Source organism: Stenotrophomonas sp. YJH_SMC_106-19, from assembly GCF_059368375.1.
The window spans coordinates 169,019-223,396 of record NZ_JCAFRQ010000004.1; the positions used below are offsets into that span (position 1 = coordinate 169,019).

Annotated in this window: 60 protein-coding genes, 2 tRNA genes, 1 other RNA gene and 1 pseudogene (2 of these 64 only partly in view); 32 read left to right on the forward strand and 32 right to left on the reverse strand. The window is 62.5% G+C overall.

All coding sequences use genetic code 11. From position 1 onward, the window contains the following. From AC5P5M_RS13390 to AC5P5M_RS13400, 3 genes are all read right to left on the reverse strand, one after another. Nucleotides 1–532 carry the 5' end (the start) of a TonB-dependent receptor gene (locus AC5P5M_RS13390; protein WP_495206017.1) on the reverse strand. The gene continues 1,604 nt to the left of window position 1, outside the view, so only the first 532 of its 2,136 coding nucleotides appear in the window; it begins with the start codon at nt 530–532; its stop codon lies off the left edge, out of view. 120 nt (nt 533–652) lie between these two features. After that, nucleotides 653–1,039, reverse strand: coding sequence for a DUF2946 family protein (locus AC5P5M_RS13395; RefSeq protein WP_476343016.1), 387 nt, complete (start codon nt 1,037–1,039; stop codon nt 653–655). A 130-nt stretch (nt 1,040–1,169) separates the two neighbouring features. Next, nucleotides 1,170–1,550, reverse strand: coding sequence for a tautomerase family protein (locus AC5P5M_RS13400; protein ID WP_476342291.1), 381 nt, complete (start codon nt 1,548–1,550; stop codon nt 1,170–1,172). A 423-nt stretch (nt 1,551–1,973) separates the two neighbouring features. Here AC5P5M_RS13400 and AC5P5M_RS13405 point away from each other — a divergent pair, with 423 nt between their 5' ends. The 7 genes from AC5P5M_RS13405 to AC5P5M_RS13435 all read left to right on the forward strand — a co-directional run bounded on the left by AC5P5M_RS13405 (nt 1,974) and on the right by AC5P5M_RS13435 (nt 6,210). After that, nucleotides 1,974–2,366 (forward strand): PAAR domain-containing protein, encoded by a 393-nt coding sequence (locus AC5P5M_RS13405; protein WP_476343018.1) that lies wholly within the window; start codon nt 1,974–1,976, stop codon nt 2,364–2,366. Further along, nucleotides 2,366–2,869, forward strand: a complete 504-nt coding sequence (locus AC5P5M_RS13410; protein ID WP_476342293.1) for a DUF4123 domain-containing protein — start codon at nt 2,366–2,368, stop codon at nt 2,867–2,869. The genes AC5P5M_RS13405 and AC5P5M_RS13410 overlap by 1 nt, the downstream gene beginning before the upstream one ends. After that, nucleotides 2,850–3,197 carry a hypothetical protein gene (locus AC5P5M_RS13415; RefSeq protein ID WP_111187168.1) on the forward strand — a complete coding sequence of 116 codons (348 nt, stop codon included), beginning with the start codon at nt 2,850–2,852 and terminating at the stop codon, nt 3,195–3,197. Before AC5P5M_RS13410 ends, AC5P5M_RS13415 begins: the two co-directional genes overlap by 20 nt. A gap of 113 nt (nt 3,198–3,310) precedes the next feature. Then, a complete protein-coding gene (locus AC5P5M_RS13420) occupies nt 3,311–3,973 on the forward strand; it encodes a Tox-REase-5 domain-containing protein (RefSeq protein ID WP_476342295.1) in 663 nt (220 codons plus the stop codon). Continuing rightward, entirely contained in the window at nt 3,970–4,731 is a 762-nt protein-coding gene (locus tag AC5P5M_RS13425; protein ID WP_445393816.1) for an Imm52 family immunity protein, read from the forward strand. The genes AC5P5M_RS13420 and AC5P5M_RS13425 overlap by 4 nt, the downstream gene beginning before the upstream one ends. A 458-nt stretch (nt 4,732–5,189) precedes the next feature. Further along, the gene (locus tag AC5P5M_RS13430; protein WP_461288977.1) at nt 5,190–5,594 is read left to right on the forward strand and encodes a hypothetical protein; all 405 of its coding nucleotides are present in this window, start codon (nt 5,190–5,192) and stop codon (nt 5,592–5,594) included. A 52-nt stretch (nt 5,595–5,646) separates the two neighbouring features. Then, nucleotides 5,647–6,210, forward strand: coding sequence for a hypothetical protein (locus tag AC5P5M_RS13435; RefSeq protein WP_476342298.1), 564 nt, complete (start codon nt 5,647–5,649; stop codon nt 6,208–6,210). 84 nt (nt 6,211–6,294) lie between these two features. On the opposite strand, the gene AC5P5M_RS13440 is transcribed toward AC5P5M_RS13435, so the two are convergent. The 14 genes from AC5P5M_RS13440 to AC5P5M_RS13505 all read right to left on the reverse strand — a co-directional run bounded on the left by AC5P5M_RS13440 (nt 6,295) and on the right by AC5P5M_RS13505 (nt 17,636). Further along, nucleotides 6,295–6,369: transfer RNA gene (locus AC5P5M_RS13440), tRNA-Val, on the reverse strand. Nucleotides 6,370–6,482: 113 nt separating this feature from the next. Then, nucleotides 6,483–6,836, reverse strand: a complete 354-nt coding sequence (locus tag AC5P5M_RS13445; protein WP_053520428.1) for a PilZ domain-containing protein — start codon at nt 6,834–6,836, stop codon at nt 6,483–6,485. Continuing rightward, a complete protein-coding gene (locus AC5P5M_RS13450) occupies nt 6,833–7,789 on the reverse strand; it encodes a DNA polymerase III subunit delta' (protein WP_164152178.1) in 957 nt (318 codons plus the stop codon). Before AC5P5M_RS13450 ends, AC5P5M_RS13445 begins: the two co-directional genes overlap by 4 nt. Continuing rightward, nucleotides 7,786–8,451 (reverse strand): dTMP kinase, encoded by a 666-nt coding sequence (gene tmk / locus AC5P5M_RS13455; RefSeq protein WP_495206018.1) that lies wholly within the window; start codon nt 8,449–8,451, stop codon nt 7,786–7,788. Before tmk ends, AC5P5M_RS13450 begins: the two co-directional genes overlap by 4 nt. After that, the gene (gene mltG, locus AC5P5M_RS13460) at nt 8,448–9,509 is read right to left on the reverse strand and encodes an endolytic transglycosylase MltG (RefSeq protein WP_495206019.1); all 1,062 of its coding nucleotides are present in this window, start codon (nt 9,507–9,509) and stop codon (nt 8,448–8,450) included. The genes tmk and mltG overlap by 4 nt, the downstream gene beginning before the upstream one ends. Nucleotides 9,510–9,673: 164 nt before the next feature. Then, complete coding sequence (locus AC5P5M_RS13465) at nt 9,674–11,038, reverse strand: aminodeoxychorismate synthase component I (RefSeq protein WP_164152175.1); 1,365 nt, start codon at nt 11,036–11,038, stop codon at nt 9,674–9,676. A gap of 101 nt (nt 11,039–11,139) precedes the next feature. Then, entirely contained in the window at nt 11,140–12,402 is a 1,263-nt protein-coding gene (gene fabF, locus AC5P5M_RS13470) for a beta-ketoacyl-ACP synthase II (protein ID WP_053519103.1), read from the reverse strand. A 142-nt stretch (nt 12,403–12,544) separates the two neighbouring features. Next, a complete protein-coding gene (gene acpP, locus AC5P5M_RS13475) occupies nt 12,545–12,784 on the reverse strand; it encodes an acyl carrier protein (protein WP_053519101.1) in 240 nt (79 codons plus the stop codon). Nucleotides 12,785–12,936: 152 nt separating this feature from the next. Next, nucleotides 12,937–13,680, reverse strand: a complete 744-nt coding sequence (gene fabG / locus AC5P5M_RS13480; protein WP_053519099.1) for a 3-oxoacyl-ACP reductase FabG — start codon at nt 13,678–13,680, stop codon at nt 12,937–12,939. Nucleotides 13,681–13,762: 82 nt separating this feature from the next. After that, nucleotides 13,763–14,707, reverse strand: coding sequence for an ACP S-malonyltransferase (gene fabD, locus AC5P5M_RS13485; protein ID WP_476342303.1), 945 nt, complete (start codon nt 14,705–14,707; stop codon nt 13,763–13,765). Between the two features lie 188 nt (nt 14,708–14,895). Continuing rightward, a complete protein-coding gene (locus AC5P5M_RS13490) occupies nt 14,896–15,678 on the reverse strand; it encodes a BUD32 family EKC/KEOPS complex subunit (RefSeq protein WP_065182460.1) in 783 nt (260 codons plus the stop codon). 75 nt (nt 15,679–15,753) lie between these two features. Then, on the reverse strand, nt 15,754–16,731 hold the full coding sequence (locus AC5P5M_RS13495) for a beta-ketoacyl-ACP synthase III (protein ID WP_053519093.1): 978 nt from the start codon (nt 16,729–16,731) through the stop codon (nt 15,754–15,756). A 93-nt stretch (nt 16,732–16,824) separates the two neighbouring features. Beyond that, nucleotides 16,825–17,019 carry a 50S ribosomal protein L32 gene (rpmF, locus tag AC5P5M_RS13500; protein ID WP_005408308.1) on the reverse strand — a complete coding sequence of 65 codons (195 nt, stop codon included), beginning with the start codon at nt 17,017–17,019 and terminating at the stop codon, nt 16,825–16,827. Between the two features lie 107 nt (nt 17,020–17,126). After that, on the reverse strand, nt 17,127–17,636 hold the full coding sequence (locus AC5P5M_RS13505; protein ID WP_049404889.1) for a YceD family protein: 510 nt from the start codon (nt 17,634–17,636) through the stop codon (nt 17,127–17,129). A 113-nt stretch (nt 17,637–17,749) separates the two neighbouring features. On the opposite strand from AC5P5M_RS13505, the gene AC5P5M_RS13510 reads away from it, so the two are divergent. Then, complete coding sequence (locus tag AC5P5M_RS13510) at nt 17,750–18,319, forward strand: Maf family protein (RefSeq protein WP_053519091.1); 570 nt, start codon at nt 17,750–17,752, stop codon at nt 18,317–18,319. A gap of 17 nt (nt 18,320–18,336) precedes the next feature. Here the strand turns inward: AC5P5M_RS13510 and AC5P5M_RS13515 are convergent, their stop codons facing one another. Next, the gene (locus AC5P5M_RS13515; protein ID WP_053519089.1) at nt 18,337–20,178 is read right to left on the reverse strand and encodes a glycosyltransferase family 39 protein; all 1,842 of its coding nucleotides are present in this window, start codon (nt 20,176–20,178) and stop codon (nt 18,337–18,339) included. A gap of 42 nt (nt 20,179–20,220) precedes the next feature. Here AC5P5M_RS13515 and AC5P5M_RS13520 point away from each other — a divergent pair, with 42 nt between their 5' ends. From AC5P5M_RS13520 to AC5P5M_RS13535, 4 genes are read left to right on the forward strand one after another with little or no spacing between them, the layout of a single operon-like run. Next, nucleotides 20,221–21,174, forward strand: a complete 954-nt coding sequence (locus AC5P5M_RS13520; protein WP_065175954.1) for an AAA family ATPase — start codon at nt 20,221–20,223, stop codon at nt 21,172–21,174. Nucleotides 21,175–21,176: 2 nt separating this feature from the next. Beyond that, nucleotides 21,177–22,121: a DUF58 domain-containing protein gene (locus tag AC5P5M_RS13525; RefSeq protein WP_053519085.1), complete on the forward strand. Its 945-nt coding sequence runs from the start codon at nt 21,177–21,179 to the stop codon at nt 22,119–22,121. Then, nucleotides 22,114–24,063 (forward strand): transglutaminase TgpA family protein, encoded by a 1,950-nt coding sequence (locus AC5P5M_RS13530; RefSeq protein WP_065182462.1) that lies wholly within the window; start codon nt 22,114–22,116, stop codon nt 24,061–24,063. The genes AC5P5M_RS13525 and AC5P5M_RS13530 overlap by 8 nt, the downstream gene beginning before the upstream one ends. Beyond that, nucleotides 24,060–24,584 carry a Slp family lipoprotein gene (locus tag AC5P5M_RS13535; protein WP_053519081.1) on the forward strand — a complete coding sequence of 175 codons (525 nt, stop codon included), beginning with the start codon at nt 24,060–24,062 and terminating at the stop codon, nt 24,582–24,584. Before AC5P5M_RS13530 ends, AC5P5M_RS13535 begins: the two co-directional genes overlap by 4 nt. A gap of 78 nt (nt 24,585–24,662) precedes the next feature. Here the strand turns inward: AC5P5M_RS13535 and AC5P5M_RS13540 are convergent, their stop codons facing one another. From AC5P5M_RS13540 to dnaX, 4 genes are all read right to left on the reverse strand, one after another. Further along, complete coding sequence (locus tag AC5P5M_RS13540) at nt 24,663–25,022, reverse strand: histidine triad nucleotide-binding protein (RefSeq protein ID WP_495206020.1); 360 nt, start codon at nt 25,020–25,022, stop codon at nt 24,663–24,665. Between the two features lie 64 nt (nt 25,023–25,086). Next, complete coding sequence (gene recR / locus AC5P5M_RS13545; protein WP_053519077.1) at nt 25,087–25,686, reverse strand: recombination mediator RecR; 600 nt, start codon at nt 25,684–25,686, stop codon at nt 25,087–25,089. 60 nt (nt 25,687–25,746) lie between these two features. Beyond that, a complete protein-coding gene (locus tag AC5P5M_RS13550) occupies nt 25,747–26,067 on the reverse strand; it encodes a YbaB/EbfC family nucleoid-associated protein (protein ID WP_010483846.1) in 321 nt (106 codons plus the stop codon). A 6-nt stretch (nt 26,068–26,073) separates the two neighbouring features. Continuing rightward, nucleotides 26,074–28,077: a DNA polymerase III subunit gamma/tau gene (gene dnaX, locus AC5P5M_RS13555; protein WP_495206021.1), complete on the reverse strand. Its 2,004-nt coding sequence runs from the start codon at nt 28,075–28,077 to the stop codon at nt 26,074–26,076. A gap of 132 nt (nt 28,078–28,209) precedes the next feature. Here dnaX and AC5P5M_RS13560 point away from each other — a divergent pair. The 4 genes from AC5P5M_RS13560 (at nt 28,210) to AC5P5M_RS13575 (ending at nt 32,349) form a co-directional block, all read left to right on the forward strand. Further along, nucleotides 28,210–28,302 (forward strand) — tRNA-Ser (locus tag AC5P5M_RS13560). Nucleotides 28,303–28,386: 84 nt separating this feature from the next. Further along, nucleotides 28,387–29,889 (forward strand): DUF6538 domain-containing protein, encoded by a 1,503-nt coding sequence (locus AC5P5M_RS13565; protein ID WP_495206022.1) that lies wholly within the window; start codon nt 28,387–28,389, stop codon nt 29,887–29,889. A gap of 29 nt (nt 29,890–29,918) precedes the next feature. Then, nucleotides 29,919–31,547 (forward strand): restriction endonuclease, encoded by a 1,629-nt coding sequence (locus AC5P5M_RS13570; protein WP_495206023.1) that lies wholly within the window; start codon nt 29,919–29,921, stop codon nt 31,545–31,547. A 10-nt stretch (nt 31,548–31,557) separates the two neighbouring features. Next, nucleotides 31,558–32,349: an NYN domain-containing protein gene (locus AC5P5M_RS13575; RefSeq protein ID WP_070490115.1), complete on the forward strand. Its 792-nt coding sequence runs from the start codon at nt 31,558–31,560 to the stop codon at nt 32,347–32,349. Nucleotides 32,350–32,860: 511 nt separating this feature from the next. Here AC5P5M_RS13575 and mobQ read toward each other — a convergent pair. Then, entirely contained in the window at nt 32,861–34,402 is a 1,542-nt protein-coding gene (gene mobQ / locus AC5P5M_RS13580; RefSeq protein ID WP_495206024.1) for a MobQ family relaxase, read from the reverse strand. 217 nt (nt 34,403–34,619) lie between these two features. Between mobQ and AC5P5M_RS13585 the strand changes: the two genes are divergently transcribed. Continuing rightward, on the forward strand, nt 34,620–34,979 hold the full coding sequence (locus AC5P5M_RS13585) for a hypothetical protein (protein ID WP_489389648.1): 360 nt from the start codon (nt 34,620–34,622) through the stop codon (nt 34,977–34,979). Between the two features lie 59 nt (nt 34,980–35,038). Here AC5P5M_RS13585 and AC5P5M_RS13590 read toward each other — a convergent pair whose 3' ends face one another. From AC5P5M_RS13590 to AC5P5M_RS13600, 3 genes are read right to left on the reverse strand one after another with little or no spacing between them, the layout of a single operon-like run. Beyond that, a complete protein-coding gene (locus tag AC5P5M_RS13590) occupies nt 35,039–35,593 on the reverse strand; it encodes a hypothetical protein (protein ID WP_495206025.1) in 555 nt (184 codons plus the stop codon). A gap of 6 nt (nt 35,594–35,599) precedes the next feature. Continuing rightward, nucleotides 35,600–36,691: a BsuBI/PstI family type II restriction endonuclease gene (locus AC5P5M_RS13595; RefSeq protein ID WP_495206026.1), complete on the reverse strand. Its 1,092-nt coding sequence runs from the start codon at nt 36,689–36,691 to the stop codon at nt 35,600–35,602. Between the two features lies 1 nt (nt 36,692). Then, on the reverse strand, nt 36,693–38,534 hold the full coding sequence (locus AC5P5M_RS13600; protein ID WP_495206027.1) for an HsdM family class I SAM-dependent methyltransferase: 1,842 nt from the start codon (nt 38,532–38,534) through the stop codon (nt 36,693–36,695). A 260-nt stretch (nt 38,535–38,794) separates the two neighbouring features. On the opposite strand from AC5P5M_RS13600, the gene AC5P5M_RS13605 reads away from it, so the two are divergent. From AC5P5M_RS13605 to AC5P5M_RS13625, 5 genes are all read left to right on the forward strand, one after another. Beyond that, a complete protein-coding gene (locus AC5P5M_RS13605; RefSeq protein WP_495206028.1) occupies nt 38,795–39,607 on the forward strand; it encodes an AbiJ-NTD4 domain-containing protein in 813 nt (270 codons plus the stop codon). 34 nt (nt 39,608–39,641) lie between these two features. After that, the gene (locus AC5P5M_RS13610) at nt 39,642–40,172 is read left to right on the forward strand and encodes a hypothetical protein (protein WP_495206029.1); all 531 of its coding nucleotides are present in this window, start codon (nt 39,642–39,644) and stop codon (nt 40,170–40,172) included. 101 nt (nt 40,173–40,273) lie between these two features. Beyond that, a complete protein-coding gene (locus tag AC5P5M_RS13615) occupies nt 40,274–40,762 on the forward strand; it encodes a hypothetical protein (protein ID WP_495206030.1) in 489 nt (162 codons plus the stop codon). A 650-nt stretch (nt 40,763–41,412) separates the two neighbouring features. Continuing rightward, complete coding sequence (locus AC5P5M_RS13620; protein WP_495206031.1) at nt 41,413–42,366, forward strand: hypothetical protein; 954 nt, start codon at nt 41,413–41,415, stop codon at nt 42,364–42,366. Nucleotides 42,367–42,457: 91 nt separating this feature from the next. Beyond that, on the forward strand, nt 42,458–43,942 hold the full coding sequence (locus tag AC5P5M_RS13625; RefSeq protein ID WP_495206032.1) for a hypothetical protein: 1,485 nt from the start codon (nt 42,458–42,460) through the stop codon (nt 43,940–43,942). A 128-nt stretch (nt 43,943–44,070) separates the two neighbouring features. On the opposite strand, the gene AC5P5M_RS13630 is transcribed toward AC5P5M_RS13625, so the two are convergent. Continuing rightward, nucleotides 44,071–44,559, reverse strand: coding sequence for a hypothetical protein (locus tag AC5P5M_RS13630; protein ID WP_495206033.1), 489 nt, complete (start codon nt 44,557–44,559; stop codon nt 44,071–44,073). A 101-nt stretch (nt 44,560–44,660) separates the two neighbouring features. On the opposite strand from AC5P5M_RS13630, the gene AC5P5M_RS13635 reads away from it, so the two are divergent. The 5 genes and pseudogenes from AC5P5M_RS13635 to AC5P5M_RS13655 all read left to right on the forward strand — a co-directional run bounded on the left by AC5P5M_RS13635 (nt 44,661) and on the right by AC5P5M_RS13655 (nt 48,633). Continuing rightward, nucleotides 44,661–45,164, forward strand: a complete 504-nt coding sequence (locus tag AC5P5M_RS13635) for a hypothetical protein (protein ID WP_495206034.1) — start codon at nt 44,661–44,663, stop codon at nt 45,162–45,164. Nucleotides 45,165–45,494: 330 nt separating this feature from the next. Then, complete coding sequence (locus AC5P5M_RS13640) at nt 45,495–46,886, forward strand: site-specific integrase (RefSeq protein ID WP_447934171.1); 1,392 nt, start codon at nt 45,495–45,497, stop codon at nt 46,884–46,886. Between the two features lie 81 nt (nt 46,887–46,967). Next, the gene (locus tag AC5P5M_RS13645; protein ID WP_111103485.1) at nt 46,968–47,336 is read left to right on the forward strand and encodes an H-NS histone family protein; all 369 of its coding nucleotides are present in this window, start codon (nt 46,968–46,970) and stop codon (nt 47,334–47,336) included. An 84-nt stretch (nt 47,337–47,420) separates the two neighbouring features. Beyond that, nucleotides 47,421–47,748, forward strand: a pseudogene (locus tag AC5P5M_RS13650) (integrase); the annotation flags it as partial. Nucleotides 47,749–48,006: 258 nt separating this feature from the next. Then, nucleotides 48,007–48,633, forward strand: a complete 627-nt coding sequence (locus AC5P5M_RS13655; protein ID WP_181451889.1) for an NYN domain-containing protein — start codon at nt 48,007–48,009, stop codon at nt 48,631–48,633. A gap of 275 nt (nt 48,634–48,908) precedes the next feature. On the opposite strand, the gene AC5P5M_RS13660 is transcribed toward AC5P5M_RS13655, so the two are convergent. Continuing rightward, on the reverse strand, nt 48,909–49,067 hold the full coding sequence (locus tag AC5P5M_RS13660; RefSeq protein WP_181451890.1) for a hypothetical protein: 159 nt from the start codon (nt 49,065–49,067) through the stop codon (nt 48,909–48,911). A gap of 98 nt (nt 49,068–49,165) precedes the next feature. Beyond that, nucleotides 49,166–49,576, reverse strand: coding sequence for a helix-turn-helix domain-containing protein (locus tag AC5P5M_RS13665; protein ID WP_495206035.1), 411 nt, complete (start codon nt 49,574–49,576; stop codon nt 49,166–49,168). A 43-nt stretch (nt 49,577–49,619) separates the two neighbouring features. Between AC5P5M_RS13665 and AC5P5M_RS13670 the strand changes: the two genes are divergently transcribed. The 4 genes from AC5P5M_RS13670 to AC5P5M_RS13685 all read left to right on the forward strand — a co-directional run bounded on the left by AC5P5M_RS13670 (nt 49,620) and on the right by AC5P5M_RS13685 (nt 52,068). Further along, nucleotides 49,620–50,390, forward strand: coding sequence for a hypothetical protein (locus AC5P5M_RS13670; RefSeq protein ID WP_495206036.1), 771 nt, complete (start codon nt 49,620–49,622; stop codon nt 50,388–50,390). A 29-nt stretch (nt 50,391–50,419) separates the two neighbouring features. Beyond that, entirely contained in the window at nt 50,420–50,740 is a 321-nt protein-coding gene (locus tag AC5P5M_RS13675) for a hypothetical protein (RefSeq protein WP_100449540.1), read from the forward strand. A gap of 7 nt (nt 50,741–50,747) precedes the next feature. Further along, the gene (locus AC5P5M_RS13680) at nt 50,748–51,209 is read left to right on the forward strand and encodes an ABC transporter permease (protein WP_495206037.1); all 462 of its coding nucleotides are present in this window, start codon (nt 50,748–50,750) and stop codon (nt 51,207–51,209) included. A 394-nt stretch (nt 51,210–51,603) separates the two neighbouring features. Further along, nucleotides 51,604–52,068 (forward strand): DUF8426 domain-containing protein, encoded by a 465-nt coding sequence (locus AC5P5M_RS13685; RefSeq protein WP_111103506.1) that lies wholly within the window; start codon nt 51,604–51,606, stop codon nt 52,066–52,068. An 85-nt stretch (nt 52,069–52,153) separates the two neighbouring features. Here AC5P5M_RS13685 and AC5P5M_RS13690 read toward each other — a convergent pair whose 3' ends face one another. The 3 genes from AC5P5M_RS13690 to AC5P5M_RS13700 all read right to left on the reverse strand — a co-directional run bounded on the left by AC5P5M_RS13690 (nt 52,154) and on the right by AC5P5M_RS13700 (nt 53,993). Continuing rightward, nucleotides 52,154–53,137, reverse strand: a complete 984-nt coding sequence (locus tag AC5P5M_RS13690) for a hypothetical protein (protein WP_495206038.1) — start codon at nt 53,135–53,137, stop codon at nt 52,154–52,156. Then, nucleotides 53,134–53,331, reverse strand: coding sequence for a hypothetical protein (locus tag AC5P5M_RS13695; protein WP_495206039.1), 198 nt, complete (start codon nt 53,329–53,331; stop codon nt 53,134–53,136). The genes AC5P5M_RS13690 and AC5P5M_RS13695 overlap by 4 nt, the downstream gene beginning before the upstream one ends. Before the next feature lie 344 nt (nt 53,332–53,675). Further along, nucleotides 53,676–53,993: a DMT family transporter gene (locus AC5P5M_RS13700; protein ID WP_053519073.1), complete on the reverse strand. Its 318-nt coding sequence runs from the start codon at nt 53,991–53,993 to the stop codon at nt 53,676–53,678. Nucleotides 53,994–54,293: 300 nt separating this feature from the next. Here AC5P5M_RS13700 and ffs point away from each other — a divergent pair. Further along, an RNA gene (gene ffs / locus AC5P5M_RS13705) (signal recognition particle sRNA small type) lies at nt 54,294–54,378 on the forward strand; it runs 12 nt beyond the window's last position.

The window sequence follows — 54,378 nt, forward strand, 5'->3', positions numbered from 1 at the left end:
GCGAAGGCTTCTTCGGCACGATGTTGATCACACCGCCGATCGCACCGTCGCCGTGGATCACCGAGGCCGGCCCGCGCAGCACTTCGATGCGCTCGATGGACCAAGTATCGAACGGGAACGTGATGCCGACGCCCCCGTACTGGCGCAGCCCGTCGTACAGGCGCATCACCGACGCCCCATCGGTGAAACCCCGGCTGGACAGTGCGCTGAGGCCATTGCCCGGATGCGGCATCGCGCTGATCGCACCCGCGCGGCTGATCGCATCGTTGAGGTTGGAGTCACCGCGCTGCTCCAGCTGGTCGCGGTCGATCACGGTGAGCGCGGCAGGTGTCTGCAACACGTTCAGGCCCAGCGCGGAACCTGCGCCGGGGGTGGCCGACAGCGCACCGTGCCGGGTATCGACCACGCGTACGGTGTCCAGGGTGGTCGGGCACGCCGCTTCGGCACGGGCAGGTGCAACAGGCAGGGCGCAGGCGCACAGCGCCGGCAGCGTCGCCCAACGCAGGGCAACGCGCTTCGGATGTCTTTTCATTTTTTCACGGCATGCAATGCCACCCCGCACCGCGGGGCAGCAGGAAGGAAAGCGCACGCGGTAGCGCCAGGCCATGCCTGGCGGCTTCCATCAGAGGGAATGCACGGCCGCGCGCGCGGCTCAGCCCGCCAATGCCGCCGGTGGTCCCCGCGCCCCGAGGGTTCCCGCCAGGCGCGCGGGCACTGCCAGCACAGCGCCCAGCCGCGCCCGGCAGACCGGCGCCAAGGGCACCAGCAGCAGGAACGTCGCCACCAGCAGGGTGATCAGCCGCGCCGCGATCAGGCAGTAATCGCAATCCACGCCCATTTCATGGTCGGCGTGTGGATCGGCGGGCGGATTCTTCGCGGCCTCATCGTGCGGCGTCGCCATCGCATGATGGTCGTGATGGCCTTCCATCGTGTGCTGCGCATGCAGCGAATGATCCATCGCCGCCACCGGCGCCGGCGCTGCCACGCGGCCATGCGCCACCCAGCGGCTCACCAGCGGGGCAAGCAGCACCAGCAGCAGGGCGAGCCATGCCAGGGCCTGGAACCGGTGGTGGAATCGGGGGCGGTGCACCCGGGCATTCTACGGCGCGGCGCCGCAACCTTGGACCACGTTCAGGGTTTTGCCCCTGCGACAGGGTGACGCAGGCGCCTCACGTCGCGTACTGGGCAACGCCATGCCCGAACGACCAGTTCTCCTTCTTCACTTCCACCAGATTGATGAACACGTCCTCGCGGCGGATGCCCACTGCCGAATGCAGGCCGTCAGCAATGCCCGCGTACAGCGCCTTCTTCTGCTCCAGGGTGCGGCCCTCGTTCCAGGTGATCTGGATGCAGATGAAATCGTCGGAGCGCTGCACACCCAGGTAACTGGGGTCGTAGACCAGGGTGGCGGCGTCGTGCTCCTGGAAAATCTGGAAGCGGTCGTTCTCGGGCACGCCGACCGCGCGCATGGCCTGGTAGATGGCCTCGCCGACACGCTGCAGGTAGTCGGCGGATTTGCCTTTGCGGAGATCGATGCGGGCGAGCGGCATGGTGGGGCTCCCGGGTGGAGGGTTGGGAGACGATGCGCCGGGCTGCTGGATTTCTGTGTGAAATGTCGCGCGAACGCGCGTCCCGTTTAGGGCCCTGCAATTTCCTCCCCCAGGAGGGCGCACTTCTCAGCTTCCCTGCCGCTCCGCGTTCGTTCTCTGAGTACGAGGGTGCATGTCGCTTCTCGCAGGTTTCTGAACTCATCAACGCAGCGTCCCGCAGACCACGCCCCTGCCCTCATTGACTGAATCCCGCGGCCCCAAATTTCTGGAAAGCTCTTGTTTCTCCAGCAAAAACGGGACAAGCGATCACAATCAGCAGCTGCATGGAGTGCCATAAGTGACAGCATGATGGCTGCAACTGCTTGATGGATCTTGTTGCCGGGTTGCACGCTGGGCACCGACCAACAGGTTCGATATCTCAACGTGAGACGACACTGGATTGTCGTTGGTGACACGACCAGCAGTAGCGGACGCGTCATCAACGGCTCACCCTGCACAGACATCGAGGGCCGCGCCGTCGCACGTGAAGGCGACAGCGCCACCTGCCCGCTGCATCAGGGGGTCTTCCCGATCATCGAAGGCGAGCCCACCCTTATCATCGACGGTCACCCCGTCGCGCTCCACGGGCACCGTCTCGCATGCGGCTGCCAGCGTGTTTCCACCCAACAGCGCCTGGTGTACGTCAGCGAAGCGCCTTGTACTGCCGCACCCTCAACGATTGATGTCTCGACAGGCTCCTCTCCCGGAGCGGCCATCTGCCTGGAGTGCCTGCTCACTGCAGGCACCAGCGGCGCTCCGCTTCTGGTGCGCTCGTGATGGCGTGGACAGCATTCGCTTTGGTGGACTGCGCCGCCGCCCCTGAACGAGAGGGCGAACTCCGCCATTACACTCAGCAGGACACACTGCTCCACCGCTCGCTGTTCACAGGACAGCCCGAGAGCGATCTCGTCCAAGCTTCTCCCTGGCTGATCGAGTTACCTTGGGGAGCGATCCAGAGACCTGTACATCGCTGGCTGACCTGCCTCGGTCGTCAGTCTTCGGGCGTCACGATACTGGCTTCAGCGACAGCCTTCAATCCATTGTTTCAACATCTGCAGACGAAACTGGACATCTCGCTGCCGGACGGGTCGTTGGCATTGATGCGCTACTACGACCCCAGAGCCTTCCTCCGATACTGCGATGTCCTCACTCCCCGACAACAGCTGGACCTGCTCGGTCCGGTACTGGAGTGGCAGGTCACGTTGAACAGTCAGGACTGGACTCTGGTCCGAGCCGATCTCGAAAGGCCAGGTGCACGCGATGCTGACACTCAGCGCTGAACAGTATGCGAGGCTTTGCCTCCCGGATCCAGCAACGTTCGTCGTCCCGCTTTCGCGCGAAACCAGAAGACACTTTCCTGTCGAGACCGCCCAACGAAGCGACGAGGAACTCGTCGAGGATGTCCGTGCAAGTTACCGGCACGCTATGACATCCCTGCACATCACGCATCTACCGACGCTGGTGCGCTGGGTGAAAGCCGATGTGGCCTGGGCCCGCGGGTTGCGCGACCAGGCAGTCACCCGGGTCTGGTTCAACGAGACCGCCCATCCCAATGCCACGGCAGCGGACCTTCTAGCACTGCTGGCCTCTTCCCGCATCACAGACTGAACTGAAAGGACCAGAAAATGGGTGCTGTGCCATTCCCTATTCCCCCTCCCCCAGTGACGTCGCCAGGGGCATGGGATCCGGTTCGCGATGCTCCCGTTCCGTTCCCAGACCAGATGCCAGGAACCACGGCAGGCGGCCCGACGCTCGGCCAGATATGGCAGAAGATCAAGGAAGCGACGGGTGTCGAAACTGGAGTGAAGACCGAACCCAGGGTACAGACGAGCGAGACAGATTGCTCGCAGACGAGCAACCAGAATGACTGCAACGCCTGCAAGCTGGCACAAGGCTACCTCGTGCCCGCGAACTACACGATTCCACTGACTCAGTACCGGAACTACGACTACCAGCTGCGAATCGCCAATCGCCTGGCCGGACCGGAGAGCTTCGATTACACGTATGGGGGCACCGCACTGGACAGATCTCGCGCAGCTATCCTCCGCGAGAAGAATCAGATCACCATAACCGAGTGGCAGTGCGCAGGTATCCGGTTTGATGGCTTCTGGCGAAGAACATGTACCGCCGTTGAAGCGAAAGGCCACTACTCCCAGTTCTTTGACGAGAAGGGAACATTACGCTTGTGGGCTGCGCTGAAGTCTGGAAAGAGAAGGGAGAATATTGAGGAATCCTGGATAAGACAGTTAAGTACGCAGCATGGAGTCATCAGCGGCTTCGGACGACCCTCAAAACTGGAGTGGCACTTCCTCGAACGAGTGTGCTACATGGCCGCACTACGCCTCTTTGGCCCACTTGCCTCAGTCTGCAGATACTCACCATGACCGAGATATACAACGCATTCATAGATACAACTGTGCCGGTGGAGGTGCTGAGTGCTGAAGCGGCCTATCGACAACTGTTGCAACTTACCGAAGAGCTTGGCGAGATACATCACCTTTTCCAGAACTGGGCGCTTCGTGATTCCTCTGGCAGACCGGTACCTCTAAGCGACAAGGCAAGGTTCATCGATGCAGTCGCCGAGAACGCCGCCTACTACCATAGAAAGTACCCAACTGCGGCCAATTCAGGCGGTGCCGGCGCTTCCATTACTCCCGCCTTGAGCCAGAAAGCTCATGATCAACCTGGCTGTCCTACGCTGGATTACAGGCCGTGGTTCGGCAGGGTCACCCTGAGCATCAACGCCCCCGTCGACGCGTTTGGTCCAGATGGCACATCCGGCATCATTCGATCCTGCATCCGAAGCATAGCAACCCGTTTGGATGCCGTGTTCGTTGCGACAGACGTTACGTCCCCACTCCCGGACGGAGAGGGATATGAAACCTACGCACACTTCCATCAACTGTTTCCCCATCGACGCTGGCTGGGCTGGATGGGATTTGTACCCCACCTCGTGCCGAAGAAATTCATTCCTGAAGCGGCGTCCATGGAGGTCGTGAAAGGCAAGGGAACGATGATCGTAGCGCTGGACGAACCCTTCGATCTGCGCAACCCGGAACATCTGAGGCGCGTGCATCAGGTTGAACTGCGGATGGCGAATGCCGGGCTGCTGGACATCACCGACCCGACGCTGCTCGAGTGATCCGGGCATCGTGCGCAGCGTGACGCAAACAACCCGCGGCGCGTACCGCGTTGTCGCGACGTGCACCGACAGCACGTGCAGCGCGCGGCATCGGAAGTGACGTTGCTCGCAGCGCGCCCGTGCACTGTCGCACAGATCGAGATCTCCCTCCTCCGCATTGGCATGAAAGAGAATTTTCCTTACAGACCGATGTGATTGCGCAGCCGGATGATCGCCGCGCCGAGGCAGATTGCCTTGGCCGGGATTGGCGTCTCGAATAAACGAACGAACTTCCACCGCTGCGGTTCACGCCTCAGCAGAGAGAATGCACCGATTGCCTTCAATGGCGGCCGGTGCGTGGGGATCGACAGATCCGCCAGGCCTTCCTCTCGGTGGAAGTTCGTTTGCCTTGGTACGCCAACCCGCACCGTCCGCCACCTTCACTCGGAAGGTGGCCCCACGCCAGTGAGGGTTTCGCCATGACCAACCGCACCGCTGTCCATCCCCGCCTGCACGCCCTGATCGGCGACATCGCCGCCGACGTGCCCGAGGACCTCGCACGCGAGATCGAGTGCGCCTTGCACGAACAGAGTCTGCCCGTGCAGTCGCCTGCCTTCTTCACGTACCTCAATGCCATCAGCTGCGCCGACGGCGATGACGGGCAACCGTGCAGCAGCCTCACTCTGGGCGCCAGCAATCACGCGTCGCTGCGCCGCTCGCTGTCCGGACTCAGTGCATTGCTCGATCTGCTGCAGGCGGGCGATCGAGCGCGCGCCGAGGGTGGCCCGGACCAGCAGTTGGGTGCCTTCCACACTGATGGACTTATCGTGGCCGCACGACAGCTGGTGCGCGAGGCGAATCATTGCCTCTCCGGCGCTGACTGACCGGCCCGGATGCCCTCCCGCTACAATCGCACAGGGAACGCAGGAGGCCGTAATGGACGCCGAACATCTGGACTACTTCAAGGCCGCACTGGAAGGCCGCGCAACCGTGGGTTGGAACGTATGGTTTGCCGCCAACCAGCACGCGCTGGCCCAACAGCTGAGCCGCCCTGCACTGCTGCGGTTGAAGTTCAGAAAACTGGATGAAGCCGAGTGCCTGCTCGCCGACGCCGGCATCGTACCTCGCAGTACGGCGGGCAAACGCTACGAAATGTACTGCGCCCAGTTCTCGGAGGACGTGGTGGACGCAAACGGTCGCCCGCTGCCGGCCATCTGGCGCGCGGCGCACGACGGTGCGATCGGCCTGCTGGCCGAGGGCGAACACGAGGCCGGCCAGGCGAAGCTGTTCGCGGAGTTCCGCCGCGTCCGCAAGCGTGGGTTGCAGCAGGCCCACGAATGGTTGGCCGATCTGTGCTTTGAAGGCGAGATGGAACTGACCAGCGGCAATGCCGAGGTGGGCCGTGGTCTGTTGGCGGTGGTGGTGCAGGCCGGCAGCAGCCACGACCTGTTGGATGCGACGGCGATGATCGCGCGGGATCTGCTGGACCAGCACGGCTGATGGCAGCCGCAGCAGCGACGCTGGCACGCATCATCAGATAACAAAAAAGCCCCCATTTCTGGAGGCTTTTTTCGTTCTGCAACATGGTGGGCGGTACAGGGATCGAACCTGTGACCCTTGCCGTGTGAAGGCAATGCTCTACCGCTGAGCTAACCGCCCGGTGTGTTGCTGAGCCGCTCATTATAGGAACTTTTCAGAGGCCGTCAACAGTTTTCACATTCGTCTTCACTGGTGTTTTCAGGGCGTGCCGCCGGGCGTGGCCCGGCCCTACCTCACATCGTGTGGGTGGGCTTGTCCGAGCTGGTCAGGCCGGCCAGCTGGGTCTCGATCTTATGGCGCACGCCCTCGCCTTCGGCGCCGTCGGCCAGCTGCACGCCGATGCCCGCGGTACGGTTGCCCTGCGCCCCTGCCGGGGTCACCCAGATCACCTTGCCGGCCACCGGCAGGCGCTCGCTGGAATCGGGCAGGGTCAGCAGCAGGAACACCTCGTCGCCGAGGAAGTAGCGCTTGGGCGTGGGCACGAAGATGCCGCCATTCTTCACGAACGGCATGTACGCGCTGTACAGCGCGGCTTTGTCCTTCACGGCCAGGGACAGGATGCCCTGGCGGGCGTTGCTGGCACTCATCGATTTCCCCTTGCGGCAGGCCGCTCGTTCACCTTGTTCCAGGCCAGCAGCAACTCGACCACCGCAAGGTCTGCACGCACCGTGGTGCGCAACAGGTCGCGGGTGCGGTTGGCAGCGTCGAACCAGGCTGCCAGCTTGTGCAATCGCTCCGGCGCGGTCAAGGCGTCCGTGCTGGCCTGGGCCAGCGCTAGGTCGGCGGCGAAGCGCAGGCGCAGCGCCGCGTTGTCATCACCGCACCACTTCTGCGCCAGCTCCACCGCGCCGGTCCTGCCGGTGGCCAGCTGCTCCAGGTCGCGGGCCACCTCACGGCGCAGGCTCAGCCCGTCCTCGCGCAGCCAGTTGTCGGCCTGGCCGGGATGGCCGCGCGCGGCGTCCAGCGCTTCGCGTGCGGAGGCGTCGCTGTGGCCCTGCTGCTGCAACCAGGCCAGCGCTTCCTCGTGCGGCGGCAGCTTGAACTCCAGGCGCTGGCACCGGCTGCGGATGGTCTGCGGCAGGCGTGCAGGGTCGCTGCTGATCAGCCACAGGTAGCGGCCGGGCTGCGGCTCTTCCAGCGTCTTGAGCAATGCATTGGCCGCGGAGCGGTTGATCGCATCGGCCGGATCGACGATCACCACCTGGGCCACACCGTACTGCGGGGTCAATGCCAGTTTGTCGGTGATCTCGCGCACCTGCTCGATGACGATCTCGGTACGCAGCTTGTCGCCGCTCTTGTTCGGAATGAAGCTCACCAGCTGCAGGTCCGGGTGGGTACCGGCAGCGATCAGGTGGCGGGTGCGCGCGGCGTGCGCGGCATCGCCCTGCGCCAGCACGTGGTCGGCCAGCGCCAGCGCAACCTCGCGCTTGCCCAGCCCGGCCGGGCCGCAGATCAACAGGCCATGCCCCAGCCGGCCCGCGTCGAGCGCGGCCACGGTCTGATCGAATGCGCGCTGCTGCCAGGGCGAGAACGTGCTCATGCGCCCTTTCCTTCCTGCAGCCAGCGCTCGACCTGCGCGATCACGTCGGCGGCCACGCGTTCCTGCACCTGGCCCGCGTCGATCACGGCGAAGCGCTGTGGGTCCTGCTGGGCGCGGCTGCGGAACACTTCACGCACGCGCTGGAAGAAATCGTCCTGCTCGCTCTCGATGCGGTCCGGCCACAGGTCGCGTCCATTGGCGCGCGCACGACCGACCGCCACGTCCACATCCAGCAGCAGGGTCAGGCCCGGCAACAGGCCAACGGCACGGCGCTCCAGCTCGGCAATCCACTGCGGGTCCAGGCCACGGCCCCCTCCCTGATAGGCGTAGCTGGAATCGGTGAAGCGATCACTCAGCACGTAGGCACCGCGCTGCAGGGCCGGCTGGATCACCTCCCGCACGTGCTGCGCGCGGGCGGCGAACACCAGCAGCAGTTCGGCCTCGGCACTGAGCGGCTCGGCGGCGATCTCGGCATCGGGCTTCAGTATCAGGCTGCGGATGCGCTCGGCCAGCGGCGTGCCGCCCGGTTCACGCGTCAGCACGACCTCATGGCCATGCTTGCGCAGGCACGCGCGGATGGCATTGATCGCAGTGGTCTTGCCGGCGCCTTCGCCGCCTTCCAGGCTGACGAAACGTGGGTGGCGTAGCAGCGCGGGACTCATTGCGCCGGGGTCTCCTGGGTGCGTTGCTGGCGCAGCTGCTGCAGGTAGCGCGCTACCGCAGCGTTGTGCTGGTCCAGGCTGGACGAGAACACGTGCGCGCCACTGCCATCGCCAACGGCGACGAAATACAGTGCATCCCCCGCTGCCGGCTGTGCCGCGGCCATCAGGGCGTCGCGGCTGGGCATGGCGATGGGGGTCGGGGTCAGGCCCGCACGGGTATAGGTGTTGTAAGGCGTATCGGTGGTCAGGTCGCGGCGGCGGATGTTGCCGTCATAGGCCGCGCCGATGCCATAGATCACGGTGGGATCGGTCTGCAGGCGCATGCCGATCTGCAGGCGGCGCATGAACACGCCGGCAATCTGCGGGCGCTCGCTGGCCAGCGCGGTTTCCTTCTCGATGATCGATGCCAGCGTCAGCAGCTCGTACGGCGTGTTGATCGGCAGGTCCGGTGCACGGCTCTGCCAGGCCTCGTCCAGCGCCTTTTCCATTGCCGCATGCGCACGCTTGAGCACATCCACGTCGCTGTCACCGCGCTGGTAGATGTAGGTCTCCGGCAGGAACCGGCCTTCCGGATGCTGGCCGCCGAAGCCCAGGCGCTGCATCAGTGCCGCATCATCAAGATCATCGGTGGTGTGCAGCAGTGGATCGGCACGCTTCAGCGCCGCGCGTAGCTGGCGGATGTTCCAGCCTTCGATGATGGTGACGCGGTGCTGCAGGACCTTGCCGGCGCGCATGCGCAGCAGCAGCTCGCGCGGGGTCAGCTGGTTGTCCAGCGCGTACTCACCCACCTTCAGCTTGCCGGCGGCGTCGAGCTGGCGTGCCAGCAGCTGCCACTGTGCGTCCTGGCCTTCGTCCACGCCCGCCTCGCGCAGCTTGCGCAGCGCAGTGTTCAGGCCATCGCCGCTGGCGATCACCACGGTCTCTGCGGACGGGGAGATCCGGGCATCGGCGAACTGGGTCTGCTTGTAGAAGAACCACGCACCCGCGCCGGCCACGACCGCGACCAGCACCACCAGCAGCGTTACCACGAACAGACACCCGCGCTTGGCTCCCGCCATGGATTACCTCAGAACTCGATTCCGTCGTGCAGGATACCGTGCCGGTGGTGTGGGGTCATGGCTGGGGTGGCACCCAACCCCGCTTCGCTCGCCGGGCATGGCCGGCGCTACCGGGAGGGTGATGCGTCGGTAGCGCCGGGCCATGCCCGGCGGGAGTCGATCGCCTACCCTTGCTGGCCCAGCGCGCGCAGCAGGCCACGCGCTTTGGCGCGGGTCTCGTCCAGCTCCTTGTCCGGGTCCGAATCGACCACGATGCCGGCGCCGGTGCGGAAACTGACCTCGTGGCCGTCCACCTCGGCGGTACGGATCAGGATGTTCAGGTCCAGGTCGCCATCGCGGTTCAGCCAGCCGAACGCCCCGGTATAGGCACCGCGCGGCACCTGCTCCAGCTCGCTGATGATCTGCATGCAGCGCACCTTCGGGCAGCCGGTGATGGTGCCGCCGGGGAACGTTGCGGCGATCACTTCGCCGGGGGTGACCTCCGGGCGCAGATGGCCGCTGACGTTGCTGACGATGTGGTGCACATGGGCGTAGCTCTCCACCGTCATCAGTTCATCAACCACCACGGTGCCGGGCAGGCAGATGCGGCCCAGATCGTTGCGCTCGAGGTCAATCAGCATCACGTGCTCGGCGCGCTCCTTCGGGTGCCCGACCAGCTCCTGGATGCGCGCGGCATCATCGTCACCCTCGAAACGCGGGCGCGTGCCCGCGATCGGCCGGGTCTGCGCGTGGCCGGCATGCACCGATACCAGCCGCTCCGGCGAGGAGCTGACCACGTGCCGCCCAAACGCACTGAACAGGCCGGCAAACGGTGCGGGGTTGGCGCGGCGCAGCTGTGCGTACAGGGCCTGCGGGCTGACCGGCGTGGCGAACTGCGCGCTCCAGCGCCGCGACAGGTTCACCTGGAACACATCGCCGGCGCGCAGGTAGTCGATCACCCGGCGCACGCCGTCGGTGAAGCGCTGCGGCGCGTCTTCGCCGACCGACTGCGGCGGCTGCCAGCCCTGCCCCGCCTCCGGCAGCGCCTGCGCGGCCAGCGCCACCAGCGAGTCCAGCAGCGCCTGCTCGCCCGCTTCGGCGATGACGAAGCTGGCGTGGTTCTGGTGATCGTGCAGCACGGCCGCCGGGCAGCGCAGCGCCAGTGCCGTCGGCCGGCCATCATCGCGCGCACGCGCCTGCAACACCGGCTCGATCTGGCTGGCCACTTCGTAGTCGAGCATCAAGGCCCAGCCGCCGCGGAACGGCAGGCTGTGACTGCCATCGTGCGGCAGCCGTGCCTGCTGCCAGGCGCGGTCCAGCGCCTGCAGGAAGCTGCCGGGCTGCACCGTATCCTGCTGGTCGCGCACGCAACCATCGGCATCCAGGCGCAGCGTGTCGCCCTGTGCGGCCAACAGCAGGCTCCAGCGCCCCTGCGCGGTGCCGGAAGCGGTGGACTCCATCAGCAGCGGGAAACGTTCCGGCGCTTGCTGCTGCAGGGCCAGCAGATCGATCGGATGCGGCAGCGGGTGGATCAGCGGGGCGTGGGTCATGGTGGCCTGCAGGGGAATTCAGATACACGGAAGCCGCCTTGCGGCGGCTTCCTCGTGCGTGGAGCACGTCCGGTCGAGCATGGCCCGACGCTACAACCCGGTCAGACGCGCTTGAAGATCAGCGTGCCGTTGGTGCCGCCGAAGCCGAAGCCATTGGACATCACCACGTCGACCTTGGCCTGGCGCGCTTCATTGGGGACGTAGTCCAGGTCACAGCCTTCGCCCGGCTCCTGCAGGTTGATGGTCGGCGGGATGACGTTGTCCTGCAGCGCCATCACCGAGAAGATCGCCTCCACACCGCCGGCAGCGCCGAGCAGGTGGCCGGTCATCGACTTGGTGGAGCTGACCATCATCTTGTAGGCGTGGTCGCCGAAGGCCGTCTTCATCGCCATGGTTTCGCCCAGGTCGCCCAGCGGCGTGGAGGTGCCATGTGCGTTGAGGTAACCCACCTGTTCCGGATTCAGGCCAGCGTCCTTCAACGCCATGGTCATGCAGCGGGCAGCGCCTTCGCCGTTCTCGCTCGGCGCGGTCATGTGGTACGCGTCGGAGCTGGCGCCGAAGCCGGCCAGCTCGCAATAGATCTTCGCGCCACGGGCCTTGGCGTGCTCGTACTCTTCCAGGATCAGGATGCCGGCACCGTCGCCCAGCACGAAGCCGTCGCGATCCTTGTCCCAGGGGCGCGAGGCCTGTTCCGGTGCGTCGTTGCGGGTGGACATGGCCTTCATCGCGCAGAAGCCGCCCACGGCGGTCGGCGAGGAGCCGCGCTCGGCGCCGCCCACCACCATCACGTCCGCATCGCCGTACTGGATCATGCGCATGGCGGTGCCGATCGAGTGGTTCGAGGTGGCGCAGGCCGAAACCGCCGAGAACGACGGGCCCTTCAGGCCGGTGATGATGCTCAGCTGGCCCGGCAGCATGTTGATGATGGTCTTGGGCACGTAGAAGGGCGAGATCTTCTTGCCCTCGTGGAATTCGATGGTCTGCTCTTCGATGCCGAGCAGGCCGCCGATGCCGGCGCCGACGATGGCGCCGATGCGCTCGGCATTGGCGTCGGTGATCTCCAGGCCCGAATCATGCAGGGCCATGAACGAGGCACCGAGGCCGTAATGGATGAACGGGTCCATCTTCTTGGCATCCTTGCCGCTGACCCGGTACTTGCCGAACAGTGCATTGTCGGCGGTGATGTCGAAGCCCTTGACCTCACCTGCAATCTTGGTGGTGAACCGTTCCAGGTAGGAATCGGCGACGTTGGTCAGCGGACCGATGCCCGAACGACCATGGGTGATGCCTTCCCAGCTGCTGGCCAGATCATTGCCCAACGGCGAGACGATACCCAGGCCGGTTACGACGACGCGACGCTTCATTGCTGATTCTCCTGACCCGAAGATGCTTTCGGGCAACGCGGTTTGCTTCGGTGTGATGCGCAAACACACGGGGCCGCAACAGCGGCCCCATGGGGTGCGGTGCGCGCCGGGCGGATGCCCGCACGCGCACTGCCGTCTGACATCAGGCCTTGACGTGGGCCTTGATGTAGTCGATGGCGGCCTGCACGGTGCTGATCTTCTCGGCTTCTTCGTCCGGGATTTCGCACTCGAATTCTTCTTCCAGCGCCATCACCAGCTCGACGGTGTCCAGCGAGTCAGCGCCCAGGTCATCGACGAACGATGCGCTGGTGGTGACTTCTTCTTCCTTGACGCCAAGCTGTTCGACGACGATTTTCTTGACGCGTTCTTCGATGGTGCTCATGGGATCTCGCTCCAGATGGAGTTGTGGTTCAAAAGTGGTCGCCATCAAGGGCGATGGCCGTGGGATAGTGTAGTGGAAACCGGCGCGCCCTTGCATTGCAGCAAAAATCCACGCAGATCAACCACTTGCGGCGCAATCCGTGCGCCCCTTGCTTACGGCATGTACATGCCGCCGTTCACATGGAGGGTTTCGCCGGTGATGTAGCCGGCAGCCGGGCTGGCCAGGAAGGCCACCGCATGGGCGATGTCTTCCGGCGAACCCAGGCGTTCGAGGGCGATGTCGTTGATCAGCGCGGTGCGCGCTTCTTCCGGCAGTGCCTTGGTCATGTCGGTGTCGATGAAGCCCGGCGCGACCACGTTGACGGTGACGCCACGCGAGCCGATCTCCTTGGCCAGCGACTTGCTGAAGCCGATGATGCCGGCCTTGGCGGCCGCGTAGTTGGCCTGGCCGGCATTGCCGGTCACGCCCACCACCGAGGCGATGTTGATGATGCGGCCCTTGCGTGCCTTCATCATGCCGCGCATGACCGCCTTGCTGGTGCGGAACACGCTGGTCAGGTTGGTGTCGATGATCGAGGCCCAGTCATCGTCCTTCATGCGCATCAGCAGATTGTCGCGGGTGATGCCGGCGTTGTTGACCAGGATCGAGATCGGGCCGAATTCCTTGGCGATGCCATCCAGCACGCTGTCCAGTGCGGCGGCATCGGTGACGTTCAGCGCGCGGCCGTGACCACCGTGGGCCGCCAGGCGCTCGCCGATCGCAGCAGCGCCGGACTCGGTGGTGGCGGTGCCGATGACGGTGGCGCCCTGGGCGGCCAGCAGATCGGCAATGGCGGCACCGATGCCACGGCTGGCGCCGGTGACCAGTGCGATTTCACCCTGCAGGGGCTTGCTCATGATGGTTTCCTCAGACGGGGGCAGCCGCCCCACCCGCGCCGCGTGCAGCGGCCACTGGCAGGGTCGGCAGGAACAGGGGCGATCAGGCCGACCATGCCTCGCGGGCGCTTTCAAAGTCGCCCGGGGTGGCCAGCGAACGGCCGTCGATGGCCTTGTCGATGCGCTTGACCAGGCCGGTCAGCACCTTGCCCGGGCCACATTCGGCAACGTGGGTGATGCCACGGGCGGCCAGGGCCTGCACGCAACCGGTCCACTGCACCGGCTGGTACAGCTGCTGGACCAGCGCGGTGCGGATGGCATCCACGCCGTCGTGCACCTGGGCATCGACGTTCTGTACCACCGGCAGCTGCGGAGCCTGCCAGGACAGCCCGGCCATCACTTCGGCCAGACGGTTGGCGGCCTCGCGCATCAACGGGGTATGCGAGGGCACGCTGACGGCCAGCTTCACTGCCTTGCGCACGCCCTTTTCGGCCAGTAACGCCAGCGCGCGGTCGACTGCTGCCGCATCGCCACCGATCACGATCTGGCCGGGCGAGTTGAAGTTGGCCGGTACCACCACCTGGCTGCCCGCTGCTTCGGCGCAGACGTCCAGCACCAGTTGGTCTTCGGCGCCGAGCACGGCGGCCATGGCGCCCACGCCGGCCGGAGCCGCGTCCTGCATCAGCTGGCCGCGCAGGCGCACCAGGTGCGCACCGTCATGCAGGCTCAGCGCGCCAGCGGCGACCAGCGCCGTGTACTCGCCCAGGCTGTGGCCGGCCAGCACCGACGGGCGCGGACCACCCACGGCGTTCCAGGCGCGCCACACGCCGATACTCGCCGCCAGCAGGGCCGGCTGCGTGTATTCGGTACGGTTGAGCATTTCCTCCGGGCCACCCTGGGACAGCGCCCACAGGTCGACGCCGGCACCATCGGATGCCTCGGTGAAGGCCTCACGCACCTGCGGGTGCAGCTCGGCCAGCTCGGCCACCATGCCCACAGACTGCGAGCCCTGGCCGGGGAAGACAAAAGCGAGGGTGGATACGGTCACGCGGTCATCCGCTTGTTGCAATCGAAGCGGGCCATGATAAGGGCGAATCCGCCGTGTCGTCTGTACGTGCGCGTATGCAGGGCGTATGGAGCGCGCCGGCAATGCCGGGCCGGCGAACGGTTGCGGCAGCACCAAGCCATGCCCGGTGAACGGCTCCGGTAGCGCCGGGCCATGCCCGGCGGATGCAATCAGCAGAACAACTGCAGAATGTCCAGTTCGCCATCGGCAAAGAAGTCCATGCACAGCCCGACCACCATCAGCACCCCCATGGTGGTGGCGCCGTGCGCGATGAAGATCGAATGGGCCAGCGTGCGCGCCGAGCGTCCGAGCTTCATGCAGACCCGGGCCAGGCGCTGCAGGCGGCCGCTCACAGCGTGCACGTGCTCGCGTACCGGCGCCTGCACGGTGCCGATCGCCTCGGCCATCATCGCCTGCAGGCAGTCAGGCCGGTCGGCGTAGTACTTGGCCACGCCATAGCCGAACATCAGCCAGTCGCGCGCCTGGGCTTCGGCCAGATCCATCACTTCCAGCGGATCTTCCTCGAAGTCGATGAAACCGACCCGCTCGCCATCCCAGGTGAGGTTGCGCGGCAGCGGCTGGCCGAAATAGGCGCCACGGCTGTGTGCTTCGGCAAGTGCCCGCATTGCGGCCATCACCAGCCGGTCCCGCCCGGCGTCGTCGGCCTCGCGCAGGCAGGTGTTGAACGAGCTGCCGTTGTCCCCGATCACCAGCGCGGCATGGCCGCTGCCGATCACGTCGGGCACGTTCACCCCTTGTGCCTGCAGTTCGCCCAGGCGGCGGGCCTCGACCTCGCGTGCGGCGTCTCCGCCCCGGTGCGGCGGCGGGCGCAGCGCGTCCAGCTGGAACCGGCGGGCGACGAAATTGAGCAGGCCCAGGGCCATGGCTCGGCTTCCCTTGCCGTACTGCTTCAGCCAGGCGCGCTGCCCGTCGATGACGATGGGCTCAACCATGACAGGACCTCCTTAAACGCGTTACGGCCCCGGAGGGCCGCAACGACAGACTTCACGTTGTCGTAACTTGCACTATCAATAGCGCAACAGGGCCGAACCCCACGTGAAGCCCCCACCAAAGGCTTCCAGCAGCAGCAGCTGACCGCGCTCGACGCGGCCCGAGCGGACCGCAGCGTCCAGCGCCAGCGGCACCGAGCCGGACGAGGTGTTGCCATGCTGATCGACGGTGACCACGACCTGGTCCATCGACATTTCCAGCCGCTTGGCGGTGGCTTCGATGATGCGCAGGTTGGCCTGGTGCGGGATCAGCCAGTCCAGGTCCGACTTGTCCAGGCCATTGGCAGCCAGGGTCTCGTCCACGACCGAGTCCAGCGCCTTGACGGCGTACTTGAACACGTCGTTGCCCTTCATGTTGATGGTGCCGCCGCCATTGGCGCCGTCCTTGAAACCGGCCGAAACGCCGACCGGATTCCACAGCAGTTCCTTCTTGCTGCCATCAGAGTGCAGATGCGTGCTGAGGATGCCGGTTTCCTCGTCGGCCTTGAGCACGACGGCGCCAGCACCATCACCAAACAGCACGCAGGTGGTGCGGTCGTTCCAGTCGACGATGCGGGTCAGGGTTTCCGCGCCGATCACCAGCACGTGCCTGCAGTCGCCGGAACGGATGAACTTGTCGGCCACGCTCAGCGCGAACACGAAGCCCGAGCAGGCCGCGTTGACGTCGAAGGCGGGGCAACCGGCCACACCGAGCTTGGCCTGGATGAGGCACGCGGTGGACGGGAAAATCAGATCAGGCGTGGTCGTGCCGACCACGATCATGTCGAGCTGGGAAGCGTCGATGCCCGCCGCTTCAAGCGCACGCAGCGCAGCCTGGTAGCCGAGATCGCTGGTGGTCTCGCCTTCGGCCGCAATGTGCCGCTCACGAATACCGGTGCGCGTCTGGATCCACTCGTCCGAGGTTTCGACCATTTTTTCCAGGTCGGCGTTGGTCAGGACTTTTTCCGGCAAATAGCTGCCGGTGCCCGCGATCCTCGAGTAGATCCGCTTGCTCATCATGTTTCCTGTTGCGCGGGCCGCCGATCACCGGCACGCCCGGGGAAAGAAGGCAAAGGCCGCTGCCCGTCGGGCAGCGGCCTTCCCGGCACATCAATCTTCTTCGACGGCCGAGGTCTTGGTCTGGATGACCTTCTTGCCACGGTAGAAACCGTCGGCAGTGATGTGGTGACGCAGATGCACTTCACCGGTGGTCGGGTCGGTCGACAGCTGCTTGGCGCTCAGGGCGTCATGCGAACGACGCTGGCCGCGACGGGACGGGGTAACACGGGATTTCTGGACAGCCATGGGATTGCTCCAAACTCGGTTCGTTTTGCTTCGTCGTTTCGTCGCACAGGACGCCAGCGCCCAGCACACTTTTCGCTTTCGCCGCAGCCGCCGACGACAACCGGCTGCTATTGTTTCTTCAACGCCGCCAACGCCGCGAACGGGTTGGCCTTCTTCGTTTCTTCTTCGCTCGGTGCCCAGTCCTTGTCGACTGCTTCACCGTCGGGTGACAGCGGTACCACCGGCACCGCCAGCACCAGTTCGTCCTCGACCAGGTCCAGCGGACGCAGCTGGCCATCTTCCGGCACCAGCAACGCCTCGTATTCCTCCGGCAGGGACGATTCCTCGTCCTCGTCGCGGATCAGGCCAAGCCTCTGGGTCACCTTCACCGGCAACAGGAATCGCTGCATGCTGCGCTGACAGGTCAGCGGCAGCGCGGTGTCGATGGTCAGTTCCACATAGGATACCCGCAAGACGTCGTCGCGACCGAACTCAAGCGAGTACACGCACTCGCCGTCGGTATCTGCGACCAACCCCTGCAGGCGGGTCAATTCAGCCAGGGACACCTGACCGTCGAAGCGCCTTCGCGCTACAACCATCCGCCAGGCATCCAGCGTTTCGGGCACGTTCGCGGACATAAGCCGCTGAATACTAAGGATCCGGGCGGCGGCTGTCAAATGCCCGCCACATGAGGCTTGCCGCTGGCAGTCAGGCCGGGCCAGACTGCCGCACCCTGCCCCGGTATTGTTGCATGACCCTGGTCCTGGCCTCCACCTCCCGTTACCGCCGCGAACTGCTGCAGCGGCTGGCCCTGCCGTTCGAGTGCGCGCGCCCGGAGGTGGATGAAACGCCGTTGAGCGGTGAAGCCCCGCTGGATCTGGCGGTACGCCTGGCCGCGGCCAAGGCGGCCGATGTGGCCGCCCGCCACCCGGGCGCCTGGGTGATCGGCTCGGACCAGGTCGCCGATCTGGAAGGCCGGCCGCTGGGCAAGCCAGGCACGGTCGATGCCGCCTGTGCGCAGTTGGCGGCCATGGCCGGACGCACCGTACGCTTCCACACCGCCCTCAATCTCACACGGGACGGAGAATCTTTCGCAGCGCTGGATCTGACGGAAGTGCGCTTCCGTCATCTTGATGCCGCGGAAATCGCCCGTTATGTCGCTGCCGAGCAGCCCCTTGACTGTGCCGGCAGCTTCAAATGCGAAGGACTGGGCATCAGCCTGTTCGAAGCCATCGACAGCCGCGATCCCACTGCGCTGGTCGGCCTGCCCCTGATCGCCCTGTGCGGCGTGCTGCGCAGGGCCGGATTCCGGGTGCCCTGAGCCCCGGGGTAGCGCCTTCAGCGCTTCTCCACCACGAACGGCTGCTCCTGCCATGCTTCCACGCTGCCGTCGTGGCCGTACAGGCGCAGGCCCAGCCAGTGCTTGCCCGGTGCCAGCACGGAGGTATCGAGGCTGGCATCGAAGCCCACGGCCGGATGCTGCGGATCGGTGCTGTCCGGCCAGGCCGGGCGCAGGTCGAACTCGCGACCGTAGCGTGCATCGCCGATCGAACGGCCATCGACCAGCACCTCCACGCGCGCCAGGCCGACGCCGTCCTTGAAGGCCCAGCCCCGGATCGCCAGCGTGCCGGACACCTTCTCGCCATTGGACGGCGCATCCAGCCACGCCATCGCCGGCGTCACGCAGGGCCCCGGCGCGCGCTGCGCCGGCAGGCGGAACAGCAGGAAGCGCTGGAAGCCGTGGTCACTGCTGACAATCCGTGGTGCCGGCAGCGGCCCCACCTGTTCGCAGACCGCGTGATAGCGGTCCAGCAGCTCGCGGTACCGCTGGTCGCTGGGTGACAGCACCAGCAGCATGGGCGCGGTGCGCTCACCGGCATGCACCAGGTTCCACTGCGCCAGCTGCGCCGTGCGGCCATGCTTGTCGTTGAGCGGGTGCGGCAACACTTCGATATCGCCATCGCCCAGCTGGAAGCCCAGCTCGGCCCCCACCTTGAAGTTGCCGGCCAGGACACGCGTGCCTTCCGGCATCTGCTGCAGTTCCTCGCGGACCGCCGTGGCCAACGGCTCCCAGCCGGCGAAATTGCGCGGGTAGTACTTGCTGCCGGCCATCTGCTCGCGCAGTGCCGGCGTGGATGCCATCAGGTAGTAGCCGAACGCCAGCACCATGCCCAGCCCTGCCAGCCACCACCCTGTCCTGCGCAGCCAGCGCGGCCATCCATTGAGCACCACCGGTACCGCGACCAGCAGCGCCAGGTAGCCCGGCAGCGGCCAGTGGAAACTGATGCGCTCGACATCGGTGAAGAACCCCAGCAGGAAGATGCCCAGCGTCGATACGCCGCCCACCAGCCCGAAGTAGCGCCACTGCACGCGCGCACCACCACCGCTGCGCGTGCCGGCCAGCGCCACCTTCCACATCGCGATGCACAGGATGGGGGTGACCAGCATCGGCTGGATCACCAGGAACCACAGCCCACCCCACTCGAACGCCCAGGGATGGCGCTCGACCACCTGGAACTTCAGCCCGGCATCGTGGTTGTCCGCATTCCACGCCAGCAACGGCAACCAGGCCAGTACACCGATGGCCAGCGCGACCCAGACCCGCGGATCGGCCAGCATGCGCCGGCCCTGCGGCAACGCCAGCAACGCGATGAAGCCGACGCCGATCACACCGATGAAGCGATAGTGGCTGAGCGCACCGATCAGCAGGCCCAATGCCAGCTTCATCGCCGATGATGCGTCCACGTTGTGCAGCAGGCGCGCACCCGCGTGCAGGCACAGCACGGCCGCCAGCGCCATGGGTACGTCCGGCACCGCCAGCAGCCCCAGCGTGGCCGACAGTGGCATCAGCAGAGTAAGGCTGCCTGCCTGCCAACCGGCCACGGCACCGAACCAGCGCGTGGCGATGCGCGAAACCAGCCAGGGCAGCAACGCACCTATCGCCAGGAACGGCAGGCGCAGGGCCAGCACGTGATGACCGCCGATCTCCACGCCCAGCCGCGCCATCCACGCGGTCAGGCCCGGCAGATCGGAATAGGCCGCCGCCAGGTGCTGGCCTTCCTGCCAGTAGAACGCTTCATCGACGAACAGTGGCAGGCGCGCGGCCACCACCAGCTTGGCCGCTGTGACCAGCGTCCATAACCAGAGAAAAATCGTCCGTGCGCGCTGTTCGCCCTGCATTGCTCTATGGATAATCGAGGAGATTCCAGATCAGAGACGATCATGCCAGCTTCGTCCCCCAGTCCCAGCATGCTAACCGATCAACTGCGCCAGTCCCTGCGGGAGGCCCAGGATCAGGTCAACGCGCTGGTGCTGGGCAAGGTTCCGGAAGTGCGGCTCGCCTTCGTCGCTCTGCTGTCCGGTGGACATCTGCTGATCGAGGACCTGCCCGGCCTCGGCAAGACCACGCTGGCCCACGCGCTGGCCAGCAGTCTGGGCCTGGGCTTCCAGCGCGTGCAGTTCACCTCGGATCTGTTGCCGGCCGATGTGCTTGGCGTATCGGTGTATGAGGCAGGCAGTCGCCAGTTCCAGTTCCATCCCGGCCCGGTGTTCACCCATGTGCTGCTGGCCGATGAAATCAACCGCGCGCCACCACGCACGCAGAGCGCGCTGCTGGAGGCCATGGCCGAACAGCAGGTGACACTGGATGGACAGACGCATGCGCTGCCGGACCCCTTCTTCGTGATCGCCACCCAGAATCCGGTGGACCTGTCGGGCACGTTCCCCTTGCCCGACTCGCAGCTGGACCGTTTCCTGCTGCGGCTGGCGATGGGCTATCCCAGCCCGCAGGCCGAGCGCGAGCTGCTGCGCGGCACCGATCGCCGCGACCTGATCGCACGTGCGATGCCGAAACTGGACGAAGTGCAGGTGCGGGCATTGCGTGAGGCCGTAGGCCAGGTCCACGCCAGCGACGCGCTGGTCGACTACGTGCAGGCCCTGCTGACACGCAGCCGCCAGCATGCAGGCGTGCGCGTTGGGCTGTCGCCTCGTGCCGGACTGGCGCTGCTGCGTGCAGCCCGGGCGCATGCGCTGCTGCTCGGCCGCAGCCATGTCATTCCCGAAGACGTGCAGACGCTGTTCGTGGCGGTGGCGGGGCATCGACTGGTGGCCGAAGCCGAGTCCAGCTCCGGGCCTGCGCTGGCACGCGCGATCCTGCAGACCGTCACGGTGGACTGAGCGTGGCCTCGCGCTGGGCGCGGCTGCAGCTGCTGGCACGCCCGCGTGCGCCGGAAGCACTGCCGCAGCGGTTGAACCGCCACCGCATCTACGTGCTGCCGACGCGCTTCGGCCTGTTCGTCGCCACGCTGCTGTCGGCGATGCTGCTGGGTGCGCTGAATTACAACAACAACCCCGCGTTGCTGCTGGCGTTGCTGCTGGCGGCGGCGGCAATCGCCAGCGCCATTGCCGCGCACCTGCAGTTGTCGGGCGTGCAGATCGATGCGATCTCCGCCGAGCCGGTGCCTGCCGGCCAGCCGCTGCGGCTGCGCGTGGACCTGTCGCTGCGTGATCCGCGGCCACGACAGGGGCTGCACCTGCAACTGGGCGACAGCCAGGCCTGGACCTCGCTGCCGGCACAGGGGCGTGGCGAAGTGGAGCTGGACGTCCCCAGCGAACGTCGCGGCTGGCGGGAGCTGTCGCGCATCCGCCTGTCCACCACGCAACCGCTGGGCCTGGTCCGTGCGTGGTCATGGGTGTGGCCGGAACAGCCATTGCTGGTGTATCCCCTGGCCGAAGCGTTGGCCCCCGCGCTGCCGGAGCGCGGCAACGATCCATTGCACACCCGCGCCCACGCCAGCGGCGAAGAGCTGCACCAGCTGCGCCCCTACCGCGCCGGAGACGCGCCACGCAGCATTGCCTGGAAGCACTCCGCGCGCCGCGACAGCCTGCTGGTCCGTGAGTACGAAAAGCCGGTCGGCATCGAGGTCGTGCTGGACTGGCACACGCTGGCGCCACTGCCGACCGAAGCGCGCATCGCACGCTTGGCGCGCTGGATCGACATGGCCGAACGCGGAGGTCGCCGCTACACCCTGCTGCTGCCCTCGCATCCGCCACTGGGGCCGGGACAGGGCGCCAGCCATCACCATCTCTGCCTGCGCGCGTTGGCGCTGATGCCGCATGACTGACGCCGCGCCCACGCTCGACCGCAACGCCCGCACCTGGACCCTGGCCAGCGCTGCGCTTGCGCTGCTGCCGTTGCTGCTGCAGTTGCCGCCGATGCTGGCCACGGTGATCGCGCTGGCTGCGCTGCTGACGGCCGCGCTGTCGTGGCGACGCGTGTTGCCGATGCCGGTGCGCCTGCTGCTCGTGCTGGGCATGCTGGCCGCCATCGTCTGGCAGATGGGCCTGGTCCGCCCCGGACGCGATACCGGCTGCGCACTGCTCGCCGCGATGCTTGCAATCAAGTCCAGCGAGCTGCGCAGCCTGCGCGATGCACGCAGCCTGCTGGGCTTCGCGCTGTTCTCGCCATTCGCCGCTTTCCTGCTGGACCAGGGCCCGCTGACCACGCTGCTGGCGGCGCTGGCCGGCCTTTGTGCACTGCTGGCCCTGCAGCGCCTGGCACAGGGCGAGGGCCACGCCGACGCCTTGCCGTTGCGCGGCCAGCTGAAGGGCGTAGGCCGGCTGCTGGCGCTGGGCCTGCCACTGGCGCTGGCGTCGTTCTGGCTGTTTCCGCGTCTGTCCACGCCGCTGTGGGGCGTACCCGAACGCGCGGTCAGCACGCCGGGCCTGTCCGACAGCATGGAGCCGGGGCAGTGGCTGGACCTGATGGCCGACGACACACCTGCGCTGCGGGTGCAGTTCTTCGGCGCCGTACCCGAGCCGGACCAGCGCTACTGGCGAGGACCGGTGTTGACCGACTTCGATGGCCGACGCTGGACCCGTGACCCTGCCCGCACGCAGCGCCCACCCGCGATCGTCGATGCCGGTGCGCGCGGCTGGGACTACCAGATCGACTACGAACCGACCGACCGCCGCCAGCTGGTGGCACTGGATCTGCCCACCCGTGCGCCGGAAGGCAGCACGCTGGATGCGGACATGAGCCTGCTCAGCGACCGCACGCTGTCGGCGCTGAGCCGGTGGCGCCTGCACTCGGCGCCGCCGCAGCACTTCGACAGCGCGCTCCCCCCCTACCTGCGACGCGCAGCGCTGCAGTTGCCGGCCGGCTTCAATCCACGCACCGCCACCCTCGCCCGGCAGTGGCGGCAGGAGGCGGGCAGCAACGATGAGGCCGTGGTACGTCGCGCACTGCAGTGGATCACCACCGATTTCTCCTACACGCTGGACACGCCCGTGGCCGGCCGCGACCCCATCGATGAATTCCTGTTCGGCTACAAGGCAGGCTTCTGCGAGCACTTCAGCTCGGCCTTCGTGGTGCTGATGCGCAACGCAGGCATTCCGGCCCGTGTGGTGACCGGCTTCGCCGGCGGCACGCGCAACCGGGTGGGCGATTACTGGGTCGTGCGGCGGATGGATGCCCACGCCTGGGCCGAGGTCTGGCTGCCGCAACGGGGCTGGGTGCGGGTCGATCCCACGGCGGCCGTCGCCCCCGAACGCATCCTGGACACCCTCGACGATCGCCTGCTGGCTGAGGCCGGCAATCCGCTGCAACAGCGCTGGCTGCAGCTGGGGCAGATGGGCGACTGGCTGCGCCGTGGCTGGAACGACCTGGTGCTGTCCTTCGATGCGCGCCGCCAGCAGCAGCTGTTCAAGCCCCTGGGCCTGGACGACATCAGTCCGGGACAGTTGCTGTCAGGCTTCGTGATGGCCGCGTTGGCAGCCGTGCTGTGGATGGCATGGCTGCTGGCCCGGGGCGAGCGCGAACGCGACCCGCTGCTGCGCGCCTGGCACCGCCTGGGCCGGCGCTACGCCCGGCTCGGCCTGGCCCGGGAACCGCACGAGCCGGCACTGCTCTGGGCCCATCGCGTCCATGCGTGCCGGCCCGATCCGGCCCTGCTGGCACTCAGCCAGCGTTTCGCCGACGCGCGCTACGCTGGAACTTGCACCGACCTCGCTTCATTATTGCGGGACCTGCGCAGGCATCGCCCGACTTCCGGAGCCTCCCCATGAACACCAAGTTCCTTCTCACCGCTGTGGCCACGCTGGCCCTGTCGGCCTGCGCCACGGCCCCAAAGCCGCTGCAGGGACAGTTCAGCATGGTCTCCCCGCGCGATTCAGTCGCCACCCAGCAGGTCGGCACGCCCGTGCGCTGGGGTGGCCGCATCATCGAAACCAAGCCCGGCCAGGGCGAGACCTGCTTCCAGATGATCTCGCGCCCGCTCAACGCCTCCGGCCGGCCGAACACCACCTCGTCCGATGCCAGCGACGGCCGCTTCATCGCCTGCCGCTCCGGCTTCTACGATCCGGCGGTGTTTGAGCCCGGCCGTGACGTGACCTTCATCGGCAAGATCGATGGCTACCAGAACACCCGCATCGGCGAGTACGACTATCGCCTGCCGAAGCTGTCGGCCGATGTGATCTACCTGTGGCCGGAGCAGCGACAGGTCGACGTCGTGCCCTACCCCTATGGCCCCTGGGGCCCGGGCCCGTATGGCCCGTACTGGGGCTACGGCCGCTGGGGCTGGTGGTAACCCCCCTCCGGTACGCATGACGCAGAAGGCCGCCCACCGGGCGGCCTTCTGCTTGCACGGCATCGCGCCGGCGGGCGCTTACTTCCCCGGCGCGCCGAAATGGCCCAGCGGCGCGCCGGCCAGCAGATGCATGTGGATGTGGAACACGGTCTGCCCTGCATCCTCGCGGCAGTTCATCACGATGCGGTAGCCCTGCTCGGCAAAGCCCTCGCGGCGCGCATAGTCGGCCGCCGCCAGGGCCAGCTTGCCGATCAGGTGCGCCTGCGAAGGCTGCAGGTCGTCCAGGGTCGGAATGATTTCATTCTTCGGAATGAACAGCACGTGCACCGGCGCCTGCGGCGCGATGTCCTTGAAGCCCAGCACGTCTTCGTCTTCATAGACGATGCTGGCCGGAATCTCGCGACGGATGATCCTGCTGAAAAGGGTTTCGTTGCTCATGGTCGGCCTCGGTGAAATGTCGCCTGCATTGTAGGCAACCCCCGCCCTTCAAAGGGCCAGGCCGTCAATCGCGGAATTCGCTGCGGGTGCCGAACGCGTGCGACAGCGTGCCGCGATCCACGTATTCCAGTTCGCCCCCCAGCGGCAGCCCCTGCGCCAACCGGCTCGGCCGGACCTGGCGGGCCCGCGCCAGCTGCGCCAGATAATGCGCGGTGGCCTCTCCCTCGACGGTGGCGCTGGTGGCGATGATCAGCTCCTGCACTTCGCCTTCGCCAAGGCGCTGCTCCAGCTGCTCCAGGCCCAGGTCGCGCGGACCGATGCCGTCGAGCGGCGACAGACGCCCCTGCAGCACGAAGTAGACACCCCGGAAGCCGGTGGCATTCTCGATGGCAAGGCGGTCGGCGGGCGATTCCACCACGCACAGCTGGCTGCGCTCGCGGCTGCCGTTGGCGCAGGTCGGGCACAGTTCGGTTTCACTGAAATCGCGGCACTGCGCGCAGTGGCCGATGCGCTCTACGGCCAGCGCCAACACCTCGGCCAGGCGCTGGCCGCCGTCGCGTTCGCGTTCCAGCAGGTGGTAGGCCATGCGCTGCGCGGTCTTCTGGCCCACGCCAGGCAGCACCCGCAGCGCATCGATCAATTGTTCAAGCAGGGGTGCGGACACGGCAGCTTCTGGCTTTATGGGTGTGCGCGGCACCCGGCAACGCGGGCACCGCGCCGACGATCAGAACGGCAGCTTCATGCCCGGCGGAAGCTGCATGCCGGCGGTAGCCGAGCCCATCTTCGACTTCGATTCGGCATCGATCTTGTTGGAGGCATCGTTGAACGCCGCGGCGATCAGGTCTTCCAGCATCTCCGGGTCACTGGCCAGCGACGGGTCGATGCGCACCTTGCGGCACTCCTTGGCACCGGTCAGCGTCACGCTGACCATGCCACCGCCGGCACTGCCGGTCACTTCGATCCTGGCGATTTCTTCCTGGGCCTTCTGCAGGTTCTCCTGCATCTTCTGGGCCTGCTGCATCAGTTGGGCGATGTTGCCGCGCATAGTGTCTTACTCGTCAAAAGAACGGATGGAATCGGAAACGACCCGGGCGCCGTGTTGCTGGATCAGCACCTGCACTTCCGGATCGTCCATGAAAACAGCCTCTGCCACCTGTTGCCGCTCGCCGCGCTGGCGATCGGCGCGCTGGTGCAGGGTCTCGGCCGGAACGTGTTCGGTTTCCACGGTCTCGACCACGATCTTCAGCGCGTGCCCCAAGGCCTTTTCCAGCATTTCGCCAAGAGCGGCCAGCGCGCGTTCCGAGCGCAGGTACTCAAATCCGGGCGAAAGCCCCAGTTTCAAGGTCCCCTGCCGGCAGGAGATGAAGGCGGCATTGGCCGCAAGCTGCCGTGAAGGCCCGCTCAGGCCGCTGTTGGCGACCAGGTCCAGCCAGTCTTCCGCTGTCGCCAGCTCGCCGATGTCAGCCCGCGCGCCCGGCTCCGCCGACGCGACGGGCGCAGGTGGAGCGATGACGATGCCCTCGGAACGGAACGGACGCTCGGGCGCGGCTGATGCAGCGACCGGAGGCGACGGCTCATGCCAGGGCGCGACCATGGCCGCGTCCGGCGTGGCGACATCCGCAGCCAGTGCCTGGTCGCGGGCCTCGGCCTCGTCCGTGGCCCACGGCGGAAGATCATCGACGGCCACCGGCACCGGGATGCCGTCGGCCTTGACCGGCGGCGGCGACACCGGTTCTTCGACCGGAACCGGCTTCGGCTCAGGCGCCGGATCAGGTTCGGGTTCGGGCGCCGGCTCTGGCTCCGGGTCGGGTTCGCGTGGGGCGGCCTGCGCAGGCACGCGGGCCGGGATCGCGGCAGCGGCGGCCACCGGGGCCGTTTCCTGGCTGCCAGCACCCGCCCCACCACCGGGCATCGCCCCCCCGGCGGCATCCACCGAACGCGGCACCGGCGGCACCGACGCTGCCGGGCGGAACGCCAGCATGCGCAGCACGGCCATTTCAAAGCCCGCGCGCGGGCTCGGCGCCAGCGACAGGTCGCGACGGCCGTTCAGGGCCATCTGATACCAGAGCTGCACCACCTCCGGACGCAGCCGCCCGGCGAACGCTGCCGCGTCCAGGCCTTCAGCCGCGGCGGCAACACCCGGTACCAGCTGCTGCACCTGGATGCGATGCAGGCCTTCGGCCAAGGCCTCCAGCACGCCACTCCAGTCGGGCGAGAATTCCGCCAGTGCCGCCACCACCTGCAACAGGCGCGACCCGTCACCTTCGGCGAGGGCATCGAGCATCGCTGCCACCTGGGTGCGATCGACGGTCCCCAGCATGGTGCGCACCACATCGTCGCGCAGCGCACCACCGGCGTAGGCGATGGCCTGGTCCAGCAGCGACAGACCGTCGCGCAAACTGCCGTCGGCGGCCTTGGCCAGCTGCACGATGGCACTGCCGTCGGCTTCGATTTCCTCGGCCGCCAGGATGCGGGTCATCTGGCCCTGGATCTGGTCCTCATCCAGGCGCTTGAGGTTGAACTGCAGGCAGCGGCTGAGCACGGTGACCGGCAGCTTCTGCGGATCGGTGGTGGCCAGCAGGAACTTGACGTGCTCCGGCGGCTCTTCCAGCGTCTTCAGCAGCGCGTTGAACGCCGCCTTCGAGAGCATGTGCACTTCGTCGATCAGGTAGACCTTGTACTTGCCGCGCGAGGGCATGTACTGCGCGTTCTCGATCACCTCGCGGACGTCATCCACGCCGGTGTTGGACGCGGCGTCGATCTCCAGCAGGTCGATGTAGCGACCGGCATCGATGTCCAGGCAGGCCGGGCACTGGCCGCACGGATCGGCACTGGTGCCCTGCTCGCAGTTCAGCGACTTGGCGAAGATGCGCGCGATGGTGGTCTTGCCCACACCGCGGGTACCGGTGAACAGGAACGCGTGGTGGACCCGGCCACTGTCCAGCGCATTGCTGAGCGCACGGACCACGTGTTCCTGGCCCACCAGCTCGGCAAAACGCTTCGGACGCCACTTGCGGGCAAGGACGAGATAGGACATCAGGCCACCGTCTTCCATCGGATGCTCCATTGTGCCACGCCTGTCCATCCCCCTCCGCCTGCGACGCGCCCTGAATGGGTGCTTGTGTCCTGCCGCGCCGCCCGCTAGAATCTGCGCCCCTGCTGAGGCGTTTGCCGATGGCAGGGATCCGGAGAGGTGTCCGAGTGGTTGAAGGAGCACGCCTGGAAAGTGTGTAAGCGTCTAAACCGCGCTTCGGGGGTTCGAATCCCCCTCTCTCCGCCAGATTACGCAAACCCCTGAGAAATCAGGGGTTTTTGCTTTTCTGGGGCGACCCTCGACGGGACACAAATCGGGACACATCTCTCGATGCGCATTCCCCATCACCTCACCCGCTCTCCCACCGGCCTTTGGGCTTTCCGGCAACGCGTCCCTACCGACCTTCAAGGCGTGGTTGGCCGACGCGTCTTCAAGCGCACGCTACGCACCCGCGACCTGCCCACGGCCAGGCTGCGCGCACTGGCCCTGGCTGCGGGCTATGCTCAGGCCTTCGGTGTGTTGAGGGACCAACGCGTGGACAAGCTGAGCAAGCGCGAGGCCGATGAACTGATCGCCCGCCTGACCCAATCCGACAACCTGAAGGAATTGATCCTTCACCGGTCCCGCGCCGCCGATGGCACGGTCACCGAGCGCTGGCAGATCGACAACGAGGAAGACCTGCGGCTTTTCCAGAAAATGCAACGCCAGGGCGCAGACCCGTTGCTGGACGCCGTCAACGGCGCCCCCTCCCCCGCCCCGGCACCAGTCCCGAAGTCCAAACTGACCCCCATCACCCTCGAAGACGCCTGCGACGCTTGGCTGGCCACGCTCAAGGGCAACACGCTGCCCAAGACCTGGACGATCAAGCGCACGGCCATCGTTTCACTGGTCGGCTTCCTCGGGAGCAAGACCAAGCTCCACACGCTGACGCGCACGGACTTGGCCCGCTGGTATCAGCACATGCGCGAAGAGGGCGCCTCAACCCCCACCCTGACCAACAAGCAGTCTTACATTGGAGGCAAGGGCGGCTTCTTCGAGTGGGCCATGGCCTCGGGCTACTACCCGAGGGGCGACAATGTAGCCGCTGGGCATGTCAGCTACTCCATCCGAGAGAAGCGAGCTCGGCGAAAGTTCGGCTTCAAGCCTTACGACACCCACCAAGTCCAAGCCCTCTTTGCGCCAGCCGCCTTCGAGCGACTGGCGCTTTCAGCCCGCTGGGCGGCGGTCATCGGTCTTTACACCGGCGCTCGCGCCGCAGAAGTGGGCCAACTGCTTCCCAGCGATGTCACCGAGCAGGCGGGATTGCTCTGCATCCACATGTCCGATGAAGGGGAACATCAGAAGCTCAAATCCGATGCCAGCATCCGAACCGTCCCGGTTCACCCCGATCTGCTGGCGCTTGGATTTAAGGAATGGGTTGAGGGATTACGGGCGGCAGATGCAAAACGGTTGTTCCCGGCCGCCAAACCGGATGCCAAGAACGGCGCCGGCAATTGGATCACCAAGGCGTTCGGCCGCCACTTGGAAGCCGTGGGCAAGAACTGGACGCCTGGCAAGCGCGGCTTCCATTCGCTCCGGAAAACCGTCATTCAGTCGCTTCAAGGAGCGGGCGTACCGTCCGAGCTCCGAGCCCAGGTGGTGGGACACGAGTTGGACGACGAGCACCACGCGACGTATAGCCGCGAATTCACCGCCCACGAGAAGCTGCATGGGCCTGGAAAGAACACCCCGGGATTGGCGGTGCTGGATTTTGGCTTGAACCTGCCTGCGCTGCGCGCCCTTTTGAACGACCAAACGCCCAGAAAGCGCGTTAGAAGGACGTCGACAGGTTAGTCTTTAGATATTCGACATCAGGGGGATGTATGGGACGACGGAGCGGCCTAGAAGGGTTTCTGCGGGCAGCCGGCCGGGCAGCGGCGGCAGCGCAGCGCGAAAACAAGCGCCAGCAGCGAATGCAAGCGACGCAACTGAGGCAGTTGGAGCGCCATGAGCGTATGGCTGCTGCGCAACAGATGCGGGAGCTGCGCGCCCTGGAGAAGCAGGAGAAGGAAGCTGCGCGCTTGGCCAAAGCCGAATATCTCCAAGACCGACAGGCGGAAGCAGACGACCTCAACGCCGAGCTCAAAGACCGGCTGGAGGAACTGGAGGGCCTGCTTCTTCACACCCTGTCGGTGAACGACACCATCAGCTTCGACAGCCTGCGTCACACCGATCCCTATCCCGGCTTCAAGGTGCCCAAGGACTTGGTTCCGGGGTTGGCGCCGGTCGAGGTCGAGGTTCCGGGTCCCACCGGCTTCACGCGCTTTTGGCCCGGGGCTGCAAAGCGGCACTTGGCAGCCCAGGCGGCGGCCCATCAAGCCCACCAGCAGGTTCTCGAACAGTTCCATCGAGCGGAAGCGCAAAAGAAGCAACGGCTGGCCGATCTACGGGCCCAACACGAGACCGAACGCACGCTCTATGAGGCTGACGTTGGTCGCCGAAACGCTGAAGTGGATGAGTTTCAGAGCGCCTACCTGGCTCACGAGCCTGATGCCGTCGTGGCCTACAACGACATGGTGCTCACGCGCTCCGAATACCCCTCCGAGGGCTTCCCTCAGGCGTTCAAGCTGGCCTATGCCGAGGCATCCAAAGAACTGGTCATTGAGTATGACCTCCCCGAGGTGGGCGTCGTTCCCACCGAAGCCGATTATCGCTACGTCAAAACACGCGATGCGATCGACTCCAAGGCGCGCAAGGCCAGCGACATCAAATCGCTCTACCAAGACATCATTGCCTCAATCGCGCTGAGGACCTTGCACGAAGCCTTTGAGGCCGATCAAGCAAACGCATTGGCGCTGGTCACCTTCAATGGCGTGGTGGACACCCACGATCCCACCACCGGCCAAGAGGTTCGGGTGCCGGTGGTGTCCGTCCGCGCAACGAAGGCCGCCTTCCTTCAGCTGCGGCTCGAACGCGTGGAGAAAGTCGCATGCCTGCGCAGCCTGGGTGCTCAAGTGTCAAACAGGCCCGATGAATTGCAGGCCATCAAACCAATCGTCGAATTCAACATGGTCGACAAGCGCTTCATCGCGCAATCGGACGTGCTCTCAGGACTTGAATCGCGCCCCAACCTTCTGGATCTGACCCCCAGCGAGTTCGAATCACTCGTCTCCAACCTGTTCAGTCGGATGGGGCTGGACACGAAACTGACCCGGAGCTCCCGCGATGGCGGAGTGGATGCGGTGGCCTTTGACACCCGGCCCGTCTTGGGCGGGAAGGTCGTCATACAGGCCAAGCGCTATCGGGACACCGTAGGGGTCAGCGCGGTTCGCGATCTTTACGGGACCATGCTCAACGAAGGCGCCAGCAAGGGCATCTTGGTTTGCACCAGCGGCTACGGCACCGAAGCCTTCAACTTTGCCAAAGACAAGCCCATTGAGCTGATCGACGGGGGTGGTCTGCTCTACTTGCTGAGGGAACACGCCGGCTTGGATGCACGCATCGCAGCTTAAGGACAAGAACATGGCTAACGGATCAGTCCCTCACGACACCAAAGTGGCCGTTTTGGTCGATTGCGACAACGTCAGTCCCGAGATCGTGGAGCACGCCCTGCTGATGGTGGCCCAGTTCGGGCGCGTGGTGCTGCGCCGCGGGTATGGAAACCACGCCACGTTGGCGAACCGCTGGCAGGAAGTGCTCGTCCAACAGGCGTTTACACCTTGCCTCCAATACCAATACGCCTCTGGAAAAAACACTTCCGACATTGCCCTGGCTCTCGATGCTCAAGAGGCGTTGTTCGATCATCGTGCCGACACCTTCTGCCTGGTGACCAGTGACTCCGACTTCGCTTACCTATGCCGAAAGCTGCGGGAGCGCGGAGCGACTGTCTGTATCGTCGGCGAGCCCAAGACGCCAGCGGCCCTGCGAAACGCTTGCGATCAGTTCTTCGAATGGGAGCGCAAAGCAGTCGCCGAGCCCTGCGAAGACCGACCCAATGCATCACCGGCCAAAGCAGAGGGCAACAAAGTTGAGCCCGCGGCAGTCGACACCAAGCCGCTTCCCAAGCGCCGTCCCAAGTTCGTGGTGGAAGCGGTCACGCTGCTGGCTGGAGACACCTCAGAAGGCGAGGTAGGACTGGGGCCGTTGGGCCAATACCTCAAACGAACAGACCCGTCCTTCTCTCCCAATGCCTATGGGCATTCGGGCCTACTCAGCATGCTGAAGACCTATGACCTGCTGACCCTACGCCGGCAGGAAGGAGGCCAGTGGACCGTCAGTCTCGCGCCGGAAAGCAGCCCAGCAAGACAAGACTGAAACGCAGCAACTCTCGACGCTTAAGGCAAGGCATACAAACAGCAAATGTGTGACGCGGTGCGTCATCATCCGCTTGCGCATTTCCGTCTGGGTGGTTCGATGTGAAGAACCTTCACCAGATGAATTACAAATGCCAGCAAACGTCGAACTTCGTATCGCCAGCCAGGTTCTTCAAGCCTTGTTGCCTGAAAACAACACCCGCAACGCTGCTGAGCGTGAGTTGGATGTTCAACATGCGCTGGATGTCGCAAGATTACTGTTGCGTCGATTCGCCGAATCGCAGGGAGGCCATGGAGGTCAGCCCCTTGCCTACGCTCCTACGAGTAGCACTGTATCGCAAGCGGCGAGCGTGGACCGCAGCCAAGTGCCGATGAGCTTCCCTTCACCCGATGCTTGGCGTGCGTCTCGCGGCCTTCCGCCAGCGAAACCACTGCCGGCTCGAAAACCATCGGTGGGCACCGGCCCCCATTGAACAATAGCCCCGCATTCGCGGGGCTTGCTTTTTACAGGGTCAGTGGAACGTTGGCCCTCGGGGGACCGACGGGACGGAACCCAAGACGCTCGAGGCCACCTGCTTCGGCTCAGCGAGCGTAGGAGCGACAGCCTGTGAGGGATGGGGCAACGCTGCAAGCAGTTCAGCCTTGGTAAGGATCTCAGCATCGATGGCATTCAGCTCTCCCTCCGATGCCCGCTCCTGAGCCGCCTTCAGCTCGGCTGTATGTTTCTCGAGAACCGAAAGCCGCCGCCCTCGGCGCAGGGTCCACTCCGACCTCGAGTATCTGGTCGACCCCGGCGGACAATCGGCGTTGAACCGTTCCCACTCCTGCTCGGCCATGTGACGCAGCCTGGTTGCACTCTTCACGTTAAGCAGCCTGCGAGCCCGGCTGATGATGAGGGACTTAAGGGCACGAACCTGGAGCGAAGCTCTGGTGACCCACTGCCGAAGCTCGCTGGTTTCTCCTTGAGAGGAAAGCTGCCGCTGAGCCCACCTCAAGGCATCGCGAACCTTCTCCATGGCCAAGTCTGCCCTAGCCCGGGAAATCTCGTCCACGTCGCGCAGTGCATCGAGAATCTTTTCGGCAAGGCTGATGGGCGTCGGTTCCGGCGTATGCCCGTGAGACGAAAGGAGCAGGTTCTGCAGCCGGATCCCGGATACGCCTCGCATCTCCAGCCCCCCAGGTAGCCCCGCGGTTTCTGCATTGAGCACTCGCCCACTTTGCTTCGCGGCCTCTTGGCCAGGCACTGGGGCGGGCTTTCCTTCCAGCCCGGCTTTGCGCACCAAGTATTCGAAGTGCTCCTGGTTGTCCTGAGCAATTTCTTCGTTTGTGCTCACCCTGTCGGTGGCTACGCCCTTCCCGGCCAACGCGGCTGCCCGCTTGCCCAGGTGCTGGGTCGGTTCGCGAGAAAGCGCCGCAGCTGCCAGATCATCCCCCCGCTCTATCGCCGACCGAGCTTGTTCGGCCAGGCTGCGATGGTCGATCGTGTCGGTAAGCCCAGCCGCCTCCAAGTGCGCGTTGGTTGCCGCTGCGACCATTTCCCGAATCCATTGCACTTGCACCTTACCTGAGGGCCCCACGTCCAGCTCCCTGGTCTTCTCACCGAATCCCTCAGGTCCGAGGCGGCGCGTGGTGGCCAGGATATGGACATGGTGATTGAGCCCATCAGGCGTCCCAGGCGAATGGATGCTGGCCTGGACAGCGAACCCATAACGATCGACCAGCGCGTCGGCGATGACAAACGCCAAGTGCGCCCGCTGCTCTTCGGATAGCTCATGGGGTAAGGAGACTTCAAACTCCCTCGCCACAGTCGAGTCTTTCCGCCGCTCTGCAGCCTCTGCGACTGCCCAGAGCTCTCTGGGGTCCACGGCCCACGCGGGAGCGTCAGGCGGGGCGAGGCAGAAGCTCTCAACGACGCCGCTGCGGCGGCGGTAGTCGTGCTGCTGCCCGGTGAGCAAGTCCATGAGAAGCAGCCCGCCCCGGTAGGCCGCCGCAGCGACGGCCGACTGCCCGCGGCCGCGGCTGAAGGTTTTGATTGAGGTGTGGAAGATAGCCATAAAAACTCCTGAAAACAGGAGTCTTTATGGATCAGCTTTTGCTTTTGGCAAGCCTCGCAGAGGCTTGGGGTCCTAGGGGCGAAGCCCTTGGCGCACGCGTTCCGCAGGAACGCCTAAGTGCGCTCTTGCTCCGAAAAAAAGATGTACCAAAATATTGAATCGACTTGAAAATTCAGTAAATTCATAGGCTTCTACAACAAGAGCAAGGACAGATAACGTGGCCAGCAACAAAAGTGCCGATGAAAGGACACGCCAGGATCACATTGAAACGCTTGACCGAGCGGTTGAGGCAGCCGCGGAAAAGGATCTCAGGAAGCTCCCTCCCCTCGACGACATTCACGAAGCATGCGAATCGCTTAGGGAGCCGGGCACCCCCAATCCTGTTGACAAGGTCAAGATCTCAGGGAATGTCAAAGAGATGACCGATCCTGTCCTCAAGGAATTGGGGAAGGATTGCGAAGTAATCCGCGATGCTGCCAAACAGCAAGACGCGAACGACGCACAAAACGAGACGATTGGCGCTGAAGTTTCCGAGGAGAGTGCACACTCTAAGGAGGGAAAGCGCCGCGTAATCTGAAGTCTACGCTCCGAGGAAAGGCGGCGGCTTTGGCCGCCGCTTCACGTATCTGCCATTATTTAAGCAACAGATCTCAGCCAGAGCTTTGGATCGACGAGGAGCCCGATCTCGATGTTGTAGATCTCGTGACCAGCCCGAATGACGTAATTCTGGTGCACAGCCTCGCCAGCTTTATAGTAACGCGCCCCGTCTAAAAACCCGTTGCGATCAATCCCACCCAACAGCCACATCTTCCTTGCGGCAATCTCATAGCTCATGAAGAAGAACTGATCGACAGGTTCGTCAGCGTGCTTGGCGCTGATCTGCGCGGTGTAGGTGAGCCTAGGCGGCCCTTTCCTCTTAACAGTCTTCACGCCAATGCTAGTGCCGCGACTGGAAATGAAATCTGCCTTGCCCGCTGCGTCGTCTCGAATCCACTCCAGCTGACCCTCAACTAGATCGCGACTCCAACCGTCAAAGACAATCTCCCCTAGGTCACCGACCCATCGTTCGTCGCTAGCTTCCTCGCGATAGAGATTCACATAGCGACGATCACGGTCGTGGCGGATGCGCTTCGCTTGAGCCTCTTGCGCTTCAGTTACGCCGATCCACTTTAGATGCCTTAAACCCTGCATTCGAGATCATCCTTCCCTGTCAGCCAGCTTCCACGGTTCACCATCGCGGAACTCGATCAGGTTGTTTGGCTCAGACGCGCACCAGGCATATGACCCCCAGGCAAGCTGCGATACGCCTTTCCTGAACACAGAAGTTCCTCGATCATGGTAGGCGGTGAGGAACGCCAGACCCTTCTCGCTAAACCCAGCTTCCAACGCCAGCGACTTTAGCGCGACTTTGCGCTCGTGGGTGATAGGACCATCCGTTGCAACAACCTCAACGAAGACAACCAGCAGGTCCACCGAGTCGGAAGAACTAGGGGCCATGTCCACCAAGATGATGTCGGGAAGCATCTTCGAGGGGTCAATCTTTAGCCCAAGCGCCTTCATTAACGCATCGTCCCGAGCAACGACCTTGTTGCCCGACTCACTGATCCATAACACTGCCGGCTGCTTCAGGAACTTAGGGGCAAATACCTCGATCACGGCTTTGGAGATGATGCTGGAAGGCCCAGGCTTAAGCGACCTGACTTCCTTCTGCCCAGGGAAGGTGACGGACACAGCATCTGCAGCCGCCGCAACGCCATGCCTCACCAAATGAACGCGTGCGAGGGCGGCCTTCGAAAGATGTTTAGCCTGCCAAGACTTGATCCTCTCAGCCAGCTCGTCTTCCTTCAGTTCAACGGAAAAGAGCTCCGCAAAGTCAGCGGCAAGCGCATACCGCGGCTTAGGCGACGTGGGAGCCAGCCCTGCCCGCTCGACCACAGCCCCCATGGGAACGAAGGCTGCGCGAATGGTTTCGTCGCGGACTTGCTCACGAGAATTGTTGGCGTACCAAGGCTGTGGGTCTCGCTCCTTCTGGCTCGACAGCGATTTCTTAGTCCATTCGACGCGACTCTCGTCATCCAGTAAGTCTGCCTGCGTCACCGACATGTCCGTAACTTGGCTGGGACGTAACCACGCATCCGCACCCTCCACAGCCGCGACATAGAACATGGTGTAGACAACCCTTGCCGCGACTTCACGGGTCGCGTAGCTACGATGTTCTATGCCCTCTGGAAAGATGAGCGGCAATCGGTCTCGGATGAGATCCAAAGAGGGAACCTGGGGCAAGCTCACTTCATTCGACTCCATAGCATTTGGAAATTTCCCTATCAATCGTGGCCTTGCTTGCACCGTTGCCCACCAAGAATTCGATACGCCGCATGTTCGTCAGACTAGGCATCGGCACCGCATTGAGCTCATAGGCAGACACGGCAACGCTACCGCTGATGCAGCGGAAAGCCCGGTCGACCACCGCGCTGTTGAGCAATGCAGCGATGGCAGCAGTTGAGATCGGTTCCACGGACTCTTCCAGGCACTGAACTACGTTCAGATGATTTTCCACCACCACGCCTTGGGATCTGTCCAGGAACTCCTGAGGCAGAACTGCCGCCAGCAGACGGCGCTCCTGCTCCTTGGATGTGGTTCGCTGAAGCAACACGCAAGGCCTATTGGTTACAAGATGCCGCTGCTCTCGGCCAACCTCAATGAAAGGCACATGGTTTCGTCGCTCTGCGCTAAAGCTGAAGCCTTGACTGGTTACAGACTCTGCCCAGATCAGCGGCAAAATACCCTTGCCTGCACGAGCACGAAGTTGATCCTTGTGGCGATTCCACACAAGAGGACCCGTAGCTACGGAATAGCCGAGATCCCTCAAGCGATTCGGCATCGCAGCCAAGGCAGCCAAGAGCGACGCATCCTGGGCATTCCTCGGCAAAATCCAAGGAGCTCCTGACGGGCTCACATCCACCTTGCCAAGGCGCTCCACCTTGGCAGCATTAAGACCTTGGGGAATGAGCACCGAGACGGACGCAGTTCCAAGGGTCTTAGTCCGGCTATACGTGGTCAACAGCGTCTCCTGCAAGACATCGTCGAAGACGCCCTCTCTGTCCGCTACGAAGTCAAAGGCAACCGGCCGCGCCTCCTGAGTCATGAGACTACGAAGGGCTTTGAAGTATTGCCCCCCCAGGAAAGACGTTGGAGTCAAATAAGCGATAACTCCCCCCGGCTTCACCAGCCTCAATGCCAGATCAGTAAACAATCCATAGAGGTTGGCATGCCCATAGAGGGAGCGTGCGTAATGCTCACGCATCTCCTCCGAGAGCTTCAGTCGCCCATACGGAGGATTACCAATGACGAGATCAAACCCCCCAAGGTCGCGGGGCCGCAACGCATCCCCCACGAGCACAACATCCGCAAGCCTGCGCTTTGCAGACACGCACAGCGGCATGACAGCTGCCTCAAGAAGAACACGGGTCATCCAAGCAGCAAATGGGTCTAGTTCCACACCCTGGAGGCGATTGCCCAAGCTCTTGACAAGCCAGTCCGCCGAAGCGCCCTGCGAACGGGCGATCATCCGAAGTGCCACGGGGGCGAGGAAGGCACCACCTCCGCATGCGGGGTCGATTACACGTCCATGCGCGAAGTCGAACCCAGCTTCTTCTGCCAAATCCAGCAGGCGGGCAACGAGCGGAGGAGGCGTGTAGAAGGCCCCCATCTCTGACCGCAAGGCTGGAGGCAGTGTCACCGTATAGATGGACCCAATCAGGTAACCAGCGTCTTCCGGTGGGAACTCCACAATCAATCGCCCGATGGATTCCGCCACGCGCTCCACGTCGACTGGCAGCTTAGGCAAGGCAATCGGGCAGGCCCTTGGCTTGATGGCTGTCTTTTGGCGAGAAGCCAACTCTGCCCAGTAGGCCTCGATCACCGCAGCACAGAAGGCTCGCCCATGGGACAAGCGGGTCTTGTCGGTCTTCTTGGACTCGGCGAACCCCCGAGCCATGGCCTTGCAAGCGTAGTAGCGCTGCAGCAACGGCTGGCCGGCATCGGAGATCGAGACAATGTTCTGTAGATTCATATAGATAGCTGAAACATGGCGATGAAGATCCAGGCGTAGATGCACCTTGGTCTTGGGCATGGAGAAGGTTAGCACCCAGCAGCCAATACGACAGCTGTGAGGTGCCTTGGATTGTGTAGTGGGGAGCTCTCACAGCCTGAGATCACACACTGCGAGCGCCCCCCCCTTGCCGCAACTCTAGACGCGCTACTCCTTCAGCCCCTCCTCCACATCTCTCCAGGAGCCGTAGCTACGCCACGCAACACCAGCTAGGCGCCTTTCACAAAGCTGCTGCAAATCGTAGACTCAGACCTTGAAGCAAAAGCTCAGCAGGGATTGCTATGAAGCCTTTTTCTGAACGTTTTGGCTACACCGCGCCAGAGCCGGACATTACCATCCGTGAAGATGCACCGGATGTGCTTAGGGGATCGGTGAGCGTGGCTGCTGGTAGGGCCGGACTCAAGCCTAAAGAAATGCGCCAGATTGTCTGCGAGGCGCTTTCAGAGCCAACTGACCCAAACAACTGGAGCGATCCCAACGTCATCGATGAAACAAACCGGCTGCTAGAGAACTGCCACTGGTTTGAGGTCTATGAGGTGATCGAGCATCTTGCCCAGGCACTCCAGCGGCGACCCGGACGATTCGGAGACCGGTCTCCGCTCGACGTGTTCGCCGACTCTGTGAACAAGGTCTTCCGAAAGGCAGGTATTGGCTGGCAGCTGATTGGCGTTGAGATCACTATGCGCGGCTCTGAGGTGTTCGAGCAGGCGGTCCGAGAAGGCAGGGACAAGCTCTGGAGCGCCGGCAAGCAGACCACCGCCAAACAGCTCCATGAAGCCTTGCAAGACCTTTCCAGACGCCCAAACCCAGACATCACCGGTGCCATACAGCACGCACTGGCGGCTTTGGAGTGCATCTCCAGGGACTGTGCAATGACAGAGGACACATTGGGCGATGTGGTGAAGAGGAACCGAGACTTGTTCCCCGCCCCGCTGGGCGATGTTGTCGCCAAGATGTGGGGCTACTCCTCCAACACGGGCCGGCACCTGCTGGAAGGCAAAGAGCCCACATTTGAGGAAGCCGAGCTAATGGTCGGCCTTTCTGGCGTCCTATGCCGGTATCTAGCCCGGAAGCATGGGGCTATACAGCTGTAATCCCGTCCACCCTGTCTCAACACTCGGATAAGCAATGAACTTTGACGTCGCGGGACCTTTCGAAATCGCTCGGCATGGCAGCAAGAAGATCATCACCAAGGAGTCGGCAAAGATCCTTAAGGCAGAAATCGAGGAGTGGGAGGAAGGCCTTTCAGGGGCCTGCGGCTGTTATGTCTTCGGCAAGCGGGCGGGCGGAGGAATCACGCCTTGGTATGTGGGCCAAGCCTGCAAAACGACACTGCTCGGGGAAGCATTGAACCCAAGCAACATCACAAACTACAACCACATCCTTGGAGAGGAAGGCGCAGGTGTTCCAGTCCTCTTCCTAATCCCAGCACGGACGCCCAGCGGAAAGTTCCGGAAGCGCCCTTCCCGAAAGCTTAAGTCACTGTCCTTTCTAGAACGTTGGCTGATCTCGGCAGCGATAGAGAAGAACCCTGATCTGATCAACACCAAGGAGACGCGCTTCCTGCGGGACCTGCATGTCAAAGGTGTTTTCAACTCTCAGCAGGGCGAATCCACCAAGTCCTCATCGTCGCTCAACCGGACCCTGGGACTGCGCTGAGTCGTCGGCAACAGCGTCGCACCGCTAACACACACCGATCCTTTCAACCTAGATTACCGATCGTCCAACGAAATCGCCAACCCAAGCAGGAGAACCATCGTATGAGTGACCGAGCCTGCGATTGTTTAAAGCGCGTCATTGCAATGATTCCCATGCCCATTTCGCATGTTGCATATGGATACGCAAAGAGGTATTGCGAATGGGGACTGCCGGCTGATGCCATCGCCATTGGCATCCTTGAGTTTTTGATCGGCCCAGGCCTAGATGACTGGGATAATGACAAGATTAGGGAAGAGCATCTCGCGATTGCAAAAGCGCTCATGGAAGGTCGAGATGGTGTCGAACTCCTCAAAGAAACGGCCAAGTCAAGGTATTTTTCCGAAAAGATTGAACTATGGAAAGATATCTGCAAAAAACTTGGTATGAGTCCAAATCTGACCTCAAACGAATGCCGAGTGATCTACTCCGGCGTTCTCTTGGGAAAAATCCTAAGTGTATCGGACGCACTCCTCCGCCTCCAAAGCTTAAGGCCACTCCCGAAGGAGTCTACACCGGAGCGCGACAGAAACCTGCCTAATCCCCATCCATAATGCTGAGCTCTGTTCCGATCCTAGCCGCCACGCCTCGGGCCCTCATCTCTCCAAGTCGAGCACCGGGGTTCCACTCTACCCAGCTCAGCAGACCGTTGACCGCTGCTCTATTTAATGGACTCAATCGCGCAAGCTCAGCGACGTCCACAGGGAACTGAACGCTGTATCCACATACCGACAGAAGAATTCGTGCCATCAACTTCTTTTGGTTTTCAGCGTTTTCTATGAACCGGATGAACTCAGTGGGAGACATCATTCACCTCTAAGCAAACGAGACATTCCCGGACGTCGATCAGCGAATAGCTGAAACGGAGAGAAGGGTGTATCGCGCAATACTCGATGAACGATCGCGCACGCATACGCTGCTCGAAAGGTAGCGACATGACTTCCTTAAGGCGAACACGGTATCGATCAGCGTCGAATAGCTGATTCAATGCCAGCCTCGCCAATACTTCTCGGTGTGTCTGATCAATTTCAGTCCGGCAGACATACGCCATGTAGTCTTCGGGAACCATAAGCCCTCCTATTTTCCGAGAAGCTATCGCCAATACCGGCTTTGTCAAGCGATGAATGGACCGGCTTCGCATGTCCCGAGGCGCGCGGATCTAAGGCAGACAACTACCAATCGCGCAAATAAGGAGAGCAGCATCGTGAATACAGACGCGCCACTTGAAGACATGGACGAATGGCCCGAACTTCCTTCATCGGCCTACACCGATGCCGGGACCAGCGAGATCAACAATGAGTGGCTCGAAGGTGCAACACCAGCAGAGCAGGCGGCAGCGCTACTAGAGTGGTTCCAAGCAAGATTCCAAGATCCAGCGCATGAAACGCCATACATGAGCTCGGAAGGTGGCTATATCTGGGTCCACGGTGGCCCCTACGATGCCAAGGAAGAGCTTGAAGAGCGCTTCTCCGGGCTCGTTCCCGACGAAGTGATCACGTTCGTCGCTGAGCATGTAGAGGAAGTCGACGGGGTCTGGGAATGGGCCCCAACCGACGTCATCTATTACGACGAGGAGCAAGACCTCATCGTGCACGACAAGGATGTCCCGCTCCAGAGGCTCGAGGAACGCCTGGAGGCATTAATGGCTGTGCTCTCCCTTCAGGGCGCCAGCCATGCCGTGGACATGGCGCGCAGCCTCGCCTACGCCGGCGTCGTATCGGCCCTTGAAACGTTCTTGTGGGAGACGATGGCGTATTGGATTCAGAACGACCAAGAAACCGTTCGTAGCCTCATCGAGACTCATCCTGACTTTAGAGAACGAAAGATCAGGCTGGGAGACATCTTTGGCCAATTCACCAGCCTTGAAAAGCAAGTCAGGGCTCATATGCAACACATGACATGGCACCGCTGGGATGACGCGGAGAGATTCTTGGAACTTGGACTGGGAATCAAAGCCCCCAGTTTCCAGATATTCGAGGAACCGACGAAGATCCGCCATGACGTGATCCACCGATCTGGACACACTGTCGATGGAGAACCTATCCCTATCAGCAATGGTCAGGTCCACGATTTGGCTGAACAGGTTCGTAGGTTTGCGAGCGAGGTTCATGCGCTAATCGATCAGGCCAAGATACAGCCTAACGAGACCTTTGACTGAGTTGATTTCTGACGCCCACCTCACTTGTCCGCTAAAAGCGCGATCTAATCATATTTTAGCCAGCCAGCCACAACATACGGAGCTACAACGCATGATCTCAGCAACCAAATGGATTTCAGGCCAGACGCTTAAGGACGTTCTCGAAGAGCAGGTGGACCTAGGCACCCGGGACACGATCGACAAGCTCACGCATCTACATGGGCCTACCACGCTAGCTTCTCTTCAGCACATCAAGCGCGGCATCGAGGAGCTGATCAACATAGAACTGGCGGCACAACGTGAGCCGGACCTAGAAGCAGCGCTAGAGCAAAGCATCGGCCAGAATCACCACGCACTATTGAAGACACTGGATGAGAATTTTGCGCCAGGCGTTTCTAGTCGTGTCGCCGAACTACTCGCGCACACCACCACCCTCAGGGGCTTCCTAACGTCTTACCACACCGATTGCGACGGAAAATTCTCCAACCTGGAGACTTATGCTGACCTGGCCAACTTCCTCAAATCCAGACGACACCACCTCAATACCCTGGTGTACGCCATTGCCGACCTCGCACGTGGCGAGACAAAGTTGTCCCTTAATGACCTCTACTATCTAACCTTCCATACGATCGAACGATCGTTTGTTGCCGGCCTGACGAGCTTGCACCAGAAGCTCACGATGCTCGCGGTGTTCCCGGACTATCGCTGCCAGACAGATGGACATGGCCTCTTGGATACAGATCCACGGTCAGAAACACTTTTGGACGACCAATACCTCGACGCGGAACGCATGGCCATCACCGCCATCGAACCCGCATTGGCTGCAGAAAGCACGTATGATCGGCGCAAGATTACTTCCGTGCCAGAACTGCGCCACCAACTGCTAACGATTGAGACCAGCTACGCGCCCTATGATTTAGCCAGGCAGGGATTTTCAGATCTGCGTCGCTTTGCCGAAGAGGTGATGGCTTACGCCAAGGATGATTACTACTTGCGGATCCCTGACGATGCGTTCAACGCAATACTGATCCGCTATAAGCACGCCCCTTGGCAGCGAAGAGTGGTATACAGCCCGGCAGCAGGGCACCCCCTTCATGGATCTTATGCCGCATTTTCCCAGCACGGAAATGTCTTCTACTCCGACCTAATGATGCTGCTTCGATTTGGGTATCGGGTCCGTGACCACCTATTGGAGCGCAACCGCCGCTACCAGATCAAGTCAGGATTCATCTTCGAAGACTCACTTAAGAGCGAGCTGCCAGCTCTTGGGTTTGAGGTGCTGGACATCAAGCGCATTGATCGCAAGGAATTCGATGTCGTGGCAAAGCGGGCCGGAACGGTCTACAACTTCCAATGCAAAAATGCGCTTCTGGATAGAAACCTTATGGAGACCAACCTTCGCCAGTTCGTCCGTAATAATCGTCGAATCGTAAGTTACTTCAAGAAGGCTTTGGTAAAAGAGGAAGGCCGCGAGGAACTACTTCGGAGAGCCACTGGCGCTCAGACCGTCAAGCACTTCGTGGTCTCTCAGTTCCCTGTGTTCACTGATGATGAACGCATCATCCCCATGCGAAAGCTTGCCCAAGCCCTTCGCTGACCCCCGTTAAGCCTGCCTTGCCGCGAATGCTCTCTAGTTCGCGGCAAGGCTTTCCCATCGAGGCGCTTGTTGGCGAGTTGAGTCAGCTGCGGAGAAAACTTCAGCCAAGTACGCCTTGATATTCGTATCTACGGGCATCGCTTCAGCACCAACAGTGCATCAACCATCTGTTGCTCTACCGGATTGTTTGGATCAGTAAGGAGACTCCAATATTCGTCCCGCTTCTGACCCTCGCTTCCAGGAAAAAGCATGGCGGCGTCTAGAAGCTTGGAGTAAGCACTTTGAATCGCCTTTATGGCCACCACGATCTCCCGCCCGGCCGTTGACCACTGAAAAGCCCCATTGCCTGTAGCGCTCGCCCAGGGAACGTTGCTCCGCAACTGGTTTTCACAGGCGTATAGCATCATGTAGGCACTTCTGACGCTCCGCATTTCATCGAACGCCGCCTCCGCCACTTGGCCTTCAAACACCTCGGAAACAACATTTGAAGGCGTATTCTGAAGTTTCAGATGAGCCTCACCCCTTACCTTGTGTGCAGCCTGATAGAGATCATCGGCAGCACAACGATAAACGTGTTCCACCGAAACTTGGCGAAAGTCAACTTTTCTGTAGTCCATCAACTCGTTCCGTGATTTTCAGCGCGGACCCGCCCGCGCGGAAGAACCTTAACAAGATCCTCAGACCCTGCCAACAATGGATGCATACAATAATGGTCGATATGAACTTTGAGAGTGCTGACCTGGCGATCAAGCTGCTCACAGGGTTGGGCCAACTGGCCGTGGCGTGCGCGGTTGTCTACATTGCATACCGCCAATGGCGCACCGCACAGCAACAGGCGGAAACGGCGAGGAACAAGCTCAAGCACGAACTCTTTGATCGTCGACTGAAGGCATACGAAGCCCTGCGCGAGAGTGCTCAATACGCCTTCAATGCTCGTCCGAAGGAGAACGCTGAACAAAGGGTTGCCGACAGTCTCAAGGAGCTAAGGTGGCTATTTGGCAAACCCGTCCACGATTTCGTGTGGGATCATATCTACGTGCCGCTGGTGGATTTATGGGAAGCTAACAATGTCATTCATGACTCGCCGCACCCCACTACGGACATCGAACGGGAGGAGCGCCGTGCAGCAGGTGCCGATGCCTCCCGCATCCGCAAGGAGCTACATCGCGACATCGCAAAACTTGAAGAGATGATGGCCGACTTCCTGACGCTTAATCACTAGATTCTTTCGGATTGAGCAGCCCTCTCATCATTAAAACTAACAAGAAAAAGCATACATTTATCTTCCGTTCATCTTTACAGCAAGACTTTGTTAGCTTAATCCCATTAAACAGTACCAAAATGACTCTTGAGTTTTCGGATGGACCAATCGCCAACTCATTGTTTTTACTAATTATGGTAGCGCAAACCAGCCCGGTACAAATGTGACACTTCCTTGAGCTGGTCGTGGCGTTGCGCAACACTTACGGCGTTCAGATTGATCCCGATTTTGTATTGACCATTTTGGGACCTGTTCTATTGGTACTTCCATCGTTCCGATGGAAGCCAAGCAATGCCCTCCCCCGCTTTAGAACACCTCCACCAATACCTACTCCACCCCATGGGCACTCTCCAGCTCAGGGGCATCCAGGTAGGCAATCTTCGCATCGAGGAATTGAACATCACCGGCCGAGAGGCTGCCATCCACGCTCAAGAAATGCTTGACCGGGCCGACGACCGCCAACGTCGCAGCCGCCGGGCCAATGGCTGCACCCAATACCCTGTCCCGCTGCCTGTCGCATCCGCCCCTCGTCTTCTTTCAGTGGAGATAGCGGATTACGTTAGGTCCCGCGATGACCGAGGCTTGGCGAAGGACACGACAGGCTCCACCTTCCGCACGCTCACCTTGCTCAAGATGGCGTGTGGCGACATCCCCGTCTCCCGCATCGACCATGCCCATATCTATCGCCTCTGGGAATTGCTGCGGTGGGCTCCGCCGCTGCTTCTCTCTGACCCCAAGTATCGCGGCTACACGTATGACCAGGCAGTCGCGCTGGGCAAGGAACTGGCCGTTCCTCCGCTGGCGCCCAAGACGCTTGAGAAGCATCGCCGCTTCCTTTCCACCTTTTTCAAAGGCCTAGTCGAGGCCAACGCGATTCCGGCCTCCCCCATGGCGCCCTTCAAGAAGTTCAAGGAAGACTTGGCCGAAGACGCAGACAAGGCGGAGCGCCTGTTCGACGAGTCAGACCTGCAGAAAATCTTCGCACCGGAGACCTTTGTTCCGTGGGCAAAGAGCCATCCGCATCGATGGTGGATGCCCATGATCGGCCTCTACACGGGAGCACGCATCAACGAAGTCGCGCAATTGAAGGTTGCGGACATCGTTCAGGAGGCGGGCATGTGGTGGCTCCGCATTCGAGTCACGATCGATCCAGACCTAGCGCATAAGAACCGAGGCAGAAGCCGACAACGCTTGAAAGGCAGGTCCGCCATTCGGGACGTGCCCATCGCACAGCAGCTCATCGACGCTGGTTTCTTGGACTTCGTGGAGGACATTCGGGAGTGCGGCCATCCCAGGCTTTTCCCTCACCTCTCGGCGGGCGTCAACCGCAAAACGGGCGACTCAAACGCTCGCTACAGCCAAGCGGCACTCAACCAGTTCAGCACCTACATGAAGCGTCTGGGCTTCAGAAAGGGTGTTGGGTTTCATGCATTCCGCCACACCATCGCCACAGAACTTCATCACCAGGACATCCCGGAAGAGGTCATCGCACTGATCACCGGGCATTCACCCAACAAGCGTGTCGCCGTCTTGCACGAGGCCTACTTCCACAAAAAACCGGCGTTGGCTCAAAAAAAGAAGGTTCGCACCATCAAGCGTTACCAGCCTAGCGTTGAACTGCCTAAGTATGAGCGAGGTCAGTTCGCAGCACAGCTTTCCGACCCCAGCAAGTTCTACCCATAATGGCCACCCGGCCACCGCGCGTGTGGCAATCAAGCTCGTTCCACACTAGGCTAACGGCTGTCCATTTTGAGGAAATCTCTAATGCCTATCGATTTGACGGGATTGTCGGTCAAAGAGTTGCGCTCTTTGATCAGCACCGCAGAGAAGCAGCAGACCAAGATCCTGACACGCCCGAAGGCTGCTGCCATGCGTGCCAAGATCAACAAATACGTCAAGGATCATGGCTACACAATCAAGGAACTCTACGGAGTTCCTGATGCGGCGGCGCCCAGCAAGTCCAAGAAGACAAACGTCCGGAGAAGCCCTTCGGCCCGCAAACTGGGCAAGGTGGCTCCGAAGTATCGCAACCCGGCCAATCCGAACGAGACTTGGACTGGGCGCGGCAGACAGCCCAAGTGGATGGCGGCGCTGGTCCAAGCCGGGAAGTCACCCACCGATTTTCTGATCTAGCTAACAATAGGGATCGTGAACCATGCCAGCGCTCTTCGGGCGCTGACGGTGCGCTGGGCTAACACTTGCCTAATGGCCGCGGGTCAATGGTTCGTGGTGGACTTTGGCCGCTACTTTAAGAGCAGCATTCGCCAAAGAAATGGGGCTCCATGCCTTCCGCCACACCCTGGCGACCGAGCTCGATGTGAACGATGTCCCGGAGAGGGAGATAGCGCTGGTCACCGGCCACAGCACCGATCCCCGGGATCGGGTCCAGGTGTTGCGCAAGCACTACCTCCACAAGAAACCACAGGTCACCCGGAGCAAGCAGATCAGCGCCCTGGAGCTCTATCGGCCCAACGTGGAGTTGCCGCGATACCAGAGGGGGCAGTTTGCGGAACAATTGGGTGATCCGAGCAAGTTGCATCCTTGAGGCCAGCCACGGCTTGGGGGATTGATTGGAACGCCATCCCCATCCTCATTGCTAGCGAAAGATTGATACGCCAGACGTGGCCGAGCGCCAGAAAAAGTACAAGGGCGGCACATGGCCGCCCTTGGGGATCATTTCGGTCCAGGCCTGAAATTGCTCATTGGAGCGACCGTGGACGGGTTAAGTTGGCGGCACTATAGACACGAAAAGTGCTAAAGTCAACCCCACATACCTGAACAGGGAAGTAACGTGAGAATTGCGGTGTTCATCGATTACTGGAACTTCGTCCTGACCTTCGAAAAGAAGATGGCTGAGGAGAAGAAGCTTGCCGCCCGCTACAAGAGTGATATCGACTGGCAAGTTGTGGGCCCGTTGCTCGCCAATCACGCCTGCCCTGTTCTGAGCGTCGACCCCAAGCTGCTGTCCTATCAAGGCGTTTATGTTTACACGTCCTACGACCCGGCGAACCCTTCCGGTGAGAAGTTTGCCAAGTGGGCTAATACGTGGCTTAACCGGCAACCCGGCGTGAACGTGGCCATCCGCGAGCGCAAGCGCAAGTCCGTGCAAAAGTGCACTACCTGCCACGAAGACATCACTCATTGCCCTCACGATGGGTGCGGCCAGGAACTTCGGGGCACCACCGAGAAAGGGATCGACACCCTCTTGGTCACTGACGTGATACGACTTGCAGTGACCGACTCCTATGACTCTGCGGTAATTGTCACCTCTGACGCGGATATGGTGCCCGCCGTCCAGTTTGTCCAGCAGAGAGGAAAGAAGGTGATCCAAGCAGGATTTCCCCCTGGCGGTCAGGCCCTCGCTACGGCCTGCTGGGGCTCATATGACATCAAGCCGCTTGCCGGTCAGCTTGAGCGACAGAGAGCTTGAAGAAGCCGGAATTGACGATGGGAGGCGGGCATGGATCGAAGGCATTAGACAGGCCTTGCCATCCCTCTCAGCCCAGATGCACGCCCCAGCCGCGCTTTTTCAAGCTTCTTCGAAGAATGCGTCTAGGCATCTAAGAACTAAACGGCAGCCCCAAGCGAAACGGATGACCACTAAGGATGCTCTGCACCGTCAGGTGTTCAGAGCATCCCTAACGAGATCTCCCTAATCAGCGCTCCGGCCAACTTCTGTCGACCGGAGCCAATTTTCCTCGCCTATCAAATGTCAGCGTCTTCGAGCTTACGGAAAACTTGCTCAAACAGACGAACGGCCAGCTCGGAATCTTGATCCAAATTCCCCCGTGGCCCGTATGAATCCGAATGCAGCAGCGCTGCTGTGAGTTTAACCGCAACTTCCAACGCTTCTTCTCGCTTCATTGCACAGCTTCTGGCGCCTCCATGGCGCTCCCTGAGCATAGCTCAAGCGTTGCATAGTAGTGAGTGAAAGCATTGGGCATCATTGGGTTCTTCCAGCGTCATCGTCCAGTTTCCGACTTGCTAAAGATCCTCATCAGCCGGATCAATTCTTCCTGTCTGTCTGCTGAGAGCTGAGACATCAACAAGATCGCCTCTGCCATAGGCTCGCTGACAGCGTGGAAGTAGGCGACGGGCAGCTCCAAGGCCTCCGCCAGCTTTGCCATGCTCTCGTTGTCCGGCATCCGATCGCCTCTCTCGTAGCGAGAAATTCTAGGGGCGGCAGTGTTTTCCTCCTCCAACCCCAGCGCCGCTCCCAACGCAGCTTGGGTCAGTCCCTTGCTCAGCCTCGCCTCGCGTAAGCGGCGACCAAAGGTAGAGGCGGGGGGGAGTGCTGCGGGCATGGAGAAAACCAACGAATGCTGAATTGACCCGTTAGTCTGCCGCTTCCAATCTTGTCCTGCATTTGCCATATTTGCAAATACCGTCAAACAGGCGGTTTTGCAGGGGATTTGGATGAAGCATCGTGAACAAGGGGCGCTCGTCGCGCTCTTGGCTTTGGGCCTTTGCCCGCACTTCTCTGCCGACGCGCAGAGCCCTTCGAATTCGGATCAAACCGGTGAAAGGCCCGGCTTCTTCCATCAGCTCGGCAAGAGCCTGAAAGACGCCGGCCAGCAAGCGCTTGGGGCCAAGCCGGCCCTCCGGACCGCGTCGGTCGCTGGCCCCCTCTACACCCCGATCAGTGGTGCGGGCCGCATCAACGGGCTGTTCAAGAACGAGGACCACCAGAGCGCGCAGCAGGGCCGGCTGGATTGGCCCCGGGTCGCACTGACCTACAAGGAATGGGGCGCAAGCCTGCCCTGTTGGACCGTGGAAGCCCGGATCTGGACCAGCGCTACCGCCTCCACGACCGAGACGTTCCGAGCCTGCGCGGACGCCCCGTTGACCATCCAGGACGACTTGGGCGAAGAAGCGGAGCTCAACAGCAACGCTCGAGCCAAGGCCACCACCGACCTGATGGTGGGCCTGAGGGTTCGCGCCGGGAAGCCGAACACCGGCGACGACCGGACCACCGGCCCCACGCCGCCCCGCGAGCCGTTCAACGTGCGTACGACCCGCGACGGTGTGGCGTGGCAGGCCCGGAAAGTGGCTTTGAGCGCCGCTTGGGTCTCCGGTTTCCTGCGAGCTGATGACCTCTATCCCGGTCCTTCCGGAATCTTGACGCCGTTCCGCGACACCCGCGTGTGGATCGCCGGCTTTGATCCGGCCGGCAACCGCGACAAGTAAGACCCCACGTCGACCAGGAAGAGACCTTCATGAACACGATCAGGACCATCGCTCTCAGTTTGACCATTGCCTCCGCGCTGACGGCCTGCGGCAGCAAACCCTCCGACGATCAGGCCAAGAAAGCCATTACCGCTGAGTTTGAGCGCGTGCTGGGAAGCCAAGTCTGGGTGAAGGAATACCGAGACTTCAGCCTGAGCGGCTGCAAGAAATCGGAAACGGCCGAGGGAGTGATTTGCGACGTGGGAGGATCGGTCGTCTTGGACATCGGCGGCGTCGCCCAGGCCCGGCCGTTCGTTCAGCCGGTCCGCTTTTCGAAAGCGTCCGGCGAGTGGACCGCCCACAAGCTTTGAGGCCGCCATGACCACGCGTTCTTACGCCCATATCGGTTGCGCGACGGTCCTGCTGGGAGGCGCCGGCCTGCTCTTTGTAGCCGGCGGCCTTGAGGCCCTGCAGCAGGGCGCCCCGCTGGGCTGGCTCGCTATCGCGGGCGGCTTGGCCACCTGGGCCGTGTTGGGGTTTCTCTACTGGATCAACGCCCGGGCCTACCGGCGTCAGGAGGAGGCCCAGCGGCAACCGTACGCCCCGCCCTCGCCCAAGCGAAGCGGGTTCTGGAAAGGGTTCTTCGTGACCTGGGCCATCGTGGTGGCTGCCCATCTGGCCTCTTTTCTGGGCATGGGCTTCGCTGACCTGCTGCCACATCCTCAGCAAGCCCGGGCGATCTTCAGCCTGCTCGTCCTGGCGTTGGTGCCGACGCACGTGGTGGTGCCTGTCTTGGGCGGGGCCGTCTATGGCCTGGTCCGGTCAACGGCATTGAGGTAGACCCTCGTCAACCTGCGCCAGCCCTTCCCAGGACGTTTCGGATTCGTCGTCGGGCCGCTCATGGCCCGACGCGCAAGCCGGAAGGCGGCACTGCGGCATCCGGCCGAGGCCCGTGTGGCTCAGGCGAGAGACAAGGGATTTGCGTGGTAGCAGTGTTGGGCTCTGACGGTGCGCAGCCTGATGGGTGCGCCGGGGGCATTTGCCATAAAGCCGATGATTACCAACCTTGGTTGATACGCCTTACTAGGCACACATGGCCGTCCGAGAATCTGCGTTGGACCAAGCAACCAACCAGCCACAAATTTGCCTCGCACCGGGCTGGATCCCCCAGTAGGATTAGGTGAAGGCCGACTAAGCCGTCGCTCTCACCACACATCCAAGGAAAGGGATTTCTATGACGTTCTGGCGCATGCAGTTGCACCCTTCGGACAGCACCCGAGCAGTCGCTCATACCACCCGGTCACTCGGCTTGGGATACGTGGGATTGGACTTTGCAAGTCCCCCAGGCGATCTGACGGATGTGAAGCAACAAGACATCGACCAGAGCCAGCGAGACTACTGGGATTTCGCGCACTGCATGGAGGTAGGCGACATCATCTTAGTCGTCGCCCACCATTATCCGTGCGCATTGGCCCGGGTCACCGGGCCATACAACTACATCAGAGCTCCGGAAGCAGAATTGGGTGTGTGGTTCCGCCACTTCCGAAAGGTCGAAGTGCTGGGCTACTACGCGGATTTCGTCACCCATCCGGCAAAGTGGGAGAAGACCACCATGACCGACACCATCTCCATTCTGAGGGATCCGGGCAGTGCCTCTCACCAACTCATTTCCAAATGGCTCGCTAAGTTAGGCGAGTAACACCGTGTAGGCATCACCGGGCAGCTTTGGAGCCGCGGCTCTTCGCTTGCCATCCAGTGCTCGTGGAATTGCGCTCTGGAGCTGGCTATACGAAATGCACTTCATCCGTTTCCAGGTGAGTGGAATTCACGTCCGCTCCAGGCTTCACCTGCCGTCGTCGTAGCTTCTCAGCTGCTAGGCAGGACAAACCTGCCACAATGACCATGCTCAGTCCACCAATGGTGGACTTCAATCCGACGTAAGGCGACAAAAGCAGGAGAATGGGCAGTCCCAGATAGAAGGCGTGCCGGGTATTGTCCACAACCAGGGAAGATCGCTGAGGAGCAAGCTCTTTCCTGTCCGCCACGGCTTGAGTATGCGCCTCAGGCTGCTGAAACTGTTTGTAGAGCTCCAGATCGAAGGCCTGCGCGGAGATGATTTGCTTCATCGAGACTATGACCTGAAATATCTCCATGGTCGCGTCATCCGGCAGCTTGATGTCGTAGTAGGTCGTGAAGACCAGCTTACCTTTGTCATCCCTGTAGCCTGACGCAACAGGGGTCATGCCCACCCACTCCTTACCCACTCTCGGGCCCGTGAACTCGTCCAACAGGCCGACGTAAACCTTGCTGTTGTCTAGGGTCAACGCAACCAGCGTGCCATCCTCTTCGCACTTGATAGCAAGGCTCTCGATGGCGTCAATCGCGCCGTGACGCGAGGCGATCAACTGGGCAAGTGATCGGGTTCGGACCAACGGAACATTGAGCAGGATTGGAAGCGCGGCCCCAAGGAGTAGACACCACAGAGTGATCGCGAGATGCAGAGTCAGCCCTTCAGCCGACTGCTTATCACTTATCTGAAGGGGCAACATCCCCTGGAGCTTGCCTAGATACAAGCTGTAGGTGGAATGCCGCAACGCCAACGCATGCAGCCCGGCGCTGATGCCGAACAAGTAAACCGAGCACAGAGCAGCGCCGAAATACTGAGGGTGCCCCGGATGGTGGAGTGCCTCAAATCGCGTGTATCGCCACTGGCGATAAAAATACCAGCCCGCCGCCAAGAGGACGGCCAGCAGGGCCAAGCTCGTCATTTGGGCGACGAACCCTTTTCCTTGGCAACCTTGAGGTCGCGAAGATCACGTGCGGCGTCCAGCTGACGCTTCATGCGGCCAGACTTAAGAAGCCCATCACGGTTAAGCACAAGGGCACCGTCACGGTTGACCTCGTAGAAGGTGTCCTTCTGCCCTCGCTTGGCGATGGTGAACTGGCTAAAGAATTGCTTCATGTCGCTGATCATATGACCTCCAACGCCCAATGCAAGAGGGACCCATTCAGCTTTCCAGTCTCTTCACGGTCTGAGCATCGCAACCAAAGTCCTTACGGCAGCGCCTCCGCTGTCTTGGTAGACGGCTATCACCCTTGCACAATGCCGGCCAGTGGACGGCTATGATGGGCAGGACACAACACAGGACACATGTCCGGTTTGCGATCTGTTGCAGGGTCAAGGGGTTAGGTTCAAGTCGATCCGATCCCCCTCTCTCCGCCAGATGAATGAAAAAGCCGCCCATCGGGCGGCTTTTTTATTTGTCTGGCAGCCAGAGTCGGTTGTCCAGCAAACTCCGCCCAGCCTCAACTGCTGGACAGCTTCATCAGCACCAGCCCCGACACGATCAACACCGCCGCGCCGATCCGCATCGGGCTGACCTGTTCACCCAGGAACACGATGCCGACCACGAAGGCGCCGACCGCGCCGATGCCGGTCCAGATCGTGTAAGCCGTTCCCAGCGGCAGGCTGCGCATGGCCACGGCCAGCAGCCAGAAACTGGCGATCATGCCGGCGAGGGTGACCAGGGTGGGAGTGAGCCTGGTGAAGCCTTCCGATTGCTTCATCGACACGGCCCAGACGATTTCCAGCAGGCCAGCGAACAACAGATAGATCCAGGCCATGACGGCCCTCCTCTTGGCAGGGCCAGGCCGTCCTGGTCATTGATTCCCGATGCGGGGGAGGTCGTTCCTCCTGGCCCGGGATTCTAGCAACGCCCGCGCCGCCCGGCCGCGAACACGCGCCGCGGGTTACAGCAGATTCAGCGCATGGCGCTGGCGTCGATACGCCTGCCTGCGCTAGAATGCGCGCCTGCCATCGGCCAGCCGATGCGCAGTCCGGCTGTGGTCTCCGGCGCACCCCGCGCTGCTTCCCCTGATCCGTGAACAGGCCGCCTCCGGGCGGCCAACGTCTCTATGGTGGCCCCGTCGGCCCCTCGCGACGCTAGGTCGAAAACCCCGCCAGGGCCGGAAGGCAGCAACGGTATCGATCGACGCGGGCGCCGAGGTC

Coding starts and splice junctions, on each gene's coding strand:
- AC5P5M_RS13690 (WP_495206038.1), bottom strand. CDS start 53,137: ATGACGAGCTTGGCCCTGCTGGCCGTCCTCTTGGCGGCGGGCTGGTAT.
- AC5P5M_RS13420 (WP_476342295.1), top strand. CDS start 3,311: ATGCCAGGAACCACGGCAGGCGGCCCGACGCTCGGCCAGATATGGCAG.
- AC5P5M_RS13445 (WP_053520428.1), bottom strand. CDS start 6,836: ATGAGTGCCAGCAACGCCCGCCAGGGCATCCTGTCCCTGGCCGTGAAG.
- AC5P5M_RS13685 (WP_111103506.1), top strand. CDS start 51,604: ATGACGTTCTGGCGCATGCAGTTGCACCCTTCGGACAGCACCCGAGCA.
- AC5P5M_RS13425 (WP_445393816.1), top strand. CDS start 3,970: ATGACCGAGATATACAACGCATTCATAGATACAACTGTGCCGGTGGAG.
- mltG (WP_495206019.1), bottom strand. CDS start 9,509: ATGGCGGGAGCCAAGCGCGGGTGTCTGTTCGTGGTAACGCTGCTGGTG.
- AC5P5M_RS13695 (WP_495206039.1), bottom strand. CDS start 53,331: ATGAAGCAATTCTTTAGCCAGTTCACCATCGCCAAGCGAGGGCAGAAG.
- AC5P5M_RS13490 (WP_065182460.1), bottom strand. CDS start 15,678: ATGGTTGAGCCCATCGTCATCGACGGGCAGCGCGCCTGGCTGAAGCAG.
- AC5P5M_RS13535 (WP_053519081.1), top strand. CDS start 24,060: ATGAACACCAAGTTCCTTCTCACCGCTGTGGCCACGCTGGCCCTGTCG.
- AC5P5M_RS13505 (WP_049404889.1), bottom strand. CDS start 17,636: ATGTCCGCGAACGTGCCCGAAACGCTGGATGCCTGGCGGATGGTTGTA.
- AC5P5M_RS13415 (WP_111187168.1), top strand. CDS start 2,850: ATGCTGACACTCAGCGCTGAACAGTATGCGAGGCTTTGCCTCCCGGAT.
- AC5P5M_RS13615 (WP_495206030.1), top strand. CDS start 40,274: ATGAGTGACCGAGCCTGCGATTGTTTAAAGCGCGTCATTGCAATGATT.
- AC5P5M_RS13670 (WP_495206036.1), top strand. CDS start 49,620: ATGAAGCATCGTGAACAAGGGGCGCTCGTCGCGCTCTTGGCTTTGGGC.
- fabG (WP_053519099.1), bottom strand. CDS start 13,680: ATGAGCAAGCCCCTGCAGGGTGAAATCGCACTGGTCACCGGCGCCAGC.
- AC5P5M_RS13680 (WP_495206037.1), top strand. CDS start 50,748: ATGACCACGCGTTCTTACGCCCATATCGGTTGCGCGACGGTCCTGCTG.
- AC5P5M_RS13495 (WP_053519093.1), bottom strand. CDS start 16,731: ATGAGCAAGCGGATCTACTCGAGGATCGCGGGCACCGGCAGCTATTTG.
- AC5P5M_RS13510 (WP_053519091.1), top strand. CDS start 17,750: ATGACCCTGGTCCTGGCCTCCACCTCCCGTTACCGCCGCGAACTGCTG.
- rpmF (WP_005408308.1), bottom strand. CDS start 17,019: ATGGCTGTCCAGAAATCCCGTGTTACCCCGTCCCGTCGCGGCCAGCGT.
- fabF (WP_053519103.1), bottom strand. CDS start 12,402: ATGAAGCGTCGCGTCGTCGTAACCGGCCTGGGTATCGTCTCGCCGTTG.
- AC5P5M_RS13450 (WP_164152178.1), bottom strand. CDS start 7,789: ATGAGCACGTTCTCGCCCTGGCAGCAGCGCGCATTCGATCAGACCGTG.
- AC5P5M_RS13550 (WP_010483846.1), bottom strand. CDS start 26,067: ATGCGCGGCAACATCGCCCAACTGATGCAGCAGGCCCAGAAGATGCAG.
- AC5P5M_RS13675 (WP_100449540.1), top strand. CDS start 50,420: ATGAACACGATCAGGACCATCGCTCTCAGTTTGACCATTGCCTCCGCG.
- dnaX (WP_495206021.1), bottom strand. CDS start 28,077: ATGGAAGACGGTGGCCTGATGTCCTATCTCGTCCTTGCCCGCAAGTGG.
- AC5P5M_RS13575 (WP_070490115.1), top strand. CDS start 31,558: ATGGCTAACGGATCAGTCCCTCACGACACCAAAGTGGCCGTTTTGGTC.
- AC5P5M_RS13640 (WP_447934171.1), top strand. CDS start 45,495: ATGCCCTCCCCCGCTTTAGAACACCTCCACCAATACCTACTCCACCCC.
- AC5P5M_RS13635 (WP_495206034.1), top strand. CDS start 44,661: ATGAACTTTGAGAGTGCTGACCTGGCGATCAAGCTGCTCACAGGGTTG.
- AC5P5M_RS13515 (WP_053519089.1), bottom strand. CDS start 20,178: ATGCAGGGCGAACAGCGCGCACGGACGATTTTTCTCTGGTTATGGACG.
- AC5P5M_RS13465 (WP_164152175.1), bottom strand. CDS start 11,038: ATGACCCACGCCCCGCTGATCCACCCGCTGCCGCATCCGATCGATCTG.
- AC5P5M_RS13410 (WP_476342293.1), top strand. CDS start 2,366: ATGGCGTGGACAGCATTCGCTTTGGTGGACTGCGCCGCCGCCCCTGAA.
- AC5P5M_RS13630 (WP_495206033.1), bottom strand. CDS start 44,559: ATGGACTACAGAAAAGTTGACTTTCGCCAAGTTTCGGTGGAACACGTT.
- AC5P5M_RS13570 (WP_495206023.1), top strand. CDS start 29,919: ATGGGACGACGGAGCGGCCTAGAAGGGTTTCTGCGGGCAGCCGGCCGG.
- AC5P5M_RS13600 (WP_495206027.1), bottom strand. CDS start 38,534: ATGCCCAAGACCAAGGTGCATCTACGCCTGGATCTTCATCGCCATGTT.
- AC5P5M_RS13400 (WP_476342291.1), bottom strand. CDS start 1,550: ATGCCGCTCGCCCGCATCGATCTCCGCAAAGGCAAATCCGCCGACTAC.
- AC5P5M_RS13645 (WP_111103485.1), top strand. CDS start 46,968: ATGCCTATCGATTTGACGGGATTGTCGGTCAAAGAGTTGCGCTCTTTG.
- AC5P5M_RS13590 (WP_495206025.1), bottom strand. CDS start 35,593: ATGCAGGGTTTAAGGCATCTAAAGTGGATCGGCGTAACTGAAGCGCAA.
- AC5P5M_RS13605 (WP_495206028.1), top strand. CDS start 38,795: ATGAAGCCTTTTTCTGAACGTTTTGGCTACACCGCGCCAGAGCCGGAC.
- AC5P5M_RS13660 (WP_181451890.1), bottom strand. CDS start 49,067: ATGAAGCGAGAAGAAGCGTTGGAAGTTGCGGTTAAACTCACAGCAGCG.
- AC5P5M_RS13625 (WP_495206032.1), top strand. CDS start 42,458: ATGATCTCAGCAACCAAATGGATTTCAGGCCAGACGCTTAAGGACGTT.
- AC5P5M_RS13540 (WP_495206020.1), bottom strand. CDS start 25,022: ATGAGCAACGAAACCCTTTTCAGCAGGATCATCCGTCGCGAGATTCCG.
- AC5P5M_RS13430 (WP_461288977.1), top strand. CDS start 5,190: ATGACCAACCGCACCGCTGTCCATCCCCGCCTGCACGCCCTGATCGGC.
- acpP (WP_053519101.1), bottom strand. CDS start 12,784: ATGAGCACCATCGAAGAACGCGTCAAGAAAATCGTCGTCGAACAGCTT.
- AC5P5M_RS13530 (WP_065182462.1), top strand. CDS start 22,114: ATGACTGACGCCGCGCCCACGCTCGACCGCAACGCCCGCACCTGGACC.
- AC5P5M_RS13565 (WP_495206022.1), top strand. CDS start 28,387: ATGCGCATTCCCCATCACCTCACCCGCTCTCCCACCGGCCTTTGGGCT.
- AC5P5M_RS13520 (WP_065175954.1), top strand. CDS start 20,221: ATGCCAGCTTCGTCCCCCAGTCCCAGCATGCTAACCGATCAACTGCGC.
- AC5P5M_RS13700 (WP_053519073.1), bottom strand. CDS start 53,993: ATGGCCTGGATCTATCTGTTGTTCGCTGGCCTGCTGGAAATCGTCTGG.
- AC5P5M_RS13435 (WP_476342298.1), top strand. CDS start 5,647: ATGGACGCCGAACATCTGGACTACTTCAAGGCCGCACTGGAAGGCCGC.
- AC5P5M_RS13665 (WP_495206035.1), bottom strand. CDS start 49,576: ATGGCAAATGCAGGACAAGATTGGAAGCGGCAGACTAACGGGTCAATT.
- AC5P5M_RS13610 (WP_495206029.1), top strand. CDS start 39,642: ATGAACTTTGACGTCGCGGGACCTTTCGAAATCGCTCGGCATGGCAGC.
- tmk (WP_495206018.1), bottom strand. CDS start 8,451: ATGAGTCCCGCGCTGCTACGCCACCCACGTTTCGTCAGCCTGGAAGGC.
- mobQ (WP_495206024.1), bottom strand. CDS start 34,402: ATGGCTATCTTCCACACCTCAATCAAAACCTTCAGCCGCGGCCGCGGG.